The organism is Bacillus sp. CDB3 (assembly GCF_002081505.1).
GTDB lineage: Bacteria > Bacillota > Bacilli > Bacillales > Bacillaceae_G > Bacillus_A > Bacillus_A cereus_AT.
Genome location: NZ_ALBR01000025.1, coordinates 57672 through 105474, shown reverse-complemented (window position 1 = coordinate 105474; position 47803 = coordinate 57672). Strand labels below are relative to the sequence as shown.

The following is a 47803-nucleotide window of genomic DNA, read 5'->3' as shown; positions in this document are numbered from 1 at the left end:
CGATTTGTGCCCTCCTAATAATGTGTTTCTATATCTTGCTGTTGCGACGCTTGTGTAGGAAACCCCACGTAAAATACTGTTCTTACCAAATCGTGTTCGAATTTCGTCCATAACCTTCGTTAATCGCATTTCTTTTTCTCTTTGTACAATGTTATCGAAAAGCGAAATTTGCTCTTCCCCTTCATTTATTAAATTTGTTAGCGAAATACTTATTGATCGAATCGGCTCCCCTGTATGCCGCTCGTATAAAAAGTATGTACAAACATTGTAAATATCCATTGTTAAGTTTGTTGCCCGATTTAATGTATGTGCCTTTCGTATCCCCCCGCCGTATTCCTTGCTATATCCAACTGAAAAATGGATTGTTTGCGCGCATTTCTTTTCTCGTCTCAACCTATAACAAACCTCTTCTATATGTTCTAATAAAATAACGATGAACTCTTCTACCGAATAATCACGTAATAATATTTGGCTTTTCGCTATCGATGTTGTTGCAGGAACGTATTTTTCTGCTATTCTGCTAAAATCAATCCCATTACTATGTAAATGTAACTCTTCTCCTATTACACCAAACGATTGTTTTAAATATTTCAAAGGATACTGCGCTAATTCCCCTATTGTATGTATACCTTTTCGGTTCAATTTCATTTCCGTTTTATACGATATACCCCAAAATTTACTGAGCGGTCTAATACTCCATAACTTCTCGGGTATATCGTCATACGTCCACTGCGCTATTCCATCCCTATTCTTTTTCGCTTCAATATCCATTGCTACTTTACTCAATAATAAGTTCGGACCAATGCCAACTGTACTGTCAATTCGCGTACGTTCATATATTTCTCGCTTAAACTTTAATGCGAACTCGCGCGGATTATTTGCAAACAAATGAATACTTGCAGTCATATCCATGAAAAATTCATCGATACTATATTGATGAAAATCTTCGGGCGCGACATACTGCAAAGCTAAACCAGTTATGAAAGTTGAACACTTCATATACGTATGCATAATTGGATTCACAATAATAATATCTGGTCGCTTCGGTATTTCGTACAATCTTGCCATCTTCCTGATCCCTAATGCTTTTAATGGCGGTGTTGCCGCTAATACGATTGACCCCCTCTGATTCACATCACCTACAACGGCCAATTTTGTATAACGTGGATCCAGTCCTTTTTTAATGCAGGAAACACTCGCATAAAAGCTACGAAGATCTACACAAAGAATAATACGATTAGGTAAAAGAAAATAATCATACAAGGTAATCACCCCTAAAAAAAGAACGTTTGTTCCTATTACATACGAACTTTCGTTCTTTTTAAAGGGATTTCCATGAAAATTTTGGTTAAAATAACCTTAAAATTCTTTTTAAGAAAACCTTAAGAAAATCTCCCTTTATTTATAAGAATTTTTTTCTATACTGAAACATGTAAATGAACAAAAGGAGAAATAATCATGAAGAAATTTGTAATTTGCATAATAGGAATAGGCCTCCCTATATACTTACTACCTTTCATATTACGCGGAGATTTAGACAGATTTAATCCGATTGCTGAAGAAAAAAATGTATACGCCGTTGCGAAGGGATATGGCGTTCCAGATTACCATCATAAAGGAAGAGCTATGTACTCACTAAAAGGTGTTGATGAATTAAGGAATGAGAAAGAATATACAGTAGGAACGAACACTCCTAATGATTTTATAAGAAAAACTTACTTGAAAATTCATGTGAAAGGTAAGTATGTCTATTCTTACGACGTTATTTCTGAAAAGGACATTCCGGAGAAAATAAGAGGACACTTAGAAATAGTAGATAACTAAAAGAGCCTACTCGTATGAGCTGGCTCTTTTAGTTTATTTTATAATGTTATTTTTCCCATAAGCTAAAGATTCTATTACCCATTTTCATATTTTTTGAATCAATAGGTGGAATCTCTCCGTCTATTTATCAGATTGGGTGCTTAATCTGTTCCCCAAACCGATAATTGATATAAACTTTCTTCTGTATAAAGCATATTCTTATTGGTCGACTTAATCTCCATAAAAAGTCCCTCCAATAAATTTCTTAATGGAAGGATTCATCTAAGATAGTTAATTTCACCGGTGGTTAGCTCAACTTAATGACTACGGATCTGTCCCCATTTAGTGATGAAACCCATTATCACATTTTGTATCATGTGGCATAGGCCCGTCCAGGGAATCCAGAAAGGCAACGGCCTGTTTGAGGTTCATCAAAAATAAATGCGCGAGATCCATTGATAATCCATTTCGAACCACAACGCGCATAATCGTCACCTCTTCCATATCTGGAGGCAATGGATAAGCGGGTACTTGCCAGCCGAACACACGCAATTGTCGAGATAAATCATAAAGATTCCAGTTTAATGTGTAACCATCTTTCAGTCGCCAAGCGAAAACCGGAATATCCGAACCATCGGACAAAAGTTCGAACGGTCCCATCTTCTGAATCGCCTTACTAAGAAAAAGAGCGACTTTCTGAGAAGCCCTTTGGACATCATAGTACCCACTTTTCCCCAAACGCAGGTAATTGTAATATTGCAGGAGCACTTGTGCGCCAGGACGAGAGAAATTCAGAGCAAAAGTCGGCATGTTCCCGCCCAAATAGGAGACGCGGAAGATTAGATCCTCAGGGAGATCTTCAGCTTCTCGCCAAATTATCCAACCCAACCCAGGATAGACTAATCCATATTTATGTCCGGATACATTGATGGACTTCACCCTCGGTAATTGAAAATCCCAGACTAAATCTGGTTGAAGAAACGGTGCTATAAATCCCCCCGAAGCCGCATCCACATGCATGGGAATGTCGAGGCCCGTCCTCTCCTGTAAATCGTCCAAAGCTTTCGCAATGGCGGCAACCGGTTCGTAAAGCCCGGTATAAGTCTCACCGAGAATCGGTACTACACCAATCGTATTTTCATCCACGGCAGCGAGGACCCCCTGAGGATCCAATTGGGGATGCTCTGGGCTAACCTTCACATAGCGTGGTTCAACCTCCCAATAGTTCGCGAACTTTTCCCAAACGACTTGAACAGCAGAACTAAACACAATATTGGGACGATCCACCGGCTTCCCTTCGCTTTTGCGTGCGTTTTGCCAGCGTCTCTTTAACGCAAGCCCCCCGAGCATACATGCTTCCGACGATCCGGTTGTTGAAACACCCATAGTCGTAATGGGGGTGGGCGAATGCCAGAGGTTGGCTAAAATGCGGACACACCGCTCCTCAATTTCGGCTGTCTGTGGATATTCATCCTTGTCAATCATGTTCTTGTCGAATGATTTGGCATATAATTGCTCTGCGGCAGACTCCATCCATGTGCTAACGAATGTTGCAAGATTCAAGCGGGCATTGCCATCAAGAGCAATTTCATCATGGACGATTTGATACGCTGTTTCTGGTAACATGCCTTTATCAGGCATGTGAAAGCGCGGAACGGCTGATTCTCCTTCACGGGCAAACAGAGGATTTATAGAAAATTCGTGAGGCAGCTCCATTTGCATGTGACGCGGTACATATTGTGGATTATCTGGTACAATCTCTTTTCCTTCGTATGCATCGTTTTGAACTTCTACTTTTCGATCCTGTGGCATACAATTCCCCCTTAATTAATTGTTTAACGAACATATTATTTACAAAAAAGCATTTGTTAAACCAAGGGGACCATTCTTATAAAAGGTGCTGCCACCAAGTGAAAGCACTGTAGAAAAAACTGTGTCTATTTTCTTGACGTAGTATCAGTTATCATTTTTTGATTTTTCAAACACTTACAATATTTAACGCATGCAGCAAAGTTGGTGCTTCTCTCACGATAACAAACAGATTAAGGACTTACTGTTGTTGTCACAGTAAGTCCTTTTTTCACCAAGTCTATTTCGGCGTCAATGGTGCAGGTTTTACGGGCAGCGATCGAAAGCGGGCTGGACCCAGAACAGGCGTACACCATGAGCGACATGGCAATTCAGTGCATAGAGGAAATAGATGATATAAAGCAGCTTCAAGATTACCGCAACACCGTTGCAATCGAGTTTACAAAAATGGTAAATCAGATAAATGAACACAAATTCCCTAAGCCAGTCAGAGTCTGCGAAAGTTATATTAAAAATCATATTTACGAGCCTATATCGGTGAAACAGCTCTCTGAAATTACTGGGTTAAACCCAAATTACCTGTCCTCGATGTTTAAAGCAATCATCGGATTTTCTGTATTAGATTTTATCAATAAAGAAAAAATCAATGAAGCAAGAAAGCTGCTGATAACGACAGACATTTCCTTGACGGACATTTCGAACCTACTTCGTTTTTACGACCAGAGTCATTTCACAAAAACATTCAAAAAACACACAGGTATTACACCTAAAATCTTTAGGGATCAAAACAAGCACACATATGGGAACATAGTAATTTGTTAGGAGAATACCATTTTTATTCGGAGAAAGTGATATCATTAGATTCTTTAAGGCCACTAAAACTTTCTTAACGTTGTTAAAAACGGGGTAATCGTCAGGAAAATGAGCTTAGCGTTGTAAATCACAAAATAAAAACCCCCATTTCTCTGTATTTAAATTGAGAAATAGGGGATTAATCACTTAACAATATTGCTCGATTGTTGAGGATTTTTATTTAAAACAAATAACTGATTAATAGTCCGACTGATAATAAGAAGCCGAAAATCGTATTTGTCATCGCTGTTGATTTCATTGCGATGCGCATATACCCTGGATCCTTTGCCCCTTTTTGGAAACTTTGAATTGCAGAGATTGGCTTTTTCAAACCTAGGAACATAACTAATGCCCAAGGGCTTATATAACCCATCAATACAATTACAGCAATCCATAAATAAGCAATGAAAAAGGCTACCGCTAGTGTTACCACTGCTTTTTCTCTCCCAAGGAGGATTACTAATGTCTTTCTTCCACCTTTAATATCTTCTTCGATATCTCGGATGTTATTCGACATGTTGATTGCACCGACTAAAATTCCAATTGGGATGGAAATCAATACACTTTCAATCGTTATAGTATTCGTTTGAATAAAGAAAGCAATAAGTACAAAACATGTCCCCATTAGCAATCCAGAAACTAATTCTCCAAACGGAGTGTACGCAATTGGTAATGGACCACCTGTATATAAATAGCCAACCGCCATCCCAATTAAACCAATGACGACTAACCACCAGCTGCTATTCATACAAATATAAATGCCAATAAGTGCTGCTACTACATACAATAAAAGCGCAACTGTTAAAACATTTTTTGGTTTCAATCCATGACGGACAATTCCACCACCAATGCCAACAGAATCAGCGGTATCTAATCCGCGTTTGAAATCATAGTACTCATTAAATAAATTCGTTGCTATTTGCAATGCTAAACATGCGCTCATCATCGCAATAAATAAAAGCCAATCAACTTTGGCAACATAAAGTGATGCTACTGTCCCTAAAATTACAGGAGAAAACGTCGCCGTCAATGTATGTGGGCGCGTCATCTTCCATATTAATTTAGCGGAACTAATTTCTTTTTCATTCCCCATAAATCTGTTCAATCTCCCTACATTTTAAGTATGAATTACTAGAAGCTTCTTTCTATCTATTTCCTGCTTCACATCCATTATATCAAATAAATGAATTGGCATAGAACTCTAATGTTTTTTCTTGTTCACCCATAGCTCTTGAAGTTTCTCTAGCTCCAACAATTAACACTGGATTCTTCATAAACTTCTCTCCCCATTTTGACGCACAATAACTGAGAACGTGTTGTTTTATTTTACCTCAAATTATAATCTTGAATAAAACTCTTAACAATAATCAGAAATGATGAATGTGTCGTATATCCGACATATTTTCTTAATGTATTGAAAAGATTTAGAGCTATAACTAAATAAAAATACAAAAAACTCCCGTCCCTATAAAAGGACGAGAGTTAACTCTAGTTGAAAGTGCCCAAAACATAACTTCATTTTTATCGATACTAATACATTTAAGTTAATGGCTACATCGTCACATCAATGAAATTAATATAGTTTAATAATTGTAATATACGTTTATCATATGTGTGATTTTTCAAAGTTCTATTCAGCCCATTTCTTGCTATTCGTTCTCTTTCTTGTACATTTTCCAAATAATACTCCGCTTTTTTTATAAACTCCGATGCATTATAAAAAGTTTCTATTTCAACACCTGGTATGTAGTGCTTTGATATATCTGGGCGTACATCAGTTAATTGAAAAGAACCTACAGCATTAATTTCAAACGTCCTATTATTTACTGAATATGCTTGGATATTTGCTGAATTACAATTCAATTCCTTATCATATGGTGAACGGTGTAAATTTATATTAATTTTAGTAGATGAGTAATATTGTAACGCATCTTCATACTTTGCAAGTGGCAAGAGTTGTATTTTATCCTGTAACCTTTCATAATTCTTTAACTTCTCCCAGCCATATCCCACAATTTTTGTGTTTTTTTCTGCTAAATACTCTGAAATTGAATCAACAAAAGTAATTCTATTTTCAAATGCGGTGCCTATAAAACTAAGATCATAATTATATGTATCCTCTTTAAGAGAAGGTTTAAACACATCTTGGTTTGCTGCTAAAGGAAGATGAAAAACATTATTACATCCTATCCCTTTATAAAACTGGATACAATTTAAATCTTGCGTAAATATATAATCATAATACGGAACAAGATTCTGTGTTAAATCCGTATAGTAAGGATCATCTGTCAGCCAAAGTCCAGTAGTAAAACCTGCATTTTTTAAGAATGGTATTATACTATGAAACTCTGCACTTAAACCGCTTAGTACCAAAATAAAATCCGGTTTAACTTTTAACGCGATTTTTATAGCTTCTTCTGGATTCACCATAATTGTATTGCTGTTTACCTTTTGTAAACTATTAAAAATCACTTCTTCAATCATTGGGTAATAAAAAGTAATGCCTGATTGAATAAATAAGATTTTCTTAGGAGTATTGTCTTTCATGCCATTCCTCCTATATGCATTTTTTCATTCTCCATAAAAAAACACTTTATATTCTGAATTTAACAAAAGGTCTTGTGTACACTATAATCCTCTGATTAAAATACATAAAAAATTAATAACCTTTCTTTATCTTCATGACATCTTACTTCATATTTATAAGCAACATTTATGTCCATTATGATAAATTGAAACTTTAGTCAGTGAGGTTTTGTCCACCCACACTGATTATTAGCCCACACCAATCGGATTTTTACGGGCAGTTGGTCTCCCACATTCGCCGAATTTTGAGGTGGGATTCTTACTGCCCGTTAAAGAGGGATAAAAAGAAGTTAAATTACTTCCAAACAACACCTCGCCTCTCGTATTCCATTCTATATTCAACAGCAGCTGCAATTTTGGGACTTGCAAACCTTTCCGTGATCCAAAGACCTAAATCAATTCCTGAAGTAACTCCTCTTGCAGTAATCACATCGCCTTGATCCACAATTCTGTAATGAAGAAGTTCTGCTCCATATTTACTCATTTCATTCTGCGCCAAATGATGCATTGTTGCCTTTTTATCATTCAATATACCGGATGCAGCTAGTAACATACCTCCTGTACAAACTCCAGCAACAATCGTTCCTTCATTGTGCATCTCCCTAATCATTTTAGTCAAAGTACCAAGCTCTGCTTGCTTTCGTGCCCCATGTTCAGCTTTATGATTCCAGCCACCACCAGGTACAATTAACAGATCTGGACGATTATCCATTCGTAAAAAATCATGTAGTTTAACCGTAACTCCAAACGAAGTAGTAACCTCTTGCTTTCGTTCACTTGATATGAGTTCCACCGTAAACGGAGCCCCTTCTTCTATCGCTCTTTTCAATACCTCAAAAGGTGCAAAGGAGACGAGCTCTCCGAAGCCATCAAACAATACAATTTGTATTTTCATTTTTAGAACACCTCATATGGTTTCTTTTGTAAATCGTAGACATTAACACAATTCGGTTATTTACGAACTGTAGGTAGAGAATATGACTTTATATGATATTTTAGATAAAAAAATGCTATTCTCCCTATGGTTCTATAGAAAGAATAGCATTTTTTTCATTTTATGTTAGCTGGATAGCAATATAATAGATTATTTAAAACTCAACCAAGCATCCGCCCAGTCCGCGTGATCATTTCCATTACCGTTACCTGCATCATCAACGACTAGTTTTAATTCTTTCTTACCGGTAAGATCTACATCAACAAATTTGGCTGGCGTATTATAGTACATTGTGCCGCTATTAAATACTTCGGCCCCATCAAGTAGTACTTTAAATACGACCGAACCACCTTTACCACCAGGTTCCTGATCAATTCCTACATATGAATTAAATTGTTTATACGTTGAATTTGAGATATCATAGATAACTTCTGATTTTGAATGAGTTCCGATCCCTTTTTTATACGTAATAGGACCTGTAGTTCCGAGTAATGAAATTGGATTTCCATCGGTACTTTTATCTTTTTGAACTGTTGCCCATCCGGCAGTTGCTTTTACCCACGGAATATCACTAAGATAGATACCGCCGGAAGCCACTTGCACTTTCGTTGAAGTCACCACCGAATTCCCCAATTTCACAGAAACTCCAACTTCTTTCATTCCTTTAAACTGATTTGGCGGAGTTATAACAAACGAATATGTCTCCTCTCCTCCTGCCGGTAATTGAAAGTCTGTTGTTGATGGCTGTGCATTCCAGTCATCTGGTAATTGCAATTCAATTTTTCCAGGAGTCACTTTTTCCTTTATTTCATTTTGAACCTTTACTTTTAATGTAGTAGAACCACCTTCAACAATAATTGGATTTGGTTCTACCTTTGCCGAAATGAGCTTTACTGCTGGCGTTACTTCTATTTGATTGGATTTACTAACCGTCCCGCTATCTGTATTTACTTCCGCTTCAATGGCGTACTGATTAGCAACTATATCAATAGGGACAGGTAAATCCGCCTCAATTGTTTTAGATCCTCCTGGTTCAATGCCTTCAAAAGCTACTTTAATCGGTTTCACATTCCAGCTCTCAGGAGCCTTTACAACCACTTCTCCAGATGAAGATTTCAACGTACCAAAATTTGATAAATTGGCCTTTACCTTAACTGTATTTCCTGCTGTTACACTATTCGGAGATTCTAGATCGAAACTAAGCATAGACTCAATTTTATACTTTTTACCTGCTTCAGTTTTAAATGAAATCGTATCGCCATCCTTCGTAAATGGCACCGGTGTATTCGTTCCCACTCTTGTCAAAGTAAATGGTGTATTGAACATTGGACTTTTTAACTTTACATCATTTCCGTGATCAGAAGTCACCTGAATGACTGTAGGAACGCCATTTTTCCAGTCCGCATCAATCGTAAATGCACCGCGTGCTCTTAGTCCTTTATAAGAACCGTCCTTCCAAGCTTTCGGAAGTGCAGGTAATAATTGAATGGAGTCAGTATGGCTTTGAATTAACATTTCAGCAATTCCCGATGTTGCGCCAAAGTTTCCATCAATTTGAAACGGTGGATGCGTATCAAATAAATTGCTGAGCGTACTTCCTGTAAGTTGCCCTTGCAAAATTTTATAAGCATGGTCACCATCTAATAAACGTGCCCATAAATTAATTTTATTCGCTTTACTCCAGCCTGTTCCCTCGTCACCACGATGGTTTAAGGTGACTTTAGCTGCATTTAGCCATTCAGGTGTTTTGTGATTGATCATACTTCCTGGATATAATGCAACTAACTGGGATATGTGCCGGTGCGTTTCGCCAGGATCATCTATATCATCCTTCCATTCTTGCACCTGACCATATCTACCAATTTGAATTGGTGGGAATAATCGATCTCTTTTAGTCTTTAACTCATCTCGAAACATCGTATCAATCTGCAAGATTTCACTAGCTTCGATTACATTTGAGAATAACTCATACACTAATTGTTGGTCGAAGGCACATCCATTAGAAATACCACCAAGCTCTGGGGACCAGCACGGAGATACGACTAACTTCTTATTTTGATCTTCCACTAAAAACTTACTATGAAACTCTGCTGCTTCTTTAATTATTGGATAAATCTTTTCTTTTAAGTATTGTTTATCATCCGTAAATTTATAATGTTCCCAAACGTTTTGACCAATGAAGGCGTTCGCACTAGGTGCCCATCCCCAGCCTAATCCCCAGCCGGGCGCAGTAAATCCAAATGGATTATTCATCGTGTTAACGGTCCATCCACCGCCTGTAACACCGAAATGTTTTTCTGCGGAAACCCTCCCTGGTGCTCTTAATGAATCAACATAGTCCATTAATGGCTCGGCTGTTTCAGACAGATTTGTCACTTCTGCAGGCCAATAATTCATTTGCAGATTAATATTGAAATGATAGTCACTTTCCCACGGTGGTGTGTTCGAATTATTCCATACTCCTTGTAGATTTGCAGGAAGCGTTCCTGGTCTTGAAGAAGAAATAAGCAAATACCTTCCATATTGGAAGAATAGTTCTTCTAAATACTTACTGTTTTCTTTACTGTAAGATGCTAGTAGTTCATTTGTTGGAACAGATGGGTTTTCCCCTCCTAAATTTAAAGATACACGATTAAATAAAGAGTAATAGTCTTTAATATGTGTATATTTTAAAACCTCATAACTCTTTTTAGAAATAGCAGACATGGTTTTTTCAACCTGTTGATGTGGATCTTCCCCTTTATAAGTAGGGTACTTATTTTCATAATCAGTAGCCGCAGTCATTATAATTGTTAAGCTATCTGCATTCGCTACTTTAATTTTCCCATTCTCTGCTGTTAATGTACCACCCTCATTCAGTACTTTGAATTCTGATTCATATTTCATTCCATTATTCGCTATTTGTCCTTTGATAGTAATTTTGTTATCTATAGATGATACTTGCCCTCCCTGTGCGCTAGTAGGTCTAACATCTAACGAAAGCTGTTTCGATTCACTAGCAGTTAAACGCATGACCATCACGCGATCAGGGTAACTTGTGAAATATTCCCTATTATATTGAACACCTTTATAGTTATAAGACACACTAGCAATTCCCTCATTTAAATTCAATTCTCTACGATAATTGGAAAATAAAGACGCATCTGGCATATTAAAATCTAAGTATATATCCCCAAAATTTTGATAGGAACCAAACCCTTTTTGAAAACCAGTTAGAAATTGCGTGGATTCCCTTTCTGCTCCTGATTTATCACCTTTTGATAACTTTTCTCTAATACTACCTAAATGACTCGCTGCCCCATCACGATTCCCGAAAGTATACTCACTCGTACTGCTCGGTCCGCCAGTCCAAAGCGTTTTTTCATTAAACTGAATACGTTCTTGCTGGACTCCGCCAAAGACCATGCCGCCCATATAACCATTCCCAATTGGCAATGCTTGTTTTTCCCAATCTTTTGCTGGCTGATTGTACCAAAGCGTCAATTTCTTTCCTTCTGGTTTTGGAGTTTCAATTGTAATAGGTGATGTTGCCTCTACTTTACTAAACTCTCCCGTGCTTCCTAAAGAGAATAATAGAGTACCAAAAAGCAATCCCCCTGTTAATAAGTTTTTAAGTTTCAAATTTCCATCCCCTTTTGAAAAGCGAATGTAAAATGTCCCCTTCTGCACATTGACTTATTCTATTCTCCCCATGAAATTCGCTATTCTTTTATATGGAAGTGTAATAGACAAAAAACATTTGCCTATTACACTTCTTTTTAAATACCTTTTCACAAGCGAAATGATTATCTAGTAAATGCTGCGGTTACACCACCATCAACTGTAATCATACATCCTGTTGTTTTATCTGCCTTTGAAGAGGCAAAGAAAGCAATCGATTCAGCGATGTCTTTCGAATAAATATTAACTAATAATGTTGTGCGTTTACGGTAATGCTCTTCTAACTGATCCGGCTCGATACCGTATGCCGCGGCACGTTCTTCACGCCATTTTGAACCCCAAATAGCTGATCCTTGCAGAACCGCATCGGGAAGAACTGAATTTACACGAATACCATACTCACCGCCTTCAGCTGCAATACATCTCGCTAAATGCGTTTCGAGTGCTTTTACAGAGCTGTATGCTGTGGCGTTTTTCCCGGCATACACAGAATTTTTTGAGCCGACAAATACCATGTTTCCGCCAATTCCTTGCTGTTTCATTTGCTTGAACGCTTCACGTGCCACTAAAAAGTATCCCGTTCCAAGTACGTTCATATTTAAATTCCATTCTTGAAGTGTTGTTTCATCAAATGGACTAGACGTCGCAAGTCCTGCATTGTTCACGATACTATCAACGCCTCCGTAAGTAAGAGCCGCCTGCTCAAACGCCGCCTTCACTTCTTCTTCTTTTGTTACATCCATTTTCACCGCAATCGCACGTTCTTCGCCGTACTTTTCGTTAATTTCAGCCGCAACTTTTTCTGCCCCTTCAAAGTTCAAGTCGGCAAGTACTACATGAGCACCTTCTGAAACGAGGCAGCGTCCCGTTTCACTTCCAATTCCGCCAGCACCCCCTGTAATAAAAGCAACTTTGCGGGAAAATTCCGCTTCAGCTGGTGCTAGTGATAATTTATATAACTCTAATGGCCAGTACTCCACATTGTAAGATTCATTTTCACCCAGAGAAACGAAACGTCCCAGTGTTGTGGAACCTTTCATTACCGCAATCGCCCTATGATACAGCGCACCACTTACTTTTGACATCGCCACATTTTTACCGGTATTCACCATACCGATACCAGGAATTAAAATAACGCGAGGTGCAGATTCAAACATTTGGTCTCCTTCGTATTTGTTACGTTCAAAGTAAGCTTTATACTCTTCTTTAAAGTTTTCTACACCAGCTTTCATTTTCTCTATTAATTCATCTAAGTCTTTCGTTTGCGGATCCCAATCGATATAAAGAGGACTGCGCTTTGTATGAACTAAATGATCCGGACAAGCCGCTCCAACTTGCGAAAGCTCTCGTGCATTGTGGCTGTTTACAAATTGAAGTACTTCATCTGTATCGTCATAGGATAATAGCATTTTCTTTTCATCACTGACTGCCCCGCGAGTAATCGGCATTACTTTTGCAAGAATGCCTCTACGCTCTTCTACTGAAAGAGCTTCGTATTTTTGGCCTCCAAATATAGTACTTTCATTCACTCGCTCATTAATATATTGTTCTGCCTCATTAATAACCGCAATCGTTTTTTCATAACTTTGCTTTGCCGTATCTCCCCAAACGACTAAGCCGTGTTTTTCCATTAATACTAGTTCAGCATTTGGGTTATTTTTCACGCCTTCTGCAATCATTTTAGATAACGTAAATCCAGGACGCACATACGGAACCCAAACGAAACGATTACCGTAAATCTCCTCGGCAATTTGTCTTCCGTTATGTGCGCAGCAAAGACTAATAATGGCATCTGGATGTGTATGATCCACATGTTTAAAAGGTAAGAAAGCATGCAATAATGTTTCGATGGACGCACGCGGATGCTTGCTGTCAATCATACAATGCGCTAAGTACTCTACCATTTCTTCATCTGGCATTTCTTCGCGCTCCATTAATAAACGAATGTCTTCCATTCTTAAACCAGTAAAGTTTTTTGCTTTCATAGTCGCTAAATCAGATCCGCTTCCTTTAACCCACATGACCTCTACATCATGACCACGAAAATCTTTTTCCACTGTTTTTACCGATGTGTTTCCGCCACCCCAATTACATACTGCACGATCTGCTCCAATTAAATTCGAACGATACACTAATTCGTCTACTCCTTGCGATAATTGTGATTCCTTTGTTTCGTTCCATAAGCTATTAACCATATTTTTAACCTCCGTTATTTTTTATTGTTCTATTATTTCGGATACGAAAATAGTGTGTATCCGTACTTACAATTCTTTTCAGCACTACAATTGCTACACTTTCATTCCAATGCGGAAAAATATGCTCTATAGTAATCCCCCGATATACAATCAGGGGATCTTTTCATTAATGGTATAATGGACCAAAGTTTTGGCAGGCGCGATAATCTGCTGCTTCTGGATCTTTTGTTCCGAACATTCCCCATGCACTCGGTCTGAAGATATTCTCTTCTTTGACGTTATGCATATTTACAGGAATTCGGAGCATGGAAGCAAGAGTAATTAAATCATTGCCAATATGTCCGTAGCTTATTACACAGTGATTAGCACCCCAATTATTCATCACAGTGTAAACATCTTTAAAGGCACCTTCTCCCGTTATATTTGGTACAAACCATGTTGTTGGCCAAGTTGGATCGGTTCTATCATCCAATACGTCGTGAACCTCTTCTGGTATTTCAACCGTATAACCTTCTGCAATTTGTAAAACAGGGCCTAATCCTTTAACAAGATTGAGACGCGCTGCTGTTACAGGCATATTTCCCTTTGTTAAGAAATCACTCGAGAATCCGCCCCCGCGGAAATATCCTGTCGAAGCTGGTCTCCAGGAAGTAGCTGCTAGACAATTTTGAGCTTCTTCCTCCGTAATTTCCCAAAATGGTTTTATAGCAGGCTTTCCATCTTTCGTTTGTTGTCCTGTACCATCAAGTGCAGCGGAACCAGAGTTAATCATATGAATAAACCCATTTGACGCCAATCCCTCAGGCTTATGCCCTGTCACACGTTCTACCGCCTCCGGGCTCCAATACGTTCTTACATCTGCAAAAACTTGAGCCGTATTTGTTAATAAATGGCCAAATAGCATCGTAACCCCATTTAAACTATCATTTTCAGTAGCCATAATGTATGGAGGACGAATTCCGTTCCAATCAAAGGAGGAATTTAAAATCGTTTCCATAAAATCGCCATTCGGGAAATGGTCCGTCCATTGACGCTGACCTTGGAAACCTGCAGAAATGGCGTTATGTCCTAGTGCTTCTTCACCATAGCCAAGTTCCTCTAGTTTCGGATTTCCTACCATAAGATCTCTTGCAATTAACGTCATTTTAACGCTAGTTTCCCAATCTTTATTCTTTTGCTCCCTTGATCGTTGCATTTCTTCCGAATTATTATCTGGACCTTCTAGGCAATACTCTTTCACCCAATTTAAAGCCTTTTCATATTCTTCCTTATCATAAATCTCTTCATCTATCCTTCTTACAAATTCGGTCATGTCAATATATTCATTTCTCATACCTAAATACTCTTGGAAAAATTCAGGCTGAACGGTACTACCGGCAATCCCCATAGATACAGATCCCATCGAAAGATACGATTTTCCTTTTAGAGTGGCAACAACAAGGCCAGACTTTGCAAATTGGAGTAACTTTTCCTGCACATCCTCAGGAATGGATGTATCACTTAAATCTTGCACATCTTTCCCGTATATTCCGAAAGCCGGGATGCCCTTTTGATTGTGGGCAGCTAAGACTGCCGCTAGATACACTGCCCCTGGACGTTCTGTTCCATTAAATCCCCATACTGCTTTTGGAATATTTGGATTCATATCCATTGTTTCAGAACCATAGCACCAGCATGGTGTAACAGTAATAGAAACACCGACTCCCTCTACTGCAAATTTTTCAGCCGCTTTGGCCGCTTCAGTCACACCGCCAATACATGTATCAGCGATGACACATTCTACTGCCTCGCCATTATAATGACGCAAGTTTTCAGTTAATAAATTTGCTACCGATTTTGCGAGATTCATCGTCATATCTTCAAGAGATTCACGTACACCATTTCTTCTTCCATCAATAGTTGGCCTAATTCCGATTTTCGGTAATTTATTGTAAAATCTATTATGAACTGGTTTCATTTTAAAGCCCCCCTCTTACTACATTTTTATCGATTATTTCAATAAAACGACCGTATGCTTCCTGCCATTCTAATTGATTTTGAGGTTGATACTGTTTAACAGGAAACGAATTTTCAACAATTTCTCTACCTTCCTTTAAATCTTTTATTTTTCCTAGTGTGATCCATTGCGATAATGCATTTCCAATTGAGCTCGCTTCAACCGGTCCCGCTATAACAGGACGGTTTGTCGCATTTGCGGTAAATTGACAAAATAAATCATTTTGAATGCCTCCGCCGCCCATATGGATAACCTCTACTGATTTTCCAGTTAAAGATTCCAGTTTCTCTAAGACCCACCTGTACTTGAGTGAAAGACTCTCCAAAATACAACGGAGGAAACTTCCTTCCGTTTCAGGCAGCTGTTGACCACTCTTTATACAGAAATCTCGAATTTGTTTTGGCATATTTTCCGGATTGAAGAAAGAAGGATCATCTGGGTCTATGAAATGTGCAAATGGCCTTGTATTTCGAATTAACATTGCTTCTTCTTCGTAAGTAAAAAGCTTGCCTTCTTTTGCCCAAGCCGCCCTACATTCTTGAATGAGCCATAACCCCATAATATTTTTCAGTAGCCGAAACTCGCCATCTGCCGTTCCTTCATTTGTAAAGCCCCATTCCAAAGCCTGTTCATTAATGACAGGATCCTTCACTTGAACTCCCATTAAGATCCACGTACCACAACTCATAAATGCAGAATTTTCTGACTTTATAGGCAGTGCAGCAAGAGCACAAGCTGTATCATGTCCTGTACCAGCAATAACCTTAACAGGTTTCATGCCAAATTCGTTATGAATAGAAGCAAGTGTCGGACCAAGTGTCGTTCCCGCCATCACAATATTTCCCATGATTTCTCTCGGCAAATTTAACTTAGTCATAAGGGTAGTATCCCAATTACGCTCATGAATATAAAATAACGATGTCGTTGTACTAATCGTATATTCATTCGCTTTTTCACCGGAAAATAAATAACTCAATAAGTTTGGTGTTAATAATAGAGTTTTTGCCTTTTCCATTAAATCCGGGTTGTTTTTTTGTATCGTATAAAGTTGACAAATCGTATTAATTGCTGCTGGCGCGACTCCAGTTCTAGAGAACAAAACCTCCTTTGGAACTACTTCCGTTATTTCTTTTAAACTATCATTTGTATGCGGATCTCTATAAGAATAAGGATTGCTAAGCAATTCCCCTGTTGCAGAGAGAAGTCCGAAATCAACGCCCCACGTATCGATAGACAAACTTTCAATCGACTTATGACCGTTTTGAATACTTTTCCCAATTCCATTCTTCATTTCTTGGAATATCCTTAAAATATCCCAATAATAATGACCTGTTGCGTAAACCGGGCGATTGGAGAACCGGTGAACCTCTTCAAGATAAAGGCGTTTTCCATCAAATCCACTTACCATTAAACGCCCATTGGATGCACCTAAATCAAAAGCCCAAACTTTTTCCATTCATTCACACCCCTCGGAAACACTTCAACTACTCCGCATCTTTTAGTAGTTGTAATCTATATTTCTCAGAAGATAGATTTCTTAATTCGTGACATTCTTCCTCTGTAAGGATTCTTGGCGCGCCTACTGTCGATGCAATCGTATATACTTTTGCCGCTTCTTCTAGAATTTGCATTAAAAAATATGCTTCTTTCATTGTTTTACCAACCGTCAATACGCCGTGATTTCTCATTACTACTACATCATTTTCTTCAATTACATCTGATACCGCGTTAGCCAATACTTCTGTAGTCGGAATCATATATTCAAGGTAAGCCACACTTTTGATCATTGCCGGAAAATCTGGGAATAGACTCGGAATGGTATGACCAGTACATGATACACCTACCGAATAACTTGGATGAGCGTGTAAAACAGCTGTTATATCAGGACGCTTACGAAAACATTCTAAATGCATTAATATTTCAGAAGATGGTTTTAAATCATCCAATATCTCACCTGTTTCAATATTGACACGTACCCACTCGTGGTCTTCTATCTCTTGTAAATCAAAACCGCTAGGAGAGATATACATCATATTCCCGTCTCTCATACTTAAATTCCCACCTGCTCCTACTACAAGACCAGTTTGGACAATCTTATTTGCATATAATTTCAAATCATTTATTACATTAGACAATGTTATACACCTCAGTTTCTATTTTTATTATTGCTAGTTTCGTTTTAAATTTTATTGATATAGAACTTCCTTAATTTTTGGATCATCAATGTTCTTTTTATCGTACCAATAGAAACCAGTGTCAATTGTTTTGGATACTTGTTTCCCATCTAAGTTCTCAACAGCAGCTTTAACAGTTTCATAACCAATTCCAATTGGATTTTGTGTAATCGCACCTGCCATTACCCCGCTCTTAATCGCATCAATTTGTAGTTTTCCAGAGTCAAAGCCAACTACTACTACACTCTTTTTGTTCAATTCTTTAACAGCATTTACTACCCCAATCGCAGAACCTTCATTTGTACCGAAAATACCTTTTACATTTGGGTGCGCTTGCATAATTGCCTTAGCAGCATCAGTCGATTTTAATTGATCACCGCTACCATATTGAATATCGACAATTTTGATGTCCGGATACTTTGATTTGATTGTATTTACAAAGCCATCTCGGCGTTCAACACCTGTTTTACTTGTCTGGTCGTGAGCAACTACTGCTACTTCCCCTTTTTCCCCAACTAATCCAGCCATTTTCTCAGCTGCAAGAGCTGCTGCCGCTTTATTATCTGTTGCAGCTGTTGCTACAGGGATATCTCCCTCAACACCTGAGTCAAATGCAACAACCGGAATTTTTTGTCTTTGCTTGTTCTAATAAAGGAAGAGCAGCCTTAGAGTCTAATGCGGCAAAACCAATCGCATCTGGTTTTTTATCAAGTGTGCTACGTAGCATTTCAACTTGTTTATCAACCTGTGCTTCCGTTTCAGGACCTACAAATGTAATATTCACCTTATACTCATCTGCTGCTTGCTCCGCCCCTTTTTTAACTGCCTGCCAAAATTGATGCTGGAACCCTTTTGAAATAATCGCAACATAGCGCTTACCGTCATCTTTTGCAGGAGCATTACTATCCTTACTTCCCGTGCTTGCATTGTTTGAAGAACATGCTCCCATAAACATTGAGATTGCGAGAATTGACGATAAAACTATGCCTGTTTTTGCTTTTTTCATCTAAAATTCCCCCTATATATTGTTTTATTTAAAAAACAGTATCACAGTTAATTCTTTGCTTTTTTGTTTCGCAATACATCTGCGTAAACTGCTAATAAGATAACAGCCCCAACAACTACTGTTTGCCATTCTTGAGGCACTGAAAGGATTTGAAGACCATTAGTTAACACACTCATAATCAATGCACCGATAACAGTACCAAGAATTGTTCCTTTACCACCACTTAAAGAAGTTCCCCCAATAACTACTGCTGCGATTGCTTCCAATTCATATCCTGCTCCTAAAGCAGGCTGAGCAGAATTTAAACGAGATGCCATTATTATCCCTGCGACACCAGTAAAAACACCTGCAAGCATGTAGATTATTATTTTCCACTTATCCACATTCACTCCAGAAAGACGAGTTGCTTCTTCATTGCTTCCTAGTGCAAATGTATATCTGCCGATTATCGTTTTATTTAAAATTAAGCTTGCGAAAATGGCCATTCCAAAAAAGATGAAAACAGCATTCGGAATAGCAAAACCAGGGATAATAGAACCCATCGCAATTTTGTTAAAGCTCGGTATAGAAGTAAAATAAATTGGAGTAGCTTTAGAAATAACAAGTGCCAATCCTTTCGCGATCATCATCATAGCTAACGTTGCAATAAATGGTGGAATCTTCAATTTTGCAATCGCAGCTCCAGAAATCAACCCTACTACGGCACCTATTAAAATCCCTAAGGTAACAGCTACCCAAACCGGTAAACCTAAGTTGACAGCAAAAACACCGGTCATAACCGAAGACAAGGTCAGTACGGTTCCACACGATAAATCAATTCCACTTGTAACGATAATCATCGTTGCACCTAGAGCAAGGATGCCCGTAACAGCTGTCGATAGAAAGATTCCTATAATGTTATCAAATTGCAGAAAATTAGCTGAAGCAATTGAAAAAATGACAACAAGTACAATTAAACTTGCAAATGCTAGAAGCTGCTGAAGAGCATTTGAATTAATCCCTTTCCTCATCTTCCCTTCAACTGGAAGTTCGACTACCTTTTGTATTTCCATTCTTGTTCACTCCTTTATCATCCGTTAGTATCCATTACGTAATTCGTTTTGTTGCAAGAGTCATAATTGCTTCTTGCGATGCTTTTTCATCATTTTTCAGTTCTCCTGTTATCTTGCCTTCACACATGACAATCACGCGGTGACTTAGCCTTAAAATTTCAGGAAGTTCTGAGGAGATCATAATGATAGATTTTCCTTGTTCAGCTAAATCATTTAGTAATTTATAAATTTCGTCTTTTGCTCCGATATCAATACCGCGTGTTGGTTCATCAAAGATTAAGATATCTGAATCTCTAGTCAACCACTTCCCAATAACAACCTTTTGTTGATTCCCTCCTGAAAGATTTTTCACTAATTGATTACCTGACGGCGTTTTTATTTTAACCTTTTAATTAATTCCTCCGATTGTTGGTCAACTTTCGATACATGCATCCAGCCGAAAGGTTTTACATAATCTTTCATGGATGCCATTGCAATATTTGTTTTGACATCCATCCCAACGAGAAGTCCAAACTGTTTTCGATCTTCAGACAAATAGCCAATTCCATGTTGTACTGCATCAGTTGGGCTTTTAATATTTAATCGTTGGCCTTTAATAAAAATCTCCCCTGAATCTAGTGGATCTGCTCCGAATATGGCACGAGCTACTTCCGTTCTTCCAGCTCCCATCAATCCAGCAAAGCCCACGATTTCTCCTTTATACAGTTCAAAACTTACATCCTTTATCGTGTTCCCTCTCTTTAAATTTTTTACTTCAAACACTTTTTCTCCCGTTTTTTCTTTCATATCTGGTTTTTGATTGTTATCAATTTTTCTTCCGACCATCATAGAAATAATTTGTTCAATCGTTGCATCCTTTGTGTTCATCGTTCCTACGTATGTACCGTCTCGCATAATCGATACACGGTCCGTAATTTTCTTTAGCTCTTCCATACGGTGAGAAATATAAACAATTCCTACACCGTCCTGCCGTAATTTCCGAATCATCACAAACAATGCATCAATTTCGGTATCAGTTAAGGCTGCGGTTGGCTCATCCATAATCAATACTTTTGAATCAAAGGAAAGAGCCTTAGAGATTTCTACCATTTGTTGTTTCGCAACTGTTAAATTGCCTACCAATTCTCTTGGGTCTAGATGAATGTTTAACCTTTCAAATAGTTTTTTTGCTCTGTTATTTAGTTCTTTTTCATCCAAAAAAAGATTCAATAACCCTTTAGGTTCTCTTCCAATAAAAATATTTTGGGCAACTGTTAAATGCGGGGCTAAGTTAAGTTCCTGGTGAATAATGCTGATTCCCAGTCTTTGTGCTGCTTTTGTATCTGGAACCTCTATTTCTTTTCCTTCATACGCAATCGTTCCAGCATCTCTTTGATAAATCCCTGTTAAAATTTTCATTAATGTGGATTTTCCAGCTCCATTCTCACCCAACAGTGCGTGAACTTCGCCTTTTTTTAATTCAAATCGCACATTAGAAAGCGCTTGCACTCCAGGGAACGATTTACTAATCCCCTCCATTTTCAGCAATAATTCACTCATCCTATCACCTACTACCCTATCAAATTTTTAATGAAACAATATATTAGTTTAATAATGCGTTAATCAGTAACCACGCCCTTTTTTAAAATCATATTGGCATAGAGAGCACTCTCACTAGTTGCAACAATTGCATACGCCTTCTTTGCTCTCTCATAAAATGCAAAACGGTCGATCATCTCAAAACCATCAAAATGAGTATCATATTTTTTAATCACCGCATCATATGTTTCCCAAATGGAGGGCGTGGTAGGATCCCCTTTTACGACTTTCATTAATGAAACAGAATGATTACTATACGTATCGAGTGGAAAGAATTGCAAAATTGCCTGTAATACTTCAAGAACCCCATGTCCTTCACATCGAATTAGTTTCGCCCCGCAAGAGGCAGCGGGGAAATTTCCATCCGCTAAAACAATCTCATCCCCATGCCCCATTTCTAAAAGAATTTTCATTAAATCTGGACTAATTATTTTCGGTATTCCTTTTAGCATTTCTATCTCCCTTCCGATTTTTATCTTAACGAAAAGCATCATTTCAAATCGTTTTAAATACGTACGCTTTGTGCATCTATTAGTAATTGAGGTGTAAATATTTCATTAAAGGGACCTTCTTCATTATTTAAACGCTTCAATAAAATATCACCTACCCTTTCCCCCATTTCATATGGTTTGTGAGCTACTGATATAATTCCAGGTGTTTGTAATAATTGTGCTGCTTCCACATCACCAAAAGAAGCTATCACTATGTCTTCTGGTATAGAGTAGCCTCTCCTCGTTAATTCAAGAAGAACACCGAATGCCATTTCATTGTTCAAGGATAGAATAGCGGAAGGTTTCTCAGTGAAATTAAGAAAATAATCAACTGCTTTCATTCCACCCTCTCTTGTGAAAGTGCTATTAAATGTATAGTTTTCATCTTCCTGAATCCCGAATTCTTCCAAAGCTTTCTGAAACCCTTCATAACGTTCTTTACCTGTACTAACGTTTAACAGTCCATTTACAAGACCAATAGATCTATGCCCCTGTTTTAAAAGATAGCTCGTTAATTTATAAGCACTTTCAAAATTACTTTCTATAACCGAATCTAATTTTGTGTCCCCAATCTCAACAGTCCGATCAACTAAAACAATTGGTACACCGGCTTGATGAATACTTCTTACTCTTTCTTCACAACCTCCAGCAGTCGCCAATACAATAGCATCTACCCTTTGCTCTACCAATAGCTGCAACAATTTATCCTCTTTTTTAGGATTTTCATGACTGCTACAAAAAATTAGGTTATAGCCCTTTTGCTGTACAATATCTTCAATTGCCTTTGAAATTGTCATGTAATAATGGTTTGTGATATCTGGGATCACAACACCAATCGTGTATGTTTTATCTTGCTTTAAACTTCTAGCAATCGCATTTGGTTGATAATTAAGCTTTTTCACAGCTAAATAAACACGATCTTTAATGTCGTCACTTACAAATCCACTTGCGTTTAACACCCGAGATACTGTAGCTGTAGACACATTCGCTTCCATTGCAACATCTTTAATTGTAGACTTTGCCATTTCATCACTCTTTCTAAGTTTTCAAGAAATCGTTTACTTCAGTTTCGATTAAACCCTTAATTCATCCATGTAAACGATTACTTAGTAGTTTACATGGATAATAGTAATTTAATTTTCAAAATATTTCAACACTTTTTATAAACAATTTTTTTACAAAATATACACCTATACATCAGATAACCAGTTATGTGTGAGTGGAATCGTTTTTTCGTGATTAGATAGACGTTTATTACACATTCTACTGCCGTAATATCGTTCTATTGTGAAGTTTCATAGTACATAAAAAAAGAGCCTACTCGTGTGAGTTGACTCTTTCTCTACTTACCAATAAAGATAGATTTTTTCCTCGCTTTCGTAAATAATACGTAAACCGTATTTACTATTTCGAATATTTATTTGATAACGTCCTAAAATCTGGATTGATTGTTCAATTTCTGTTAATAAACCGTGCGGAATACTGCATTTCATTCACCATGATTTTGTAGTGTAAATCCGTATTCCAACTATTCTTATGTAATTCTTCTACCAATATTATTGAATGAATTTCTTTAAATTAATTTATTAATACGTCTTTTATTATATTTTACTTTATACATAAATAGGATATTACAAATATGAGATAGAATTATAGAAAATGATAGATACGAGACTCTATTATTGAAGAACTTACAACTCGTATAAAGGATATACATTTCAAAAAAATCTTATGCTATTAAACTAGTAGTCAATTTAAGTAATGCTTTATACATCGATAAAATCTTGGGGGATATTATATGGAAAAAGAAGCGCTATTAAAAAATGTAAAATCACTGTTAAAAATGCACTATGAAGGATTTCTTGGTGGAGAATTAATGCCTGAAGACGTTTTGATTAATGTCGTTCCAGATAATAAATTAATGGATGTTTTAACACTTGCTATGGCTTTGAATTATCAAAGAAATTCCTATACTTTATGGAAATCGGTTGTAAAAGCATATCAAGATGAATCAACAAAATGGATTTTCAGCCCGAATGCTGTGGCAAATAGTGAGATTGATATTTTACGGAACGCTTTACTTTTTCACCGTGTAGGATTACAATCTAATCGCCATCCAGAGATTTGGAAACGTGTAGCAATAGGACTAGTGAAATCTTCACCAAAAGAAAATGTACAAGGTCTAATTGAATCTGTTCAATTTGATATTTCTTCTTTAAAGAAAATAATGCAAGGAACACGAAAATCTGATTTTCCTTATCTTTCTGGACCAAAAATCTTTAATTACTGGCTTTACGCCTTAGAAAGTTACACAAATGTTTCCTGGAAATCCCGTGAACTTATTACAATAGCTCCAGATACACATATATTGAAAGCAACTGTAAAGTTAGGACTATGTTCATCAGAAGTATTAAATGGAACAGCTGAAGACCGGCAAACTGTGGCAAAAGCATGGGAAAATGTGTTAATGGGTAGTGGCATTGCCCCTATCGATGTTCATACTCCTTTATGGCTATGGAGTCGTGCAGGTTTTCCACCTCTTTTAGGTTTGTAATCATTAAGAAGCAATTAAAACATCCCATTCATTGTAATACTCAAATAAAACTACTTCAAATCCAGCAGTTTCGGGTCAGGTCTGCTTACTTTCACTATATTTTCGTATGTCCCATCTGAAAGAATGCATTTGAGACGCCACACCGAATATGCATTTACATAAGCGACATAGTAAAAAGAGCCAATCCCTATACACTAGAAGATTGACTCTCTCCTTTATTTATTCACCTGTTTCAGAAAATCGTTTAATTCGTTCACCGATTTCATCACGAACACGTTGAAACTCAGACCACTCTTTTCCTGCTGGATCATCAAATCCCCAATGAACACGATTCACATGCGGAGGTGTCGAAGGACAGACAGAATCTGCGTGACTACAAAGCGTAACAACTAAGTCAGCACTATTTAAAATGTTTGCATCAATTATATCTGATGTTTGATTTGTTATGTCGATATTTACTTCATTCATTGCTTTAATAGCATTTGGATTCACTCCATGCGCTTCAATGCCTGCAGAATACACATTCCACTTATCCCCTAAATATTGTTTCCCCCATGCTTCTGCCATTTGGCTTCGGCATGAATTTCCTGTACATAAAAAGTAGATTGTCTTTTTGTTCTCCATGTTGTTTTCCACCTTTGTTTTTAAGTTGATTGATCATTAAAATATTTACGTTTAAACCAAAAAGCGACGTTTACAAGTGCAATCATGACAGGTACTTCAACTAACGGTCCAATAACAGCTGCGAATGCCGCGCCTGAATGAATACCAAACACACCAACTGCTACAGCAATCGCTAACTCAAAGTTATTACTACCTGCTGTAAATGCTAACGTTGTAGTCACCGGATAGTTTGCACCAATTTTTCTTCCCATAAAGAAAGAAACGAAAAACATCACGATAAAATAAATGAATAACGGAATCGCTATTCTTACTACATCGAGTGGTACACTAACAATCATTTCCCCTTTTAAAGAGAACATAACGATGATTGTAAATAACAATGCAATGAGTGTAAGTGGACTAATCTTAGGTATAAACACCTTTTCATACCATAGTCTGCCTTTTAACTTCACAAGTACAAATCGTGTCAACATACCTGCTATAAAAGGGATTCCTAAATAGATAAACACTGATTTCGCAACTTCTGCCATTGTAATACTAACGATAGCCCCTTCAATTCCTAACCATTCCGGGATTACTGTTACGAACACGTATGCATAAACGGAGAAGAACAACATTTGAAATACTGAGTTAAAAGCAACTAAACCAGCTGCATATTCTTTGTCACCATCTGCTAGATCGTTCCAAACAATTACCATTGCAATGCAACGTGCTAAACCAATCATAATGAGCCCGACCATATATTCTGGCTTATCAGGAAGAAAAATAATTGCTAAAACAAACATAAGTACCGGCCCAATAATCCAGTTTTGTACTAAAGATAGCACTAGCACTTTGACATCTTTAAATACTCGGCCCATTTCCTCATAGCGAACTTTCGCTAATGGTGGATACATCATTACAATTAAACCAACAGCAAGCGGAATAGACGTCGTTCCAACTTGTAATGTATTCAGCCCGTCTACTACACTAGGAAACACAAATCCTAAACCAATCCCAACAGCCATCGCTAGAAAAATCCATAGTGTTAAATATCGGTCTAGAAAAGATAAACGCTTCATTTTTTCCATCTCCTATTAACAACAAGAATTTTTAACTATCTCATTAGAAGTCGTACAACAAGATGAATCTTCTATTTTGTGAACATCACTATGTGCTTTTGTATAAAAGAATTCCCACTCATTCCCATCAGGATCCGTTACCCAAAACTTATCTTGTACTGCATAGCAACAAGTCGTATCCATCTCATCACGCGCAAAGAAACCTTCTTTTTCTAATCGTTCTTTATGTAATGTGATTTCTTCAGCTGTATCCACTTGGAAACCGAAATGATTTACCTGATTTCCATTCACTTCATCTCGTACGTTCAGCGTGAAATTAAGACCTGGATTTTCTAATAAAAATTTTGCATAATCCGTTTTCACCTTCACTGGTAATACACCAAATACCTTTTCGTAAAATTCAATAGACTTCTCTAAATTCGTAACGTTTATACCGACGTGAACATATCTCATACCTTATTCCTCCTCTGTATATATCATTAATCAATTTTTTTTTGATTAATATCTCAAAATTTTAACAACAACTACCTTTTCCTGTTTTTCTAAAGATACAGCACAATTCTTCTGATAATAAATTATTTACTTCCGCATCATTTAAATCATAATAACTCCATGTACCTTTTGTTTCTTTTACAATTAAACCTGCATCTAATAAAATCTTCAAATGATAGGACAACTTAGATTGCGTCATTTCAAAAATCTCTGTTAAATCACATACACACGTCTGTCCTCGCTGGCAAAGTTCATACATAATTTCTAAACGCTTTTGATCCGCCAACGCTTTAAACTTTTTCTCATATAGCTGAAAATCTTGTGCCACTGTAGTTCACTTCCCTTCATCAACTTTTTTTTGATATTTATAGTATATACGTCGATTCAGTCTTAATGCAACTACTTCATCAACTTTTTTTGATTTATATAAAAAAAGTTCCTCGCTCATATCTTTGCTACAACAAAAAGACCATAGCTTTTTCAAAAATGAAAAACTACGGTTCTTTTTACAACTTAATAGTTAAAATATTTCCAAGGAATGGAGTCTCTATAGCTATTTTAAAATTTCAACCTGATAATTGTAGGGTGCTGCCCTTATAAACAAAACCCTCCAGAAACATCTAAAATTTGCCCCGTTACCCAGCGACTATCAGAAGAAGCAAGGAATGCTACTGCATCTGCAATATCTTCAACTTGCCCTATTCGTCCAAACACAGATGAATTTGTAGCAAAACTTTGTATTTCAGGATCATCTAGCAATTTCGCATTAATATCTGTCTTCGTATATCCGGGCATAATTGTATTCACTGTTATACCTCTTTCTCCAAGATGTTTAGCTAGAGGAAGTGTCATCGTATTTAGTGCACCTTTACTTAAACCGTATGCAATGGACCCCGTAAAACCAAGTCTTACTTCAGCTGATGAAATGTTAATAACGCGCCCCTCTGCTCGTAGTAACGGTAATGTTTGCTGAATTAAGAAGAACGGTGCTTTAATATTTACAGACATAATTTCATCAAAAACTTCTTCTGTCGTATTTTCAATCGTTCCTTGTGTACCTATCCCTGCATTGTTTACTAAAATATCAATCTCTGATGTACCAACTTTTATTTGTAATTCATTCTTTAATTGTTCTACTAGATTTTTGACACCATCAATTGAATTGAAATCTGCTTCAATTAAGAGCGCCTTTCCTCCATTAGATTCAATCTCACTAATTGTTTCATCTGCAGCTGCCTTATTTCGGCCGTAGTGAATCGCAACTAATGCACCGTCGTTTGCCAATCTCATCGCAATCGCACGACCAATACCTCGACTCCCCCCTGTTACTAACGCTACTTTCCCATCAAGATTCTTCATTTTTTCCATCCTTCCTAAATTTCCGTTTGATAAAGTGAAACTTTAATCAGTGGGGGTTTTCTTCATCCCCCACTGATTATCAGCCCTCACCAATCGGGCTTTTACGGGCAGTTAATCTCTCACCTAACCACTTTGCTCCAGCTGAATTTTGAGGTGGGAGTTTTACTGCCCGTTAATGCGGGGTAAATCCTATACTTATATTTTTATTCAAACACCAATAATTTTAAATATAGATTTATAGGTAATTTAGTTCGTTTACTTATGATATTATAGTTATAATTTGTGATTTACTTAAAAAAATAAAATAAGGAGGCTACACAATGCAAAACGCAGTAAAACTGGATGAAATCGATCATAAAATTATGAACTTGTTGTATGAAAATGCAAGAATTTCTGTTTCAGAAATAGGACGAATTATATCCATGACGCAACCTGCTGTAAAAGAACGAATTAACAAGCTTGAAGATCAAGGAGTTATAGCGGCTTACCGAACGAAATTTGAGCCTTCCAAAATTAATAAAAACATTCAAGCATTTATCATGTTTAAAACGAGTCAATGCTCTGATTTTATCCAATTTTGTAATGCCGCTCCTGAAGTAACTGATTTATATCGAATTAGCGGGGAATTTAATTATATGATGAAGGTCATGAGCGATTCGATGGATTCTCTCGCTGCATTTTTAGACTCTTTAATGCAATTTGGATTATCGTCTCCTTTAATTGTTTTAAAGAGTGAGTTTGAGGAGAAATTGTCGTTTTGATAAAGGGATACGTATTATCCCCCGCTAACAGTAAAAGTTTTTCCTTTATGAGAAAAACCAACAATATCAATGACTAGTAAACAAAAAAGAACATTGATTTTTCAATGTTCTTTTTCAGAGTGTTGGGAAACCCTTTAGGGTTCCCAACACTCTGAAATCTTTTTGATTTTAGCAAATGAAAACAACATAAAATAATAGAATTTAGAAAAATAGCCCTCCACCAGACCCTTTTTGGTCAGATGGAGGGCTATTTTTTTCATATTTTGACAAGCTGAGGTGAGATAAGCCTGCATTTGGACAGACTTCAGCCCCCGAAACCGAGCATATCGATAGCCATGGAGTTCTTTGGCGTCCGCAAAGCTTCGCTCTATAGTTGAACAGCGTACTTTATACAACTTTTTCCCTGTAACTGTTAGCTTGTTTTTTCTAGCGATATCTTTATATTTCTCCCATACATGATGAGTGATAACTTTTTGTTTCTGTTTCTTTGAAAAGCACACCTCACGTAGCGGACAAACAGCGCAGTCTTCTGGATTCGATTTATATTGACGATATCCTTCGCGATCCGTTGTCGCATACTCTAAAATACATCCCATCGGACAAGCAAATGCATTCATTTCTTCTACATATTTAAATTGGCTTTTCGGTACTTCTTTATTTCGCTTTCCAAATCGGCGATACCCCATCACCATAAATATATTTCTTTCTGATAATTTCTTACAGATATAACCTGTAAAATAGCCTGCATCAAGAGCTACAGCTTCCACCTTAAATCCGAATTTATTAATTTGAGCTTGTAGACGTGCTAAATACGGCTCGGAATCTGCCATATTTCCAGCCGTTATATAGGTATCTGTAATGATATTGTACTTCGCATCAGTTGTACGATGATCTAAGAAATGAAAACCGTTCGGTTTTCCATCTCTCATTAAAAATCCACTATCTGGATCCGTAGTGCTTATACGAGTTTTTTTAGTAGGGGTATCACTTTCCTTTCTAGGTTTTAATTCTTTTTTCCGTGTACCTCACGATCTTCGATTACCGCAGCTTCTAGTTCATCTATATAAAACTTTGCCTTTTCTTTTTTATATTTATGTACAAATTTATTTTTATTAGCATTGGCCTTAATATGTGTAGAATCTGTCATCAGTGCACGTCCTCCCACCATCCGGTTCTCCGTCGCTTGCCTCACAATCTCATCAAAAATTTCTTCGAAAATATTTGTATGAATAAAACGGGTACGGCGATTCCAACTGATTGTAGAATGATCTGGAATAGTATCTGATAGAGAAAACCCTAAAAACCAACGGTAGGCGATATTCGTTTTAATCTCCTTTTCCAATTGACGCTCAGAACGAATACCATAAAAATATCCAATAAACATCATTTTGAATAAAACGATAGGATGGATTGACGGACGTCCATTGTTTTCACAGTAATAAGGGCGTAACTTCTCCTCAATAAAATCAAAACGAATTGTCGCTTCAATCGCACGAAGGAAATGATCTTGTGGAACTAACTCTTCTACAGAAACAGATACACGTTCATCGCGATGATTTTTTAAAGCACCCATCATAAGAAATCTCTCCTTTTCCTCTTTTTTATCAGTGTTGACACATAAAAAGAGGTTCAGACACAAAAACAGGCTGTGGAGAAGACTTTCTCCACAGCCTGAAAAAGAACATTGATTTTTCAATGTTCTTTTTATATCTCTACTTATTAATTAGATTGCTCTTCGAAAAGAGCACCTTAATTCCCTTACCCCTGATTCCTCTGCGCCTCTCTAAACTCCTCCTTCACCTTCTCTAACAGCCCTTCTTCCGTAATTAATCGATACGCTGTATTCGCTAATGCTTTTGCGGATGTAATTAGCGCTTTATCTCCTAATTCTGAACGTGCTGCTTCTCTAAATTCATTCGTATGTGCAATTAAGTCATCTGGGCCGATTTTAATGTATGGATGTATTGTCGGTACGACTTGGCTTACGTTTCCTGCGTCTGTTGAGCCGATTCCGATTCTTTCTTTACGATTTACGTCTTCACCTTGTAGTTCTAGTTCTTCGGCTACGACGTCATTAAATGTTTTTGTTACGAGTAATTCATCGATTTCATTTTGGAATTGATGAATTTTCACTTTCGTACCTGTTGCTAACGCTGCTCCTTGTGCGATATTTTTTACTTTTTCTGTTACTTCCGCACATCTTTTTCGCGTTGCTGCACGGATGAAGAACCTTGCCGCGGCGTAGTCAGGAATAATGTTAGGTGCTTTTCCGCCCTCTGTAATAACACCATGAATTCTCACATCTGACGGCAATTGTTGGCGAAGTGCGTTAATACTGTTATACAGCTGGATAATCGCATCTAATGCGTTAATCCCTTCTTCTGGTGAGGCTGCTGCATGAGCTGTTTTACCGTAAAAATGAAAATCAAGTGGATCGACTGCTAGTGAGGGACTCGTTGTCGCTGTTTTTCCGCTCGGATGAATCATAAGCGCCGCATCAACATCTTTAAATAAACCTGCTTTTACATAACTCGATTTTGCGCTACCGTTTGGCCCTCCTTCTTCTGCTGGCGTTCCGAATACGACAACTTCTCCGCCGATTTCTTCAAGCGTTTCTGATAATGCAATCGCTGCCGCAACGCTAATTGTGCCAATTAAATTGTGACCACACGCATGACCGAGTCCTGGTAAAGCATCATACTCAGCTAAAAATGCGATAACTGGTCCTTGTTTTCCTGAACTTTTTCGCGCGATAAAACCTGTTTCATGTCCAGCTATATTGTGTTGTAGTTGAAATCCTGCACTCCCTAGCAATAAACTTAACGTTCTTGATGCATAAAACTCTTGGTTACCAATCTCCGGATTCGCATGAATATTATGACTTGTTTCTATGTACTTTTCCTTATTTCTTTCTATACTCTCTTCAATGGTTTTTCTTTGTGACGTTACTCCTGTCGCTCCCATTTTTCTTCCTCCTTTTATTTTCACGTAAAAAAGCCTCTTTCTAAAAGATAGAAAGAGGCTTCTGTATATACAGTCAAAATGAGCTTCTTTCTTATCTTTCAAGTTACCTTGCTGGAATTGGCACAGTATTCATAAAGAATCCGCTGCCGAGGTGTCATAGGGCCAGTCCCTCCACCTCTCGTGATAAGAATTTTCATAAAATTATATTAAATTATTTTTTATTCTAAATTCATTCCGATTAAAAGTCAAGGAATTCCTATCCGAATTTACCGAATATCTAAAAATCCTTTTAACACACCAATTGTTTCCGGTGCTTGTAATCTTGCACATACGTACGGAAATTCCATACTACCTTCAAACATCATTTGAGATGTGAGCGGTGCCCCTGCCCAAAAGATTTCATCATCGATTACGATGAATGGGAATGCTTTATTTTGCCTTTGTAACTTTACATTTTTCAGTGGAACTGGTCCATCACTATACACTGTTATTTGCGCATTTGTACGCATTAACGCTTGCCATACTCGTTTATCTACTTGCTTCGTACTTGGAAGTGAAATGATGATTTTTCGTTTTGCGGCTAAAATATCTTTTAATAGCCCTTTCGGCTCTTCAAGATTCATTTCCATAAACCAGCGTAATCGTTTCGATATTTTTCGCTCCCACAATTGTCGTGATGTCGTGCGATCATACACATCTCCGTGACGTTCTATATGAGCTGTTAATTGTGATAACGCTTGTTTTCTCGATAAGTTTTTACGCATATAATGGCAATCTGATAATTGAATGAACTTTCCTCTCGCTCTTGTCACTGCTACATTGACGAGGCGATGGTTTTTATGATCAAAGAATAACACACCAGGACGTTCTTGCGGATAACTATCAACCGTATCAAAGATCATCATATCTCTTTCAGAACCTTGAAACTTATGAACTGTTGCTGCTAAAACTGGTATGTGTTGATATTTCGTTTTCTGCAGCATTTCTCTAATACACGTTGATAAAAAGCGAGACTGTGCTCTGTATGGCGTAACTACACCGATAGATTGAACACCGTCTAACAATCCAATTAACATCATTTGCATCGCTACTAAACCAGACATAATATTAAAACGAGAACCGGAAGCAGCGTCTTTTAAAGAAAAGGCTCCCATTAAGCTCGTATCAAATAAAACACTCGCCTCATTTGCGAACGGTTGCAGTTTCGCAAGTTCTTTACGCTCTGAAACAGATGGATGATCGTACACTCTATTTTTATAAATAAATGAATTCGTAAACTTCGATATATCCGTATGCATACGTCTTTGTTCCTGCAGCATAAAAAGGTTGGGATGCGCTTCTGATTTATTAACAGACTCAACAATCCCTGCGTGGTAAAACATATCTTCACCGAGCCATTTTCGAACGAGTTCATGATTTGCCATCGCAATCGGAGGTAACTGTAAAAAGTCCCCACAAACGACAATACGTTTCCCAAGAGAAGCGGCTAGTGCGATTTGCGGAACATATGCCATACTCACTTCATCTACGACAACTAAATCAAATGTGCGATCATAAATAAGCGCATCAATTGCACATTTTGATAAAGTCGCACCGATTACTTTCGCATTTTCAATATATTCTTTTTCTACTTCTTTAATTTTCGCTTTTTGCTTTCGAAGATCACTTTCAATCTCTTGTATACGCTTCTTATCAGCAGAAGTCGCTTTATATGATAAAATCTTTTCACGAAGATCTTGTCGTGTTTCTTCTAAATAGAGTCTTTCTTCTCCCCAAGATCCGTTCGTCGTTTCAACTAGCTTCGACGTAAGTAATGTTTCATGATTTCGTATATGTTCATGTTGACTATAACCGTAACGAACAATTTCGCCAGGTGTCCATTTCTTTTTCTTCTCAATTTGCTTCGTTACTTCACTCATTAATACGTCAACTGCCGCATTACTATGAGCTAATACAAGTACCGATTTTCCTTTTTGATAATGAGCCGAAATAATACGTGATAAATTGTAAGACTTCCCTGTTCCCGGTGGTCCCCACACGTACGTTGTCGGATTGTAAAACGAACGATACGCCAATTCATTTTTCGGATTTTTCATCTTCTCAATATGTTTCGGACTGCTCGTCCCATCAACAAGACGCTTTATACGATTACGTTTTAACTTATCTTTATGTGCCTCTTTCAATCGCTCTTGTAGTTGCTCTAACAATTGCCACGGTTCACTGTATAAAACAGCTTCTCGTATTTCACCTTGTATATAATCATTTAATTTCAGTTCTATTTCTAATCCATGTACAGATAATACTTCTCCTGTCGCTTCCTCACCATCAAACTCAATTCGAATTGGTGAACCTTCCGGTAAGCTTACTTCCGAAATAAGCTGAAATACGTATACTGTACTTTCATAATCTGTATATAAAAAACGACCGTTCATGATAGAAATTTTACTACCACCTATCGTTTTCCAATGTTTAATTTCATACGCTAATGCATAATGCCACTCTTTCATCGTTGCCGATAATGAAGGAGTTTGAGTAGGTGTATTCATCGTATAATCTCCTTCCTTCTCCCCAAACATACTTTCTCACTATACCATATAACACGCTAAAATTTGTAAGATTTTTATCTTGCTTATTTTCTTAATTTTCAATAACATATTGTATATAATTTTCAGAAAGAAGGAATCTACATGCCAGTTAGAAGAATTGAACACATCGGTCTTATGGTCGCAAACTTAGAAACATCTATTTCATTTTATGAAGAAGTAGTTGGCTTACAGCTCATTAAACGTATGGGTCACCCGAATCCCGACTTAAAACTCGCTTTTTTAGGTGTGGAAGAATCGAAGGAAACGATACTTGAATTAATTGAAGGTTATAACTCTTCTCTTCCGGCAGAAGGAAAAGTACATCACATTTGCTTTAAAGTGGATTCATTAGAGGATGAAATCGAAAGACTACAGAAACACAGAGTAACCTTTTTACTAGGAGAAGAAATTGAAACATTACCAGATGGAACACGTTACATATTCTTCGCTGGTCCTGATGGAGAATGGATTGAGTTTTTTGAAACGGAGAGATAAAGTTCACACCGATCGGGCCATTTAATGGAGCGAGTTTGTGGAAGGTGGAAAACTATGAAAAATTTTTCTCGCACAGGAAAAATATTATTAGGTTTTGGAGCGATTCAAGTGTTTTGGGGACTTGTAATGCTTAATGGAACTAATCTATTTGAGCACATGGGTAACACAGTGAAATATAGTATTCTAATCACCGGAATGGTTTGTTGCATTGCATCCAACTTTTTTAGAGAATCTAAGAGCTAACTAATAAGTGAGTTATACTTCCTGTTATAAATAACTTTATTATCAACATAAGGAGTAGAAACTGATGAATACAGTTTTTATTATCGTTTTTTGGGTACTTATACTATTTCCTCTGCTTTATATAATCCTGATAAAGAAGTGGAATATAAAAGTAGCTGCCTTATTTATTGGAAGAATTCTATTAAGCATTGTCTATTTCATAAATGGAATGGTGTTAGGACTGCAACGAAATTGGATAGATCCTCCCTATGAAACCGAATGGGATTTCTTTATAAAGTCTTTACTAAACGGGAAAACTGATGCACTTATACACTTGTTACTTCTAATTATTATCATTACTTTAGATTTAGTAATTATATTTTATTATAGAAATAAAAAGAAATAGGATATTCTCTCCTATTTCTTTTCTTAATGTTATAAAAATCTTTCAAATAGCTCTAACTTGCACAATGCTTCCCGTTAATATAATACGCTGATTCTGTGAAAACCGTAAATACAACCTCTACTTCTGGAAGTCCAAAATCCATTACATATGTAGTAATGGCCTTGGCAAATCGATCACGAATTTCCTGTCCACGCTCGAACCATTTCACTTCAATAAGAGGAAACGCTTCTATTTCTTCTCCATTGAATACAAACGTAGAACTTGGTAGCTCCAAGGTAAAATTATCCGTACCACACTCACAGATATCTGCGAGCTCTTCTACTAATGGCTTGCTTATGCTTTTTAATTGTTCAGTAGTAATTCCACGAAACACAACATGCGGCATGTGAATCCCTCCGTTAGATAGCTTTATATTTGCTCACATCATAACACAATTTATTTTGCTGCACTAACATCTATTGGTACATTTCAATGACATTCTTAAGAATGATCCTATGTTATTGAAGCTTTTCATTAAGAATATAATCAGGAGTTAGTAACGAAGTAAAATCCTCTAGTTTAACCATCGCACCAGTCTCATTCTTTTTTGAGAATGCCAGACCAAGGATTTCCTCATAAAATCTAATAGATTTTTGCAAATCTTCAACAAATAATCCCAGACGAAAGTGCATACTCATTCTCCTTCTCACTTATGATGATAATTCTTTATTCCCCAAATACCTTTCCCATTCACTCAAATACATTCTTTTTGTAATCTTATGTGGATTTTCAAGCTTACAAATAAGTTCTAAACTATTTCCATCTGGGTCATTAAAATGAATTTTAGTATGGGCCTAATCGTTATGAGCCATTACAAAGGATTCATGTGGTTCAAATCCAAATGCTTCCCTCGGTTCATACCCTTTGTCTTTAAGCCATTTCACCGAATTCTTCAAATCATCCAAAGTGACTTGAAATGCTATATGTCTTATAGATGGATGATATTCAAGTTCTACTTTATCGGTTTCCCTTAATCCTAACCAACTTTTGTCTTTTTCAATCCATAGAAAAGCTATTTTATCCTCTACACTATGGTTGAACTCCAAACCAAGATTTCCGTAAAATTTTATCGACGATTTTTAATTACTCCCAGAACGAAAACTTTATGCATCATTGACTACTGATAATGACGCTTTATGTAGATTAAACAGGTAGATAACGGTATACAGCTCATCTTTTATGGTACACTTCAATAAAAAGGGGTACGAGGTTTGAAAAAGTGGATTAAAATCACATCAAGCTTAGTTATTGCTATAGCAGTTGGTATTTTTACTGGTTACAAAGTCGGTACGTATGCAGGTTCAGACGTTAAGGAAAAGCAGACTGATAGAATTAAAGGTGAAGAGGTAATACTTGACCTCAATTCTGATCGTCATATAATCAATGCCATGCACAAAATGACTCATCAAAAAGTATTATCTCACGAAAAGCAAGGATTTATTAAAATGACTCCAGAAAACATCGAAACAGTACGTCGAGTAATTGATGAAAGTAATAGTGGAACTTTACAACATAAAGAACAGTACCTCAAGATTTTGGTTCGTTGGTATGAAGGCGATTTCTCTCAATCCGTTGAGGAGCATAATTTATTATGGGAATGGGACAATAATAGCACTGGTCAAGCATACGAATTAGCGACACCGGAACAAGAAGAAGCATACATTCTAGAACAAGGGAAGTCTGAAAAATAATAAAGGGGTATTGTCACATCGGTATCAAACTATCAAAAAGAGATGCCCCTAAATTTAAAAAACACGCTATTCTTTCTGTAGCATCAATTCAAAAAAAGAAGGGATTATCCCCTTCTTTTTTTGAATTCTGTGTCCCTTATTATTTACTATAACCACGATTCAGTTTCGTTAACTTTTCATTGATGTTAAAAATTCTTACTCTAATATCTTTAACACCAGATGCTTGAAGTCTATTCTTGTGCATTTCCGCGTATTTTTCAGCATCTTGTTTTTCCTCAAATACATAGATGCCTCCAGCTTCTTTCGTTTCTTGATTCTCCGTCCATATTTTCCAATGGAATCCTTCTTCTTCATTAATACTTTTTGCTAAATCCCAAAATGCTTTTTCCATTTCTTCACCAAAAGGACCTTCAAACGGAAAATCAACTTGTAATAAATATGCCATTTTCACTCACTCCTATGTTCAATATTTTCAATTCGAATGCAGGTAACACCTTAAATGAGTACCGCTATTATTCCTGCACTCATTTGAAATTTTACCTGCATTTTCACAACCCCTTTTATAAAATAATTACAAAATGATAGCAACTTGAACGCATACAGTTTAACGGCTTTAGGTTATGTTTAAAAAATATGATACAAACTTATCCCTAAACTAAGGACAAACAAAACAAGCGCAGGTATTGCTTTCTTAAAGGGATCTTTCGCTAATACAATAAGAGTTAATGCAGCTGCAAGCATCGTACCGCCTAACAACAATCCTGCCAATAAAGCTGCCATTGGGACCCAAATTCCTATCAACATTCCAATTGCTCCTACAATCTCAAAAGCTCCAGTTAAGAAATTAAAAAACGAAGGTAAACCAAATCGTTTGAACTCATCTGCCATTTTCCCAGATATAATTTTCGTACCTGTCATTAAAAAGAACAGAAACAATACAACTTTTACTACATTCATTAATATTAAAATAGCAATCACATCTTTCTTATTTATTTGATAAATTTTACATGCTATAGCATGTAAAATACAGAAATCTGACTGGTACTAGGCAAAAAAGTGACCCTGAATCAAATATCATACAAAATAAAGCTATCTCCCCATTCCTCCAAACAACCAAAAACTATATGCTATAGCATATAGTATACCTAAAACAAAGTTTGTTCCTTATAAATAGCATAGCATCAATAAGGAACAAATATTAATAACGTGTATCATACAATTTGTTTAATAATGATTGTAATACTTTAATCTCTTCCTCGCTCAAATTACTCGTAACGAAATGGTGAGCGTCTTTCACTACAGGCAAGATTTCTTTTTTTAACTCGTCACCTTTTTCAGTTAAAAAAAGGTTGTGTGAACGCCTATCTTGGTCATTCAAAGCCTTCTTTACAATCCCTTTTCTCTCCATTGACTGTATCATTCTTACGACAGTAGTTTGATCTTTATCAATAGCTTCTGCTAACTCTTTTTGAGTAGTTCCCCTTTGGCTACAAAGAACACTAATAATCCCCCACTGCTCTGGCGTAACTCCAAAAGGCTTTAATTTCTTAGTAAAATAATTGGTCATTTTCACATCAGTACGATGAACAAGATAGCCTATTAAATCATGTAAGTTCATGTTTCACCTCTATAAATTAAGATATAAAAGGGTACAGCATACTAGTCAATTCTTCACAGTGAATTTGCTTATTTCACTAATTATATGCTATAGCATATATATTAAAGTAAGTCATTTTAATTGTCAAATGACTTACCTATTATTTTTCTACAGCAAAATTCATTCCCTACATTATAGAAGAAATATCTAATTTGATAAATTCCTCCAGTGATATTTCTTCTTCATTTATTGGAGCGTTCTTATTCTGTATGGCGCACTACTCTACGTACCACGTTAACTTAATTCAAATTCTTTTACTTATCTACTTAGCCAGATCACCTTAAAATTAGATTCCATTTAAAGCTAATTCAATATGTGCTAACGCTATTGCTACTAATAGATTTGTTACTTACATCAAATTAGAATTAAAAAAAGAGGGCGATAATCTCCCTCTTTTTACAACTGCCTGGATTGCGCATCCCTTATTATTTAACATAGCCACGATTCATGCGGATTTCACTGGATATTTCTTTGATTTGATAACTCTCAGATAAAAGCTTCCTTGTCTAATTAATCAGCAAAAAACTTGTAGAAATCATTATCTAAAGTTTTGTTTCACACTACCGATTTAACCTCTCGACAGCTTCCGCACTTGTATCTACACGTTTAACGAAAAAAACTAATAATAGTGCAACAACATTCATGCCAAGCGCTACATAGAATGAATATTGAATTCCGGATAATAAAGCCTTCTGAGTTAACATTGCCTTCGTAGCTTCTGTGAAAGTTGTTGGATCTAGATCAGCCATTAGACTTTCAGCTTTTGTTTTTGTTACAGAATTCATAATCGTAACAAGAATAGCAGTACCAATCGAACCGGACACTTGTTGAGCTGTATTATTAACAGCTGTACCGTGCGGATTTAAGCGAGTTGGCAATTGATTAAGGCCATTTGTCATAAGTGGCATCATCACCATCGCCATCCCAAACATCCGCAGAGTGTAAATTAGAATAATATGTGTGTGACTAGAGTCGATTTGCAGGTTTGCCAGCATATAAGTTGAAACAGCTGTAATGGAAAGTCCTACTATACCAAGAAGCCGAGGGCCATATTTATCAAATAATTTACCTGTAATTGGTGACATAACTCCCATTATTATCGCACCTGGAAGCATCATCAGCCCAGAGCTCAGCGGTGAAATACCGCGGACGTTTTGTACATAAGCTGGTGTTAAAATCATACCCGAAAACATGGCCACTGCGTTAACAATCGCAATTACAGACGCAAGTGCAAACATTGGGTACTTGTAAACACGTAAATCCAATAACGGTTCATTCATTTTTAATTGACGGATAATGAAAGCAATTAGTGCAATAGCGCCTATGCTTAAGGTTGTTAAGACAACTTTATTCGTCCAACCGTCGGAGCTTGCAGAACTGAACCCATATAGCAAACCGCCAAAACCGACAGAAGATAATAGTAATGAGAGATAATCAAGTTTTGCATTTTTGTTTTGTCTCATGACATTCTCCGATTTCCAAATCCCTAACAGTAAGCTAATGATTGCTAGCGGTAAAATCATTTCAAACAGCAAACGCCAGTCATAGTACTCTACAATATAACCTGATAGTGTCGGTCCAATTGCTGGAGCGGTAATCATAACTAATCCAAAAATCCCCATTGCCGTTCCCCTTTTTTCTCTTGGAAAGCTTACTAGCATAATATTCATTAACAAAGGCCCCATGACTGAAGAACCTGCTGCTTGAACCATCCGGCCAGTAAGTAATAAACTAAAGTTCGGTGCTAAAGCCGCTAAGGCCGTACCAAGAATAAAAATCACCATAGATGTAATAAATAAGCTCCTATTGGAGAAGCGAGTTATTAAAAATGCTGATGCCGGAATTAATATACCACTTACAAGCATATACCCTGTAGAAAGCCACTGGATCGTTGAAAAATCTTTAATGTCTAAATCCTTCATTATTGATGGCAAGGCTACATTTAAAAGCGAGTTATTTAGAAATGAAACAAATGCCCCAATAAAAAGGATTACAAGCATTAAATATGGTGGTTTTCTTTTATTTAATGTTTCACTCATATATTTATTTGCCCCTTCATTATAAATTCCATTGATTCGTTTAAATCGTTTGCACATTTGCACAAGAATACATTATCCTTGCAGTATTTTGCCAAACTCTTCGAATGGATATTCTCTTTTTAGCAATTCTATTTGCTCAACATAACATTTTAATTTTTTTCTATTGATTAAACCTTTATAAACATTTAAATAAGATTTTGAATAAATATTTAAACACGTTTGTTAACCGAAATTAAATTAGGCTGAAATAATCAAAAGAAGCAACTGAAAATACCCTTCTAAAATAAAGTGAAACTTTAATCAGTGGGTGTTTACAGGTAGCCAAACCCCCATCTAACTTCTTTGCTTTCGCTGAATTTTGAGGTGGAGGTGTCTTACTGCCCACAAATAGCGGGATAAATCAACAAGACCATACACCCATTCCTTTAAATACAGGCTTGTAAATCTAGTTATGTAACCATCCATAAAAAGGAATATTACATAGGCTAAGTCTAACATTACATTTTTAAAGTGAGGGGAATAAGCTTATGCACCAATATTGGTATTTGAATTCAAAGGGAGACGAGGAACAATATAATAACCAAATTTCAATGTCATCATTATATTCACAGCCCCAAATAACTAAAGCTGAGGGAATGAATGGTCTGAAGATTCCTGAGAATTGGAGTTGTCGAGTCTATCCATTTGGTTGGGATTCACCAGCCAATTATACAGGTTTCAATCCCCAGTCCTCCCCCTTCTCTTGGGGCCAGCCAAACAATTATGCGGGGATGATGCCCCAAGGACATCCTGCTAATTGGGCTCCATTACCAAGCCATGTTGATTTTAATTTTCAAAAACCTCCCTTCCCCTGGGCCCAACCATTCAATCATGCGGGGATGATGCCCCAAGGACATCCTGCTAATTGGGCCCCATTTTCAGGCCATGCAGGTTTCAATTTTCAAAAACCTCCCTTCCCCTGGGCCCAACAATTCAATCATGCAGGGATGTTCGCACACGGTCATCTTGCCGCTTTACTATCACCGCCAGCCAAGGCTTTTAATTTTAATGCCAATAAATGGGGTGTTTTCGGAAACCCTCCAGCGTGGGGAGGACAGGTAAGTCCCATGGGATGGGGGAATAACGGTCAGCCAGGAATGCTTGGAAACTTACTTGCAGTAGGAAAAAGCAGCATGAATGGAATAGGAATGATTAGTAGTCTAATCGGTATGGGGAAGTTCTTCTTTTAGTTAATTAGAACGGGCGGATAGGTCCTAGCCCAGGCTAAAAAACATTTCCTTTTCCATTGATTTAATCTTCTCAAACATACTTCCAATACTTCCTCCAAGTTCGTTTCCTCGTCTTTCAAATTATAAAAACATCTATTACCATGTATCTGATAACTTGATAGAGGTGTGGTAGCACCAACAAAACGCAAATTTCATACGCAAAAAAACCGGTTCCTTTACGAAAGAACCGGTTTTTTAATTTTTATTTATTTGAAAAGTAGTCAAATCTTTTTTGAACTATTTAATGGATCTGGGCAAAACATAATAAAAAGTACAATACCACCTAAAATAAATGCTGTTGCTGATGAAGCGAAACTTTAATCCGTTTCAGTGGGGGCGCTCATCCCCCACTGATTATTAGTTGAGCCAAGTGTATGTATTTCCCGTCAAAATTTGTCGTATATATTTAATTTCCACTAAAACACTGACGCTACAATAAAAGCGGAGATTTCCGATATGAACACACAAACAATCTCCCCCTCTTATTTAATGTTTTTACTAGTAGTAAAACATTAATTCATGTCCATTAGTTACACAAGATAAAGGATTTTTGTTAATATTTATCCAATATTAAACAATATAAATAAAACCATTCATGCAAAGGAAAACATCATAAAAATTTATAAAGACAAAGGTGAGGTTATTGAATATTTCAGTTCTTGGTTGTGGACGTTGGGGTACTTTTATAGCTTGGTATGCTAACAAAATTGGTCATAATGTCATGTTATGGGGCAGAGAAAACTCAAGAAATTACATTAAATTAAGCGAAACTAGAAAAAATGATTATCTTAATCTCTCAGAAGATATTGAGCTAAGTAATTCTCTACATAAAGCAATTTCAATTGCGGAGATTATTATTATATCGATTAGTGCACAGGAATTACGTTCGTTTGCTTGTCAATTAAACTTAATTAATGAAATACAAGGAAAAACCTTCATCTTATGATTGAAAGAACTATCTAAACAATACGATGTTGAACTTCCAATTAGTAACGCTTTATATGAGATTTTATTTGAAAGTAAAGATGCAAAAGGTACATTAGAAGAACTTTTTTTAAAACCTGTTAAATTTGAATTTTAATGACAGTTTGATAGCGATGAGATAGCATAAACAAAATAGGAATTTCGTACGCTAAGCAAAAAATAAAATGAGCTGCCCATATAGACAGCTCATCTACATAATTATCGTTATTGGAAGTGATATATTTAGTTTTCTAACGAAGTAAAATCATAATTTGATTCGGTCCTGTACGTTTCATAACACGGTATCCGTTAGTTGTTGCTGTTGCGATTCCTTCATCATTTGGCATACAATACCCATTAACTTCACAGCTACCATCATCACGAATAAGAAGCTTACCAACTAAACCAACAGCTACCCACTCCGGGCGTTTGAGACGTGAAAAATATTCTCTTTCAGGGTCCCAATCAGGGTTCAAAATCGGCTGGATTTCTTTACGTTCTGGCAGGATTACTCTACCTTCTTTATCTGTTTCAGCAGGTATAACTACCTCATGATGTTGGATTCTTCCCCATTCATCTGTCACAAACTTGTTTTTCCATCGCAGTTCTCTACTATCACCAATCACACCTGGAGTAGCACTAGTCACGCCTACAATATACGTATCCTGGCTTGTTGCCTTACGTATTTTGTCCCCTTCTATGGTCACAAAATACCCCACATCAATCAGGTTTCCATCTAAGCTTTCAAACATTTCGGCATAATCAGCAGTTCCGTGAACAAAGGCCCCCTCTATAGCCATGTTGCCGCTGGTGCTAACCCATTTCGCACCTAAGCCTGGAGCACTTGACGTTCCATTGGCAATGAACCAGGAGAATTCCTCAGTCGCATTCCCAAATTGCCCCATGATATGAGCACCTTCAAATCCGGCAGTATTCGTAAATCTACCTTCTGCATGGGAGACAATCCCACTTGCTGTTGTCCTAAATCCTTCGGCATGAGAGACATCTCCACTTGCTGTTGTGAATGCACCTTCGGTATGAGAGGCATCCCCACTTGCTGTTGTGAATCTTCCTTCCGCATGAGAGACATCTCCACTTGCCTCTGTGCCACCTCCTTCGGCATGAGAGGCACCCCCACTTGCGACTGTGCTACCTCCTTCGGCATGAGAGGTCTCTCCACTTGCGAATGTGGATTCACCTTCTGCATGGGCAGCGAATCCAACAGCAAATGTATGACTTCCTTCCGCATGAGAGACTTCTCCCCTTGCTTCTGTCGTATTTCCTTCAGCATGAGAGGCCAATCCACTTGCTTTGGTATCAATCCCTTCGGCATGAGAGCTAATTCCGCTTGCTAATGTAGGGGCAGGCGAACTATCAAATCCTACACCACCTTCAGCGTGAGAGGAAATTCCACTAGCAATAGTGTTGGAACCTTCTGCGTGAGCGCTATCGCCCTCTGCTTTTGTTCCAGATCCTTCTGCATGGGAGGCACCTCCATTTGCTGTTGTTCCATACCCTTCCGCATGAGAGATTTCTCCATTTGCTTTTGTGTTAGCCCCTTCTGCATGGGAGACCAATCCACTTGCTGTTGTGTTATTCCCTTCGGCGTGAGATTCAAGTCCACTTGCTGTTGTTCCAGTTCCCTCGGCATGGGATATATCTCCACTTGCTGTTGTGATACTCCCTTCTGCGTGGGAGGCGAATCCACTTGCGACCGGAAAATCCCCTTCTGCGTGGGAGGCAAATCCACTTGCAACAGTATTAACTCCCTCTGCCACAGAACATCCATTATTCGGGTCAGTTCTAATACAGATTGCTCCTGTTGCCCCTGTTGCTCCCGTTGCTCCTGTTGTCCCTGTCGCTCCTGTTGCCCCTGTTGGTCCTGTTGCCCCTGTCGGCTCCCGTTGCTCCTGTTGCCCCTGTTGCTCCCGTTGCTCCTGTTGTCCCTGTCGCTCCTGTTGCCCCTGTTGGTCCTGTTGCCCCTGTCGCTCCCGTTGCTCCTGTTGCCCCTGTTGCTCCCGTTGCTCCTGTTGTCCCTGTTGCTCCCGTTGCTCCTGTTGTCCCTGTTGCTCCCGTTGCTCCTGTTGTCCCTGTCGCTCCTGTTGGTCCTGTTGTCCCTGTCGCTCCTGTTGGTCTGGGAATAGGATTACAAGGTTTACAAGTATTGCAGTGTTTCCTATTCTTTGATGGCATAAACTATCAAACTCCTTTACGTATCAAATTTATATATATTATGTAAAATCAGTTCATTTTTCTTGTATATTTATCTCTATTAAATTAATAGAACGGATCATTATCGATAGAAAGGACAAGAGGGAGTTCTCCTATGTTCTATCGACCTGTGCATTTTTTATACATTCTTATCCTGACGTTGGTTTTAAGATGCTCATTTTTTACTAGATTAGTCGAAAAATTGTATAAAACCCTCAACTTAAACATATTTTCCGAATATAATCTTCACCAATCCGAAATATTTTAATTAACATAATCGTTCACTTATGAGCAATAGAAAAGGATCTTTCAATTGAAGATCCTTTTCTATTACTCATTTAACGAAAGAAATTAGTTAATTGCATAACGCTCTTCTAACTTTCCTTGCGAAACTTAGCGGATCATCAACGTCTTCAATATTAACGTAAATCAAATTTGGATCATCACATAACCACTCATTGTGTATAGACGAAACAATTATTCCTTGTTTAATAATTGTAGCAACAAATCCAGTGACTTCCTTTTGTAAGAGCGCTACCCGTCCTAGACATAATGCCCGTCCAGTTTTATGATCTCTTGATTCGAATGAGAAGGAAGTTGTTACTCTAAAACGTTTTCCCAAGATTGTTGCACGTATTTCATCCCGATTTATTGTTGCTACGCATTTCCCACCGGCGAATCCTTCTTGGCCACCGATAATTCTTGCAAACTGTTGACAAATTGATTCCTCATTAATCGCCATACCTTTAATCATCCCCCCTTTTACTGTTAGGTTATGAATGAATACATCGGTCTGAAACGGTAATGAATCTATTCTATTACAAAAAAGATGACGGGCATCGGATACTGAAGGCAAAACTCGGCTATTATATGTTCAGACATTTTTAGAGAGCATAAAAAAGACACCCTAAGGTGCCATCCTCCGACTTGAGAATCATATCTATGTATGGAAAAATTTAAAAAAAGACCAATACAAAAGAGAAGCTTCTAACTGTAATGTATGGAGCTCTTATGGTATTAAGAATCTCTGTTATATTACTTTTTAATCAGTCTCGTTAAAGCCATCCCAATAAATCCAGCACCCATCCCTATTAGCCATCCAGCATGAGTATCACCTAATATAGATCCCACTCCTCCGCCAAGAAACATGCAGCCAACGAATACTAATCCTCCAATTCCCCAATTCGGTCGTTCCAAAATTCAATCACATCCTTTCCATAAAACATATGCGATTAGCTACCTGAACTTTCTTGCGTAGGATGGTTAATTATTTTGCTAGAAAGGGTATCATTATTTGGCTTAGGTCCGGCAACTTTTAGTGAATTCAAAAAAACGACAATTGATCGATAACAAGCAAAAAGCCCCTTCAAATTTGAAGGGGCTTTTTAATATATAGAAATTAGCTTAAATTAAAGATAACATCTCTTAAAAGGGGGCATTTTTTATTATTCATGTTTATTGAGGAGCCTTCGTTTGAAGCAACTTTAACCCCATACCAATAAAAATCAGTCCTGTTACTTTATTTAGAATCATTCCTACCTTTTGATTTCCTCTTAATTTTTTTGTGACATATGAAGAGAAATAAGCAACAAATAAACACCACAATAGTCCAGTTACTGTAAAAGTAATTCCTAAAATGATAAAAGGTATAGGACCTGCAGCCTTTGTATCTATAAACTGCGGAAGAAACGCAATAAAGAATAAAGAGACTTTTGGATTCGTAAGACTTGTTAAGAGTCCTTGTAAATATATCTTTCTAATGTTCAATTTATTGGATGGAGCTTGAAAAGCTACATTTGTCTTATCAAGTATCATTTTAATTCCTAAATATACAAGATAGATAACACCTATAACCTTAATGGTGTTAAATAACACAACGGATTTTGTAAGTATAATAGATAAACCAAAAGCAACCAATAACGTATGAACTAAAGAACCAGTAATAATACCCAAAACAGAATACACACCTGCTTTTCTACCTTGTGAAATACTTCTTCCCACAATATACATGGTGTCTGCACCAGGAATTAGATTTAATAAAATCCCTGTTAGTAAAAACACTTCGTAATTAATAATACCGTACATTCTAGCACCCCTACCTATTTTTTTGGTGCCCTTATTGATATTAAATGAAATAAAAGAAAAGAAAAGTGTTTTCTGTTTATTCAACAAAATTAGTGAATTCTTGATTTACAACCGATAAAACTGATGGAGTGTACCATTTATATTGCTGGCCCAAAACTCACTATTAAATAAGTAAAACCCCAGAAATCCAA

42 protein-coding genes, 4 pseudogenes and 1 riboswitch are annotated in these 47803 nt (G+C 37.2%); of the genes and pseudogenes, 10 read left to right on the top strand and 36 right to left on the bottom strand.

The window, feature by feature from the left end:
* Positions 1–1263 (bottom strand): Y-family DNA polymerase (locus CDB3_RS08735; RefSeq protein WP_142263480.1); only part of this gene is annotated, 1263 nt, incomplete at its 3' end.
* 195 nt (positions 1264–1458) lie between these two features.
* Between CDB3_RS08735 and CDB3_RS08730 the strand changes: the two genes are divergently transcribed.
* Positions 1459–1824 carry a YxeA family protein gene (locus CDB3_RS08730; RefSeq protein ID WP_128854142.1) on the top strand — a complete coding sequence of 122 codons (366 nt, stop codon included), beginning with the start codon at positions 1459–1461 and terminating at the stop codon, positions 1822–1824.
* Positions 1825–2145: 321 nt separating this feature from the next.
* Here the strand turns inward: CDB3_RS08730 and gad are convergent, their stop codons facing one another.
* Positions 2146–3615: a glutamate decarboxylase gene (gene gad / locus CDB3_RS08725; protein ID WP_128854141.1), complete on the bottom strand. Its 1470-nt coding sequence runs from the start codon at positions 3613–3615 to the stop codon at positions 2146–2148.
* A gap of 291 nt (positions 3616–3906) precedes the next feature.
* On the opposite strand from gad, the gene CDB3_RS08720 reads away from it, so the two are divergent.
* A complete protein-coding gene (locus tag CDB3_RS08720) occupies positions 3907–4434 on the top strand; it encodes a helix-turn-helix domain-containing protein (protein ID WP_128854140.1) in 528 nt (175 codons plus the stop codon).
* Positions 4435–4645: 211 nt separating this feature from the next.
* Here the strand turns inward: CDB3_RS08720 and menA are convergent, their stop codons facing one another.
* From menA to CDB3_RS32235, 14 genes and pseudogenes are all read right to left on the bottom strand, one after another.
* Positions 4646–5557: a 1,4-dihydroxy-2-naphthoate polyprenyltransferase gene (menA, locus tag CDB3_RS08715; RefSeq protein WP_128854139.1), complete on the bottom strand. Its 912-nt coding sequence runs from the start codon at positions 5555–5557 to the stop codon at positions 4646–4648.
* 458 nt (positions 5558–6015) lie between these two features.
* On the bottom strand, positions 6016–7011 hold the full coding sequence (locus CDB3_RS08710; RefSeq protein WP_128854138.1) for a CgeB family protein: 996 nt from the start codon (positions 7009–7011) through the stop codon (positions 6016–6018).
* Positions 7012–7345: 334 nt separating this feature from the next.
* Complete coding sequence (locus CDB3_RS08705) at positions 7346–7945, bottom strand: DJ-1/PfpI family protein (protein ID WP_128854137.1); 600 nt, start codon at positions 7943–7945, stop codon at positions 7346–7348.
* 189 nt (positions 7946–8134) lie between these two features.
* Positions 8135–11605, bottom strand: a complete 3471-nt coding sequence (locus CDB3_RS08700) for a glycosyl hydrolase family 95 catalytic domain-containing protein (RefSeq protein WP_128854136.1) — start codon at positions 11603–11605, stop codon at positions 8135–8137.
* Positions 11606–11769: 164 nt separating this feature from the next.
* Entirely contained in the window at positions 11770–13839 is a 2070-nt protein-coding gene (locus CDB3_RS08695) for a bifunctional aldolase/short-chain dehydrogenase (protein ID WP_128854135.1), read from the bottom strand.
* Between the two features lie 166 nt (positions 13840–14005).
* Positions 14006–15796 carry an L-fucose isomerase gene (locus CDB3_RS08690; RefSeq protein WP_128854134.1) on the bottom strand — a complete coding sequence of 597 codons (1791 nt, stop codon included), beginning with the start codon at positions 15794–15796 and terminating at the stop codon, positions 14006–14008.
* A gap of 1 nt (position 15797) precedes the next feature.
* Positions 15798–17291 carry a rhamnulokinase gene (locus tag CDB3_RS08685; protein WP_128854133.1) on the bottom strand — a complete coding sequence of 498 codons (1494 nt, stop codon included), beginning with the start codon at positions 17289–17291 and terminating at the stop codon, positions 15798–15800.
* A 28-nt stretch (positions 17292–17319) separates the two neighbouring features.
* Positions 17320–17970 carry a class II aldolase/adducin family protein gene (locus CDB3_RS08680; protein WP_128854132.1) on the bottom strand — a complete coding sequence of 217 codons (651 nt, stop codon included), beginning with the start codon at positions 17968–17970 and terminating at the stop codon, positions 17320–17322.
* A 51-nt stretch (positions 17971–18021) separates the two neighbouring features.
* A pseudogene (locus tag CDB3_RS08675) lies at positions 18022–19015 on the bottom strand (substrate-binding domain-containing protein).
* Between the two features lie 47 nt (positions 19016–19062).
* A complete protein-coding gene (locus CDB3_RS08670) occupies positions 19063–20067 on the bottom strand; it encodes an ABC transporter permease (RefSeq protein WP_179139682.1) in 1005 nt (334 codons plus the stop codon).
* Positions 20068–20101: 34 nt separating this feature from the next.
* Positions 20102–21606, bottom strand: a pseudogene (locus CDB3_RS08665) (sugar ABC transporter ATP-binding protein).
* Between the two features lie 59 nt (positions 21607–21665).
* Positions 21666–22097: an RbsD/FucU family protein gene (locus CDB3_RS08660; protein WP_128854131.1), complete on the bottom strand. Its 432-nt coding sequence runs from the start codon at positions 22095–22097 to the stop codon at positions 21666–21668.
* A gap of 53 nt (positions 22098–22150) precedes the next feature.
* Positions 22151–23161, bottom strand: coding sequence for a LacI family DNA-binding transcriptional regulator (locus CDB3_RS08655; protein ID WP_128854130.1), 1011 nt, complete (start codon positions 23159–23161; stop codon positions 22151–22153).
* A 343-nt stretch (positions 23162–23504) separates the two neighbouring features.
* Positions 23505–23705 (bottom strand): annotated as a pseudogene (locus CDB3_RS32235) (aminoglycoside phosphotransferase family protein); the annotation flags it as partial.
* 229 nt (positions 23706–23934) lie between these two features.
* On the opposite strand from CDB3_RS32235, the gene CDB3_RS08645 reads away from it, so the two are divergent.
* Positions 23935–24690 carry a hypothetical protein gene (locus CDB3_RS08645; RefSeq protein ID WP_128854129.1) on the top strand — a complete coding sequence of 252 codons (756 nt, stop codon included), beginning with the start codon at positions 23935–23937 and terminating at the stop codon, positions 24688–24690.
* Between the two features lie 219 nt (positions 24691–24909).
* Here CDB3_RS08645 and arsC read toward each other — a convergent pair whose 3' ends face one another.
* The 5 genes from arsC to CDB3_RS08615 all read right to left on the bottom strand — a co-directional run bounded on the left by arsC (position 24910) and on the right by CDB3_RS08615 (position 28226).
* A complete protein-coding gene (gene arsC, locus CDB3_RS08640; RefSeq protein WP_000428354.1) occupies positions 24910–25314 on the bottom strand; it encodes an arsenate reductase (thioredoxin) in 405 nt (134 codons plus the stop codon).
* Between the two features lie 20 nt (positions 25315–25334).
* A complete protein-coding gene (gene arsB / locus CDB3_RS08635; RefSeq protein WP_142263479.1) occupies positions 25335–26375 on the bottom strand; it encodes an ACR3 family arsenite efflux transporter in 1041 nt (346 codons plus the stop codon).
* Positions 26376–26390: 15 nt separating this feature from the next.
* Positions 26391–26828 (bottom strand): ArsI/CadI family heavy metal resistance metalloenzyme, encoded by a 438-nt coding sequence (locus CDB3_RS08630; RefSeq protein WP_128854127.1) that lies wholly within the window; start codon positions 26826–26828, stop codon positions 26391–26393.
* Between the two features lie 61 nt (positions 26829–26889).
* Positions 26890–27195: an arsenical resistance operon transcriptional regulator ArsR gene (gene arsR, locus CDB3_RS08625; protein ID WP_000046014.1), complete on the bottom strand. Its 306-nt coding sequence runs from the start codon at positions 27193–27195 to the stop codon at positions 26890–26892.
* 266 nt (positions 27196–27461) lie between these two features.
* Positions 27462–28226: an SDR family oxidoreductase gene (locus CDB3_RS08615; protein ID WP_128854125.1), complete on the bottom strand. Its 765-nt coding sequence runs from the start codon at positions 28224–28226 to the stop codon at positions 27462–27464.
* 320 nt (positions 28227–28546) lie between these two features.
* Here CDB3_RS08615 and CDB3_RS08610 point away from each other — a divergent pair, with 320 nt between their 5' ends.
* Entirely contained in the window at positions 28547–28987 is a 441-nt protein-coding gene (locus CDB3_RS08610; RefSeq protein ID WP_001178565.1) for an Lrp/AsnC family transcriptional regulator, read from the top strand.
* Between the two features lie 134 nt (positions 28988–29121).
* Here CDB3_RS08610 and CDB3_RS08605 read toward each other — a convergent pair.
* The 3 genes from CDB3_RS08605 to CDB3_RS08595 all read right to left on the bottom strand — a co-directional run bounded on the left by CDB3_RS08605 (position 29122) and on the right by CDB3_RS08595 (position 34527).
* Positions 29122–30563, bottom strand: a protein-coding gene (locus CDB3_RS08605; RefSeq protein WP_372708522.1) for an IS1182 family transposase whose coding sequence is annotated in 2 segments (ribosomal slippage) — positions 29122–30002 and positions 30002–30563 — 1443 coding nt in all. Because the reading frame shifts where the segments join, the coding sequence is not laid out codon by codon here.
* A gap of 182 nt (positions 30564–30745) precedes the next feature.
* The gene (locus CDB3_RS08600; RefSeq protein WP_128854124.1) at positions 30746–31951 is read right to left on the bottom strand and encodes a M20 family metallopeptidase; all 1206 of its coding nucleotides are present in this window, start codon (positions 31949–31951) and stop codon (positions 30746–30748) included.
* A gap of 88 nt (positions 31952–32039) precedes the next feature.
* Positions 32040–32141, bottom strand: a riboswitch (SAM riboswitch).
* A gap of 76 nt (positions 32142–32217) precedes the next feature.
* Entirely contained in the window at positions 32218–34527 is a 2310-nt protein-coding gene (locus tag CDB3_RS08595) for an AAA domain-containing protein (protein ID WP_128854123.1), read from the bottom strand.
* A gap of 111 nt (positions 34528–34638) precedes the next feature.
* Here CDB3_RS08595 and CDB3_RS08590 point away from each other — a divergent pair, with 111 nt between their 5' ends.
* From CDB3_RS08590 to CDB3_RS08580, 3 genes are all read left to right on the top strand, one after another.
* Positions 34639–35031 (top strand): VOC family protein, encoded by a 393-nt coding sequence (locus CDB3_RS08590; protein WP_128854122.1) that lies wholly within the window; start codon positions 34639–34641, stop codon positions 35029–35031.
* Between the two features lie 54 nt (positions 35032–35085).
* On the top strand, positions 35086–35274 hold the full coding sequence (locus CDB3_RS08585; RefSeq protein ID WP_128854121.1) for a hypothetical protein: 189 nt from the start codon (positions 35086–35088) through the stop codon (positions 35272–35274).
* 64 nt (positions 35275–35338) lie between these two features.
* The gene (locus CDB3_RS08580) at positions 35339–35659 is read left to right on the top strand and encodes a hypothetical protein (RefSeq protein ID WP_128854120.1); all 321 of its coding nucleotides are present in this window, start codon (positions 35339–35341) and stop codon (positions 35657–35659) included.
* Positions 35660–35711: 52 nt separating this feature from the next.
* Here the strand turns inward: CDB3_RS08580 and CDB3_RS08575 are convergent, their stop codons facing one another.
* The 3 genes and pseudogenes from CDB3_RS08575 to CDB3_RS33070 all read right to left on the bottom strand — a co-directional run bounded on the left by CDB3_RS08575 (position 35712) and on the right by CDB3_RS33070 (position 36768).
* Positions 35712–36044, bottom strand: coding sequence for a DUF1904 family protein (locus CDB3_RS08575; RefSeq protein WP_001120970.1), 333 nt, complete (start codon positions 36042–36044; stop codon positions 35712–35714).
* Positions 36045–36156: 112 nt separating this feature from the next.
* Entirely contained in the window at positions 36157–36330 is a 174-nt protein-coding gene (locus CDB3_RS08570; RefSeq protein WP_256869702.1) for a VOC family protein, read from the bottom strand.
* An 18-nt stretch (positions 36331–36348) separates the two neighbouring features.
* Positions 36349–36768 (bottom strand): annotated as a pseudogene (locus tag CDB3_RS33070) (VOC family protein).
* 141 nt (positions 36769–36909) lie between these two features.
* Here CDB3_RS33070 and CDB3_RS08560 point away from each other — a divergent pair.
* Positions 36910–37389: a PRK06770 family protein gene (locus CDB3_RS08560; protein WP_128854119.1), complete on the top strand. Its 480-nt coding sequence runs from the start codon at positions 36910–36912 to the stop codon at positions 37387–37389.
* A 139-nt stretch (positions 37390–37528) separates the two neighbouring features.
* Here CDB3_RS08560 and CDB3_RS08555 read toward each other — a convergent pair whose 3' ends face one another.
* From CDB3_RS08555 to CDB3_RS08540, 4 genes are all read right to left on the bottom strand, one after another.
* Positions 37529–37834: a monooxygenase gene (locus CDB3_RS08555; protein WP_128854118.1), complete on the bottom strand. Its 306-nt coding sequence runs from the start codon at positions 37832–37834 to the stop codon at positions 37529–37531.
* Between the two features lie 179 nt (positions 37835–38013).
* Complete coding sequence (locus CDB3_RS08550) at positions 38014–38364, bottom strand: DoxX family protein (protein WP_128854149.1); 351 nt, start codon at positions 38362–38364, stop codon at positions 38014–38016.
* A 223-nt stretch (positions 38365–38587) separates the two neighbouring features.
* Positions 38588–39007 carry a MarR family winged helix-turn-helix transcriptional regulator gene (locus tag CDB3_RS08545; RefSeq protein WP_097830282.1) on the bottom strand — a complete coding sequence of 140 codons (420 nt, stop codon included), beginning with the start codon at positions 39005–39007 and terminating at the stop codon, positions 38588–38590.
* 599 nt (positions 39008–39606) lie between these two features.
* Positions 39607–41085: a DHA2 family efflux MFS transporter permease subunit gene (locus CDB3_RS08540; protein ID WP_128854117.1), complete on the bottom strand. Its 1479-nt coding sequence runs from the start codon at positions 41083–41085 to the stop codon at positions 39607–39609.
* Positions 41086–41612: 527 nt separating this feature from the next.
* On the opposite strand from CDB3_RS08540, the gene CDB3_RS08535 reads away from it, so the two are divergent.
* On the top strand, positions 41613–42314 hold the full coding sequence (locus CDB3_RS08535; protein ID WP_128854116.1) for a hypothetical protein: 702 nt from the start codon (positions 41613–41615) through the stop codon (positions 42312–42314).
* Between the two features lie 682 nt (positions 42315–42996).
* Positions 42997–43299, top strand: coding sequence for a hypothetical protein (locus CDB3_RS08530; protein WP_256869701.1), 303 nt, complete (start codon positions 42997–42999; stop codon positions 43297–43299).
* Positions 43300–43567: 268 nt separating this feature from the next.
* On the opposite strand, the gene CDB3_RS08525 is transcribed toward CDB3_RS08530, so the two are convergent.
* From CDB3_RS08525 to CDB3_RS08510, 5 genes are all read right to left on the bottom strand, one after another.
* Positions 43568–45094: a peptidase G2 autoproteolytic cleavage domain-containing protein gene (locus tag CDB3_RS08525; protein ID WP_256869700.1), complete on the bottom strand. Its 1527-nt coding sequence runs from the start codon at positions 45092–45094 to the stop codon at positions 43568–43570.
* Between the two features lie 25 nt (positions 45095–45119).
* Positions 45120–45509, bottom strand: coding sequence for a hypothetical protein (locus CDB3_RS08520; protein WP_218673334.1), 390 nt, complete (start codon positions 45507–45509; stop codon positions 45120–45122).
* A 373-nt stretch (positions 45510–45882) separates the two neighbouring features.
* Positions 45883–46281: a DUF1259 domain-containing protein gene (locus tag CDB3_RS08515; RefSeq protein ID WP_128854115.1), complete on the bottom strand. Its 399-nt coding sequence runs from the start codon at positions 46279–46281 to the stop codon at positions 45883–45885.
* 281 nt (positions 46282–46562) lie between these two features.
* A complete protein-coding gene (locus tag CDB3_RS31605) occupies positions 46563–46724 on the bottom strand; it encodes a hypothetical protein (RefSeq protein WP_179139680.1) in 162 nt (53 codons plus the stop codon).
* Positions 46725–46982: 258 nt separating this feature from the next.
* Positions 46983–47612, bottom strand: a complete 630-nt coding sequence (locus CDB3_RS08510) for a LysE family translocator (protein ID WP_128854114.1) — start codon at positions 47610–47612, stop codon at positions 46983–46985.
* Positions 47613–47803: the final 191 nt, after the last annotated feature.

What these genes read in the sequence shown, in the direction of transcription:
- CDB3_RS08590 (WP_128854122.1), top strand. Translation starts at nt 34,639, where the DNA reads ATGCCAGTTAGAAGAATTGAACACATCGGTCTTATGGTCGCAAACTTA.
- CDB3_RS08535 (WP_128854116.1), top strand. Translation starts at nt 41,613, where the DNA reads ATGCACCAATATTGGTATTTGAATTCAAAGGGAGACGAGGAACAATAT.
- CDB3_RS08510 (WP_128854114.1), bottom strand. Translation starts at nt 47,612, where the DNA reads ATGTACGGTATTATTAATTACGAAGTGTTTTTACTAACAGGGATTTTA.
- CDB3_RS08705 (WP_128854137.1), bottom strand. Translation starts at nt 7,945, where the DNA reads ATGAAAATACAAATTGTATTGTTTGATGGCTTCGGAGAGCTCGTCTCC.
- CDB3_RS08660 (WP_128854131.1), bottom strand. Translation starts at nt 22,097, where the DNA reads ATGCTAAAAGGAATACCGAAAATAATTAGTCCAGATTTAATGAAAATT.
- CDB3_RS08595 (WP_128854123.1), bottom strand. Translation starts at nt 34,527, where the DNA reads ATGTTTGGGGAGAAGGAAGGAGATTATACGATGAATACACCTACTCAA.
- CDB3_RS08610 (WP_001178565.1), top strand. Translation starts at nt 28,547, where the DNA reads ATGCAAAACGCAGTAAAACTGGATGAAATCGATCATAAAATTATGAAC.
- CDB3_RS08710 (WP_128854138.1), bottom strand. Translation starts at nt 7,011, where the DNA reads ATGAAAGACAATACTCCTAAGAAAATCTTATTTATTCAATCAGGCATT.
- CDB3_RS08545 (WP_097830282.1), bottom strand. Translation starts at nt 39,007, where the DNA reads ATGAACTTACATGATTTAATAGGCTATCTTGTTCATCGTACTGATGTG.
- CDB3_RS08685 (WP_128854133.1), bottom strand. Translation starts at nt 17,291, where the DNA reads ATGGAAAAAGTTTGGGCTTTTGATTTAGGTGCATCCAATGGGCGTTTA.
- gad (WP_128854141.1), bottom strand. Translation starts at nt 3,615, where the DNA reads ATGCCACAGGATCGAAAAGTAGAAGTTCAAAACGATGCATACGAAGGA.
- CDB3_RS08690 (WP_128854134.1), bottom strand. Translation starts at nt 15,796, where the DNA reads ATGAAACCAGTTCATAATAGATTTTACAATAAATTACCGAAAATCGGA.
- CDB3_RS08630 (WP_128854127.1), bottom strand. Translation starts at nt 26,828, where the DNA reads ATGAGATATGTTCACGTCGGTATAAACGTTACGAATTTAGAGAAGTCT.
- CDB3_RS08670 (WP_179139682.1), bottom strand. Translation starts at nt 20,067, where the DNA reads ATGGAAATACAAAAGGTAGTCGAACTTCCAGTTGAAGGGAAGATGAGG.
- CDB3_RS08585 (WP_128854121.1), top strand. Translation starts at nt 35,086, where the DNA reads ATGAAAAATTTTTCTCGCACAGGAAAAATATTATTAGGTTTTGGAGCG.
- CDB3_RS08695 (WP_128854135.1), bottom strand. Translation starts at nt 13,839, where the DNA reads ATGGTTAATAGCTTATGGAACGAAACAAAGGAATCACAATTATCGCAA.
- CDB3_RS08570 (WP_256869702.1), bottom strand. Translation starts at nt 36,330, where the DNA reads ATGCACTTTCGTCTGGGATTATTTGTTGAAGATTTGCAAAAATCTATT.
- arsC (WP_000428354.1), bottom strand. Translation starts at nt 25,314, where the DNA reads ATGGAGAACAAAAAGACAATCTACTTTTTATGTACAGGAAATTCATGC.
- CDB3_RS08730 (WP_128854142.1), top strand. Translation starts at nt 1,459, where the DNA reads ATGAAGAAATTTGTAATTTGCATAATAGGAATAGGCCTCCCTATATAC.
- CDB3_RS08655 (WP_128854130.1), bottom strand. Translation starts at nt 23,161, where the DNA reads ATGGCAAAGTCTACAATTAAAGATGTTGCAATGGAAGCGAATGTGTCT.
- CDB3_RS08540 (WP_128854117.1), bottom strand. Translation starts at nt 41,085, where the DNA reads ATGAGTGAAACATTAAATAAAAGAAAACCACCATATTTAATGCTTGTA.
- CDB3_RS08555 (WP_128854118.1), bottom strand. Translation starts at nt 37,834, where the DNA reads ATGGCATATTTATTACAAGTTGATTTTCCGTTTGAAGGTCCTTTTGGT.
- CDB3_RS08575 (WP_001120970.1), bottom strand. Translation starts at nt 36,044, where the DNA reads ATGCCGCATGTTGTGTTTCGTGGAATTACTACTGAACAATTAAAAAGC.
- menA (WP_128854139.1), bottom strand. Translation starts at nt 5,557, where the DNA reads ATGGGGAATGAAAAAGAAATTAGTTCCGCTAAATTAATATGGAAGATG.
- CDB3_RS08515 (WP_128854115.1), bottom strand. Translation starts at nt 46,281, where the DNA reads ATGATTAAAGGTATGGCGATTAATGAGGAATCAATTTGTCAACAGTTT.
- arsB (WP_142263479.1), bottom strand. Translation starts at nt 26,375, where the DNA reads ATGAAGCGTTTATCTTTTCTAGACCGATATTTAACACTATGGATTTTT.
- CDB3_RS08520 (WP_218673334.1), bottom strand. Translation starts at nt 45,509, where the DNA reads ATGCCATCAAAGAATAGGAAACACTGCAATACTTGTAAACCTTGTAAT.
- CDB3_RS08615 (WP_128854125.1), bottom strand. Translation starts at nt 28,226, where the DNA reads ATGAAGAATCTTGATGGGAAAGTAGCGTTAGTAACAGGGGGGAGTCGA.
- CDB3_RS08600 (WP_128854124.1), bottom strand. Translation starts at nt 31,951, where the DNA reads ATGGGAGCGACAGGAGTAACGTCACAAAGAAAAACCATTGAAGAGAGT.
- CDB3_RS08720 (WP_128854140.1), top strand. Translation starts at nt 3,907, where the DNA reads ATGGTGCAGGTTTTACGGGCAGCGATCGAAAGCGGGCTGGACCCAGAA.
- CDB3_RS08645 (WP_128854129.1), top strand. Translation starts at nt 23,935, where the DNA reads ATGGAAAAAGAAGCGCTATTAAAAAATGTAAAATCACTGTTAAAAATG.
- CDB3_RS08580 (WP_128854120.1), top strand. Translation starts at nt 35,339, where the DNA reads ATGAATACAGTTTTTATTATCGTTTTTTGGGTACTTATACTATTTCCT.